The 55351-nt window shown below is 67.4% G+C and carries 55 protein-coding genes (1 of these 55 cut by a window edge); 28 read left to right on the top strand and 27 right to left on the bottom strand.

Features of this window, described 5'->3' with window-relative positions:
• Nucleotides 1-158 precede the first annotated feature (158 nt).
• Together mutS and OJI97_RS01750 are read left to right on the top strand one after the other, a co-directional pair.
• Nucleotides 159-2819 carry a DNA mismatch repair protein MutS gene (gene mutS / locus OJI97_RS01745; protein WP_297660444.1) on the top strand — a complete coding sequence of 887 codons (2661 nt, stop codon included), beginning with the start codon at nucleotides 159-161 and terminating at the stop codon, nucleotides 2817-2819.
• A complete protein-coding gene (locus OJI97_RS01750; RefSeq protein WP_297660446.1) occupies nucleotides 2816-5575 on the top strand; it encodes a [protein-PII] uridylyltransferase in 2760 nt (919 codons plus the stop codon). Before mutS ends, OJI97_RS01750 begins: the two co-directional genes overlap by 4 nt.
• Here OJI97_RS01750 and OJI97_RS01755 read toward each other — a convergent pair.
• The 11 genes from OJI97_RS01755 to OJI97_RS01805 form a co-directional block, all read right to left on the bottom strand.
• The gene (locus tag OJI97_RS01755) at nucleotides 5572-6123 is read right to left on the bottom strand and encodes a methylated-DNA--[protein]-cysteine S-methyltransferase (protein ID WP_297660449.1); all 552 of its coding nucleotides are present in this window, start codon (nucleotides 6121-6123) and stop codon (nucleotides 5572-5574) included. The genes OJI97_RS01750 and OJI97_RS01755 overlap by 4 nt on opposite strands.
• 129 nt (nucleotides 6124-6252) lie before the next feature.
• Entirely contained in the window at nucleotides 6253-6690 is a 438-nt protein-coding gene (locus OJI97_RS01760) for a GFA family protein (protein ID WP_297660450.1), read from the bottom strand.
• Entirely contained in the window at nucleotides 6687-7637 is a 951-nt protein-coding gene (locus tag OJI97_RS01765; protein ID WP_297660453.1) for an alpha/beta hydrolase, read from the bottom strand. The genes OJI97_RS01760 and OJI97_RS01765 overlap by 4 nt, the downstream gene beginning before the upstream one ends.
• 37 nt (nucleotides 7638-7674) lie before the next feature.
• Complete coding sequence (gene pheT / locus OJI97_RS01770; protein WP_297660456.1) at nucleotides 7675-10059, bottom strand: phenylalanine--tRNA ligase subunit beta; 2385 nt, start codon at nucleotides 10057-10059, stop codon at nucleotides 7675-7677.
• The gene (pheS, locus tag OJI97_RS01775) at nucleotides 10056-11150 is read right to left on the bottom strand and encodes a phenylalanine--tRNA ligase subunit alpha (protein WP_297660458.1); all 1095 of its coding nucleotides are present in this window, start codon (nucleotides 11148-11150) and stop codon (nucleotides 10056-10058) included. Before pheS ends, pheT begins: the two co-directional genes overlap by 4 nt.
• A 111-nt stretch (nucleotides 11151-11261) precedes the next feature.
• Nucleotides 11262-12155 (bottom strand): AraC family transcriptional regulator, encoded by an 894-nt coding sequence (locus OJI97_RS01780; protein WP_297660461.1) that lies wholly within the window; start codon nucleotides 12153-12155, stop codon nucleotides 11262-11264.
• Nucleotides 12156-12775: 620 nt separating this feature from the next.
• Nucleotides 12776-13141 carry a 50S ribosomal protein L20 gene (gene rplT / locus OJI97_RS01785; RefSeq protein ID WP_257546047.1) on the bottom strand — a complete coding sequence of 122 codons (366 nt, stop codon included), beginning with the start codon at nucleotides 13139-13141 and terminating at the stop codon, nucleotides 12776-12778.
• 13 nt (nucleotides 13142-13154) lie between these two features.
• Complete coding sequence (gene rpmI, locus OJI97_RS01790) at nucleotides 13155-13358, bottom strand: 50S ribosomal protein L35 (RefSeq protein ID WP_257546045.1); 204 nt, start codon at nucleotides 13356-13358, stop codon at nucleotides 13155-13157.
• A gap of 130 nt (nucleotides 13359-13488) precedes the next feature.
• Complete coding sequence (locus OJI97_RS01795; RefSeq protein WP_297660467.1) at nucleotides 13489-13839, bottom strand: GFA family protein; 351 nt, start codon at nucleotides 13837-13839, stop codon at nucleotides 13489-13491.
• A 23-nt stretch (nucleotides 13840-13862) separates the two neighbouring features.
• Nucleotides 13863-14645 carry a histidinol-phosphatase gene (gene hisN / locus OJI97_RS01800; protein ID WP_297660470.1) on the bottom strand — a complete coding sequence of 261 codons (783 nt, stop codon included), beginning with the start codon at nucleotides 14643-14645 and terminating at the stop codon, nucleotides 13863-13865.
• Nucleotides 14646-14779: 134 nt separating this feature from the next.
• A complete protein-coding gene (locus OJI97_RS01805; RefSeq protein WP_297660474.1) occupies nucleotides 14780-15715 on the bottom strand; it encodes a ribose-phosphate pyrophosphokinase in 936 nt (311 codons plus the stop codon).
• A 168-nt stretch (nucleotides 15716-15883) separates the two neighbouring features.
• Between OJI97_RS01805 and OJI97_RS01810 the strand changes: the two genes are divergently transcribed.
• The 7 genes from OJI97_RS01810 to OJI97_RS01840 all read left to right on the top strand — a co-directional run bounded on the left by OJI97_RS01810 (nucleotide 15884) and on the right by OJI97_RS01840 (nucleotide 24536).
• Nucleotides 15884-17545, top strand: a complete 1662-nt coding sequence (locus OJI97_RS01810) for an NAD+ synthase (protein ID WP_297660476.1) — start codon at nucleotides 15884-15886, stop codon at nucleotides 17543-17545.
• Between the two features lie 252 nt (nucleotides 17546-17797).
• Nucleotides 17798-19105 (top strand): glutamate--tRNA ligase, encoded by a 1308-nt coding sequence (locus OJI97_RS01815; RefSeq protein WP_297660479.1) that lies wholly within the window; start codon nucleotides 17798-17800, stop codon nucleotides 19103-19105.
• 345 nt (nucleotides 19106-19450) lie between these two features.
• Entirely contained in the window at nucleotides 19451-20179 is a 729-nt protein-coding gene (locus tag OJI97_RS01820; RefSeq protein WP_297660482.1) for an energy transducer TonB, read from the top strand.
• A gap of 221 nt (nucleotides 20180-20400) precedes the next feature.
• Entirely contained in the window at nucleotides 20401-20568 is a 168-nt protein-coding gene (gene rpmG, locus OJI97_RS01825) for a 50S ribosomal protein L33 (RefSeq protein ID WP_003042331.1), read from the top strand.
• A 273-nt stretch (nucleotides 20569-20841) separates the two neighbouring features.
• Entirely contained in the window at nucleotides 20842-21813 is a 972-nt protein-coding gene (locus tag OJI97_RS01830; RefSeq protein ID WP_297660488.1) for a magnesium and cobalt transport protein CorA, read from the top strand.
• A 162-nt stretch (nucleotides 21814-21975) separates the two neighbouring features.
• Nucleotides 21976-22641 (top strand): helix-turn-helix domain-containing protein, encoded by a 666-nt coding sequence (locus OJI97_RS01835; RefSeq protein ID WP_297660491.1) that lies wholly within the window; start codon nucleotides 21976-21978, stop codon nucleotides 22639-22641.
• A 314-nt stretch (nucleotides 22642-22955) separates the two neighbouring features.
• Nucleotides 22956-24536, top strand: coding sequence for an ABC-F family ATP-binding cassette domain-containing protein (locus OJI97_RS01840; protein ID WP_297660494.1), 1581 nt, complete (start codon nucleotides 22956-22958; stop codon nucleotides 24534-24536).
• A gap of 167 nt (nucleotides 24537-24703) precedes the next feature.
• On the opposite strand, the gene OJI97_RS01845 is transcribed toward OJI97_RS01840, so the two are convergent.
• Nucleotides 24704-25189, bottom strand: coding sequence for an Lrp/AsnC family transcriptional regulator (locus OJI97_RS01845; RefSeq protein ID WP_297660497.1), 486 nt, complete (start codon nucleotides 25187-25189; stop codon nucleotides 24704-24706).
• 147 nt (nucleotides 25190-25336) lie between these two features.
• On the opposite strand from OJI97_RS01845, the gene OJI97_RS01850 reads away from it, so the two are divergent.
• Complete coding sequence (locus tag OJI97_RS01850; protein WP_297660500.1) at nucleotides 25337-25459, top strand: hypothetical protein; 123 nt, start codon at nucleotides 25337-25339, stop codon at nucleotides 25457-25459.
• Between the two features lie 174 nt (nucleotides 25460-25633).
• Here OJI97_RS01850 and OJI97_RS01855 read toward each other — a convergent pair whose 3' ends face one another.
• Complete coding sequence (locus OJI97_RS01855) at nucleotides 25634-25996, bottom strand: response regulator (RefSeq protein ID WP_297660503.1); 363 nt, start codon at nucleotides 25994-25996, stop codon at nucleotides 25634-25636.
• 87 nt (nucleotides 25997-26083) lie between these two features.
• Here OJI97_RS01855 and OJI97_RS01860 point away from each other — a divergent pair, with 87 nt between their 5' ends.
• From OJI97_RS01860 to OJI97_RS01875, 4 genes are all read left to right on the top strand, one after another.
• Nucleotides 26084-26356 carry a DUF3572 domain-containing protein gene (locus OJI97_RS01860; RefSeq protein ID WP_297660506.1) on the top strand — a complete coding sequence of 91 codons (273 nt, stop codon included), beginning with the start codon at nucleotides 26084-26086 and terminating at the stop codon, nucleotides 26354-26356.
• Nucleotides 26353-26994 carry an HAD family hydrolase gene (locus OJI97_RS01865; RefSeq protein WP_297660509.1) on the top strand — a complete coding sequence of 214 codons (642 nt, stop codon included), beginning with the start codon at nucleotides 26353-26355 and terminating at the stop codon, nucleotides 26992-26994. Before OJI97_RS01860 ends, OJI97_RS01865 begins: the two co-directional genes overlap by 4 nt.
• A gap of 10 nt (nucleotides 26995-27004) precedes the next feature.
• Nucleotides 27005-27472 carry a RidA family protein gene (locus OJI97_RS01870; protein ID WP_297660511.1) on the top strand — a complete coding sequence of 156 codons (468 nt, stop codon included), beginning with the start codon at nucleotides 27005-27007 and terminating at the stop codon, nucleotides 27470-27472.
• Nucleotides 27473-27622: 150 nt separating this feature from the next.
• Nucleotides 27623-28771, top strand: a complete 1149-nt coding sequence (locus OJI97_RS01875) for a GNAT family N-acetyltransferase (RefSeq protein WP_297660514.1) — start codon at nucleotides 27623-27625, stop codon at nucleotides 28769-28771.
• A 21-nt stretch (nucleotides 28772-28792) separates the two neighbouring features.
• On the opposite strand, the gene OJI97_RS01880 is transcribed toward OJI97_RS01875, so the two are convergent.
• Complete coding sequence (locus tag OJI97_RS01880) at nucleotides 28793-29107, bottom strand: hypothetical protein (protein WP_297660517.1); 315 nt, start codon at nucleotides 29105-29107, stop codon at nucleotides 28793-28795.
• 178 nt (nucleotides 29108-29285) lie between these two features.
• The gene (panC, locus tag OJI97_RS01885; RefSeq protein WP_297660519.1) at nucleotides 29286-30125 is read right to left on the bottom strand and encodes a pantoate--beta-alanine ligase; all 840 of its coding nucleotides are present in this window, start codon (nucleotides 30123-30125) and stop codon (nucleotides 29286-29288) included.
• A gap of 83 nt (nucleotides 30126-30208) precedes the next feature.
• On the opposite strand from panC, the gene OJI97_RS01890 reads away from it, so the two are divergent.
• From OJI97_RS01890 to OJI97_RS01920, 7 genes are all read left to right on the top strand, one after another.
• On the top strand, nucleotides 30209-31018 hold the full coding sequence (locus OJI97_RS01890; protein ID WP_297660523.1) for a division plane positioning ATPase MipZ: 810 nt from the start codon (nucleotides 30209-30211) through the stop codon (nucleotides 31016-31018).
• A 23-nt stretch (nucleotides 31019-31041) separates the two neighbouring features.
• Nucleotides 31042-32424, top strand: coding sequence for a phosphoglucomutase/phosphomannomutase PgmG (pgmG, locus tag OJI97_RS01895; protein ID WP_297660526.1), 1383 nt, complete (start codon nucleotides 31042-31044; stop codon nucleotides 32422-32424).
• A gap of 226 nt (nucleotides 32425-32650) precedes the next feature.
• The gene (gene lptB, locus OJI97_RS01900; RefSeq protein ID WP_297660529.1) at nucleotides 32651-33460 is read left to right on the top strand and encodes an LPS export ABC transporter ATP-binding protein; all 810 of its coding nucleotides are present in this window, start codon (nucleotides 32651-32653) and stop codon (nucleotides 33458-33460) included.
• A 139-nt stretch (nucleotides 33461-33599) separates the two neighbouring features.
• The gene (gene rpoN / locus OJI97_RS01905) at nucleotides 33600-35060 is read left to right on the top strand and encodes an RNA polymerase factor sigma-54 (protein WP_297660532.1); all 1461 of its coding nucleotides are present in this window, start codon (nucleotides 33600-33602) and stop codon (nucleotides 35058-35060) included.
• Nucleotides 35061-35327: 267 nt separating this feature from the next.
• Nucleotides 35328-35453: a type B 50S ribosomal protein L36 gene (gene ykgO, locus OJI97_RS01910; RefSeq protein ID WP_003046794.1), complete on the top strand. Its 126-nt coding sequence runs from the start codon at nucleotides 35328-35330 to the stop codon at nucleotides 35451-35453.
• 97 nt (nucleotides 35454-35550) lie between these two features.
• The gene (locus OJI97_RS01915; protein WP_297660534.1) at nucleotides 35551-36168 is read left to right on the top strand and encodes an HAD family phosphatase; all 618 of its coding nucleotides are present in this window, start codon (nucleotides 35551-35553) and stop codon (nucleotides 36166-36168) included.
• A 35-nt stretch (nucleotides 36169-36203) separates the two neighbouring features.
• Nucleotides 36204-36692, top strand: a complete 489-nt coding sequence (locus OJI97_RS01920; protein ID WP_297660629.1) for a GNAT family N-acetyltransferase — start codon at nucleotides 36204-36206, stop codon at nucleotides 36690-36692.
• Nucleotides 36693-36914: 222 nt separating this feature from the next.
• Here the strand turns inward: OJI97_RS01920 and OJI97_RS01925 are convergent, their stop codons facing one another.
• Nucleotides 36915-39080, bottom strand: coding sequence for a S9 family peptidase (locus tag OJI97_RS01925; RefSeq protein ID WP_297660632.1), 2166 nt, complete (start codon nucleotides 39078-39080; stop codon nucleotides 36915-36917).
• Nucleotides 39081-39163: 83 nt separating this feature from the next.
• Between OJI97_RS01925 and OJI97_RS01930 the strand changes: the two genes are divergently transcribed.
• From OJI97_RS01930 to OJI97_RS01950, 5 genes are all read left to right on the top strand, one after another.
• The gene (locus OJI97_RS01930; RefSeq protein WP_297660536.1) at nucleotides 39164-41002 is read left to right on the top strand and encodes an aminopeptidase P family protein; all 1839 of its coding nucleotides are present in this window, start codon (nucleotides 39164-39166) and stop codon (nucleotides 41000-41002) included.
• Between the two features lie 7 nt (nucleotides 41003-41009).
• A complete protein-coding gene (locus OJI97_RS01935; protein ID WP_297660538.1) occupies nucleotides 41010-41459 on the top strand; it encodes a thioesterase family protein in 450 nt (149 codons plus the stop codon).
• A gap of 480 nt (nucleotides 41460-41939) precedes the next feature.
• Nucleotides 41940-42413 (top strand): hypothetical protein, encoded by a 474-nt coding sequence (locus OJI97_RS01940; protein WP_297660540.1) that lies wholly within the window; start codon nucleotides 41940-41942, stop codon nucleotides 42411-42413.
• A 32-nt stretch (nucleotides 42414-42445) separates the two neighbouring features.
• Nucleotides 42446-43390: a bifunctional diaminohydroxyphosphoribosylaminopyrimidine deaminase/5-amino-6-(5-phosphoribosylamino)uracil reductase RibD gene (ribD, locus tag OJI97_RS01945; RefSeq protein WP_297660634.1), complete on the top strand. Its 945-nt coding sequence runs from the start codon at nucleotides 42446-42448 to the stop codon at nucleotides 43388-43390.
• 7 nt (nucleotides 43391-43397) lie between these two features.
• Nucleotides 43398-44024 carry a riboflavin synthase gene (locus OJI97_RS01950; RefSeq protein ID WP_297660543.1) on the top strand — a complete coding sequence of 209 codons (627 nt, stop codon included), beginning with the start codon at nucleotides 43398-43400 and terminating at the stop codon, nucleotides 44022-44024.
• A 293-nt stretch (nucleotides 44025-44317) separates the two neighbouring features.
• Here OJI97_RS01950 and OJI97_RS01955 read toward each other — a convergent pair whose 3' ends face one another.
• From OJI97_RS01955 to OJI97_RS01980, 6 genes are all read right to left on the bottom strand, one after another.
• Nucleotides 44318-44788: an MmcB family DNA repair protein gene (locus OJI97_RS01955; RefSeq protein WP_297660546.1), complete on the bottom strand. Its 471-nt coding sequence runs from the start codon at nucleotides 44786-44788 to the stop codon at nucleotides 44318-44320.
• A 152-nt stretch (nucleotides 44789-44940) separates the two neighbouring features.
• A complete protein-coding gene (gene ssb / locus OJI97_RS01960) occupies nucleotides 44941-45492 on the bottom strand; it encodes a single-stranded DNA-binding protein (protein WP_297660548.1) in 552 nt (183 codons plus the stop codon).
• A 32-nt stretch (nucleotides 45493-45524) separates the two neighbouring features.
• Nucleotides 45525-47390 (bottom strand): ferrous iron transporter B, encoded by a 1866-nt coding sequence (locus OJI97_RS01965; RefSeq protein WP_297660550.1) that lies wholly within the window; start codon nucleotides 47388-47390, stop codon nucleotides 45525-45527.
• Between the two features lie 10 nt (nucleotides 47391-47400).
• A complete protein-coding gene (locus tag OJI97_RS01970) occupies nucleotides 47401-47649 on the bottom strand; it encodes a FeoA family protein (protein ID WP_297660553.1) in 249 nt (82 codons plus the stop codon).
• 57 nt (nucleotides 47650-47706) lie between these two features.
• Complete coding sequence (locus OJI97_RS01975) at nucleotides 47707-48378, bottom strand: COQ9 family protein (RefSeq protein WP_297660555.1); 672 nt, start codon at nucleotides 48376-48378, stop codon at nucleotides 47707-47709.
• Nucleotides 48378-49286, bottom strand: a complete 909-nt coding sequence (locus OJI97_RS01980; protein WP_297660558.1) for a DMT family transporter — start codon at nucleotides 49284-49286, stop codon at nucleotides 48378-48380. Before OJI97_RS01980 ends, OJI97_RS01975 begins: the two co-directional genes overlap by 1 nt.
• A 113-nt stretch (nucleotides 49287-49399) precedes the next feature.
• Here OJI97_RS01980 and OJI97_RS01985 point away from each other — a divergent pair, with 113 nt between their 5' ends.
• On the top strand, nucleotides 49400-50485 hold the full coding sequence (locus OJI97_RS01985) for an alkene reductase (RefSeq protein WP_297660561.1): 1086 nt from the start codon (nucleotides 49400-49402) through the stop codon (nucleotides 50483-50485).
• Nucleotides 50486-50725: 240 nt separating this feature from the next.
• On the opposite strand, the gene OJI97_RS01990 is transcribed toward OJI97_RS01985, so the two are convergent.
• The 5 genes from OJI97_RS01990 to OJI97_RS02010 form a co-directional block, all read right to left on the bottom strand.
• Nucleotides 50726-51370, bottom strand: a complete 645-nt coding sequence (locus OJI97_RS01990; protein WP_297660564.1) for a hypothetical protein — start codon at nucleotides 51368-51370, stop codon at nucleotides 50726-50728.
• Nucleotides 51363-51788: a 6,7-dimethyl-8-ribityllumazine synthase gene (ribH, locus tag OJI97_RS01995; RefSeq protein WP_297660567.1), complete on the bottom strand. Its 426-nt coding sequence runs from the start codon at nucleotides 51786-51788 to the stop codon at nucleotides 51363-51365. Before ribH ends, OJI97_RS01990 begins: the two co-directional genes overlap by 8 nt.
• A 10-nt stretch (nucleotides 51789-51798) precedes the next feature.
• Nucleotides 51799-52650, bottom strand: a complete 852-nt coding sequence (locus OJI97_RS02000; protein ID WP_297660570.1) for a DMT family transporter — start codon at nucleotides 52648-52650, stop codon at nucleotides 51799-51801.
• 7 nt (nucleotides 52651-52657) lie between these two features.
• Nucleotides 52658-53932, bottom strand: coding sequence for a 3,4-dihydroxy-2-butanone-4-phosphate synthase (gene ribB, locus OJI97_RS02005; RefSeq protein WP_297660573.1), 1275 nt, complete (start codon nucleotides 53930-53932; stop codon nucleotides 52658-52660).
• A 216-nt stretch (nucleotides 53933-54148) separates the two neighbouring features.
• Entirely contained in the window at nucleotides 54149-54772 is a 624-nt protein-coding gene (locus OJI97_RS02010) for an ankyrin repeat domain-containing protein (RefSeq protein ID WP_297660576.1), read from the bottom strand.
• Nucleotides 54773-54877: 105 nt separating this feature from the next.
• On the opposite strand from OJI97_RS02010, the gene OJI97_RS02015 reads away from it, so the two are divergent.
• Nucleotides 54878-55351, top strand: the 5' portion of a protein-coding gene (locus tag OJI97_RS02015; RefSeq protein WP_297660579.1) for an SCO family protein. The gene runs 171 nt beyond the window's last position; the window shows 474 of its 645 coding nt (coding positions 1-474); its start codon is at nucleotides 54878-54880; the stop codon falls past the right edge of the window.

A 55351-nucleotide genomic window follows, 5' to 3' on the forward strand; every position in this document is an offset into this window, starting at 1 on the left:
CGTCACCCCGGACTTGATCCGGGGTCCCGCTCGGCGACGCCTGAAAAGCGGGACCCCGGATCAAGTCCGGGGTGACGAGGGTATATGCGAGTCCGTTCCTTCCTCCCGGCGGGGACGCACGGCTTGCCATGCCGCCCCCAATCACTAAGCAGAGTGCGATGTCCGTCCCCGCCCGCACCGCCGCCAACAGCAACAGCGCCCCCGCCGCCACCCCGATGATGGCGCAATATTGGTCGCTGAAGGAGAAAGCGGGCGACTGCCTGCTTTTCTATCGCATGGGCGACTTCTTCGAGCTGTTCTTCGACGATGCCAAGGCCGCGGCCTCGACGCTCGACATCGCATTGACGTCGCGCGGCGAGCATGGCGGCGCGCCGGTGCCGATGTGCGGTGTCCCCGTGCACAGCGCCGAATCCTATCTCGCGCGGCTCATCAAGGCGGGGCACCGCGTCGCGATCGCCGAGCAGATCGAGACCCCGGCCGAGGCGAAGGCGCGCGGCGGCTCGAAAGCGCTCGTCGCGCGCGAGATCATCCGTTTCGTCACCGCGGGCACGCTGACGGAGGAGGCGCTGCTCGAAGGGCGCAGCGCGAACCGGCTCGCGGCGCTGGCGCGGGTCGGGAGCGAGGGCGAGGTCGCGATCGCCGCCGCCGACATCTCGACCGGGCGGTTCGAGGTCGTCGCGGTGCGCCCCGAACAGGTCGACGCCGAGCTTGCGCGGCTCGCGCCCTCCGAACTGCTGGTCAGCGAACAGGCCGAGGAGGTGCCCGAGTGGGTCGCGCGCCAGGTCGTGCGGCGCCCGCCATCCGACTTTTCGAGTACGGCGGCCGAGAAGCGCCTCGAAGGCTTTTTCGGGGTCCGCACGCTCGACGGCTTCGGCCAGTTCTCGCGCGGCGAACTCGCGGCGATGGGCGCGCTCACCGCCTATCTCGACCATGTTGCGACCGGGCAGCCGATCTTCCTCCAGCCGCCGCTTCGCGTATCGGCGTCGGGGCGGATGGCGATCGACGCCGCGACGCGCGAAAGCCTCGAACTCGTCCGCACGATGGCGGGTGCGCGCGACGGCAGCCTGCTCGGCACGATCGACCGCACCGTCACCGCGGCAGGCGCGCGGCTGCTCGCCGACGATCTCGCGAGCCCGCTCACCGACAAGGCCGCGATTCTCGACCGGCTCGACCTCGTCGATGCGCTCGCGCGCGATGCGCTGTGGCGCGGCGATCTGCGCGCGGCGCTGCGCGCGCTGCCCGATGCCGGGCGCGCGCTCGGCCGGCTCGTCGCGGGGCGTGGGGGACCGCGCGATCTTGCCCAGCTTCGCGACGCGCTCGGCGGCGCGCGGCACTTGCGCGAACGGCTTGCGCTACGCCCCGACCTGCCGCCTCTGCTGGCGCGGCTGCTGCCCGGCCTCGACGGCCATGGCGCCCTCGTCGACGAGCTCACCCGCGCGCTGATTGAAACCCCGCCCGTTGATGCCGCGCAGGGCGGCTATGTCGCCGAGGGCTATGACCATGCGCTCGACGCGCTGCGCGAAACCGCGCGCGACGGGCGCAAGGCGATCGCCGCGCTCGAAGCGCAGTATCGCGACCGCACCAGCATCGCTTCCTTGAAGATCCGCCACAATGGCGTGCTCGGCTATCATGTCGAGGTACCCGCGAAGCACGCAGACGCGTTGATGGCGCCCGATTCGGGCTTTACCCACCGCCAGACGCTCGCGGGTGTCGTCCGCTTCAACTCGTCCGACCTCCACGAAGCCGCGAGCCGCGTCACGCAGGCAGGCGTTCACGCCATCGCCGCCGAGGCCGCGCATCTCGAAGCGCTGACCGATGCCGCGGTGGCCCGGCGCGAGGCGATCGCGGCGAGCTGCGATGTGCTCGCGCGCATCGACGTCGCCGCGGCGCTCGCCGATCATGCGATGAGCCACAACTGGTGCCGCCCCGATCTCGCCGACGCGCCGTGCCTCGACGTGACCGGCGGGCGGCATCCGGTGGTCGAGGCGGCGCTCGCGAAATCGGGCGAGCGCTTCGTTCCCAACGACGTCTCGCTCTCGGAGAGCGACCGGCTGTGGCTCGTCACCGGCCCGAACATGGGCGGTAAATCGACCTTCCTGCGCCAGAATGCGTTGATCGTCGTGCTCGCGCAGGCGGGCGGCTTCGTGCCCGCGGCGGCCGCGAAGCTCGGGCTCGTCGACCGGCTGTTCAGCCGCGTCGGGGCGAGCGACAATCTCGCGCGCGGGCGGTCGACCTTCATGGTCGAGATGGTCGAAACCGCGGCGATCCTCGCGCAGGCGACGCCCGACAGCTTCGTCATATTGGACGAGGTGGGGCGCGGCACCTCGACCTATGACGGGCTGGCGCTCGCCTGGTCGGTGGTCGAGGCGGTGCACGAGGTCAACAAGTGCCGCTGCCTGTTCGCGACCCACTATCACGAACTCACCCGCCTCGCCGAAACGCTGGGCGCGCTCTCGCTCCACCATGTCCGCGCGCGCGAGTGGCAGGGTGACCTGGTGCTGCTCCACGAGCTTGCCGAAGGGCCCGCCGACCGCAGCTACGGCCTCGCGGTCGCACGCCTTGCCGGGGTGCCCGCAGCTGTCGTCAAGCGCGCCGAGGCGGTGCTCGCGAAATTGGAGGCGGGGCGTGAGAAGACCGGCGGGCTCGCCGCGGGGCTCGACGACCTGCCGCTGTTCGCCGCGACTCTCGCCGAGGCGCCCGCTGCCGCCAAGGACGCGCTGCGCGAGGCGCTCGCCGGTATCGATCCCGACGCCCTCGCCCCGCGCGAAGCGCTCGATGCGCTCTATCGGCTCAAGCAGATATTGGCGGGCGAGACATGAGCGACCTCTTCGACGCGCTGGAGGACCGCCGCGCGATCATCGATCGTCGCGCGCTGTCCGATCGGCTCGACACGATCTCCGAGGAGACGAGCGATTCGGGGGCGCGCCGCCGCGCGATGGTCGCCTTGCTCAAGGAGGCGCTCGAAACCGGGCGTGCCGAGATCGACCGCCGGTTGCTCGACCATCCCTCGTCGGGGCGCGTCGCGGCGAAGGCTACCGCCTTTCTGATCGACCAGATCGTCCGTCTCAGCCACGACTTCACGACCCACCATCTCTATCCCGCCAGCAACCGTTCGGCGGGCGAGCGGATCACGCTGATCGCGGTCGGCGGCTACGGCCGCGGCGAGATGGCGCCGTTCAGCGACATCGACATCGGCTTTCTCACCCCGTTCAAGCAGACGAGCTGGACCGAGCAGGTGATCGAGGCGCAGCTCTATACGCTGTGGGACCTCGGGCTGAAGGTCGGCCACAGCTCGCGCTCGGTCGACGAGATGATCCGCGCCGCGAAGGAGGATTTGACGATCCGCACCGCGCTGCTCGAGGCGCGCTTCATCTGGGGCGACCGCGACCTTTACGACCAGGCCGCGGCGCGCTTCGATGCCGAGGTCGTCGCCGGGAACGCCCGCGCCTTCGTGGCCGAAAAGCTCGCCGAGCGCGACGAGCGGCACAAGCGCATGGGTGATTCGCGCTATGTCGTCGAACCCAATGTGAAGGAAGGGAAGGGGGGCCTGCGCGACCTTCACACCCTGTTCTGGATCGGCAAGTTCATCCACCGTGTCCGCACTGTTCCCGAACTCGTCGGCGCCGGGCTGCTCACCGAGCGCGAGCTGCGCCAGTTCGAGCGCGCCGAGAATTTCCTGCTCGCGGTGCGCTGCCACCTCCACACGCTCGCGGCGCGCGCCGAGGACCGGCTGACCTTCGATTTCCAGCGCGAGATTGCGCAGCGCATGCATTTCGCCGAGCGGCCGGGGAAAAGCGCGGTCGAGCGCTTCATGCAGCTTTATTTCCTTCACGCGAAGAGCGTCGGCGACCTGACCGGCACCTTCCTCGCGCATCTCGACGAACAGCTCGCGGCGCGCGGGCGGCGCTTCCTGCCGACGCTGCGGCGGCGGCCGGGCAAGCTCCACGGCTTCGTTCTCGATCGCGGCCGGCTCGCGCTGCCCTCGGACGATTTTTTCGCGGCTGACCCGGTGCGGCTGATCGAGATTTTCGCGCTCGCCGACAAGCACGGCCTCGAAATCCATCCGCAGGCGATGCGCCAGGCGCGCCACGACGCCAAGCTGATCGAGACGCAGGGCGTACGCCGCAAGGCCCGCGCGAACGAATTGTTCCTCGACGTGCTGACCAGCCCGCGCGACCCCGAAACGGTGCTGCGCTGGATGAACGAGGCGGGGGTGTTCGGCCGCTTCGTTCCCGATTTCGGCCGTGTCGTCGCGCAGATGCAGTTCGACATGTATCATCATTATACCGTCGACGAGCATACGATCCGCGCGATCGGCCTCCTGTCGGACATCGAGCAGGACCGGCTCAAGGACGACCACCCGCTCTCGACGATGATCATGCACCAGCTCCATTCGCGGCGCGTCATCTATGTCGCGGTGCTGCTGCACGACATCGCCAAGGGGCGCGGTGGCGACCATAGCGTGCTCGGCGCCGAACTCGCGCTGCGCGTCTGCCCGCGGCTGGGGCTCAGCGAAGCCGAGACCGAGACGGTGTCGTGGCTCGTCCGCCATCATCTGCTGATGTCGGCGACCGCCTTCAAGCGCGATCTCGCCGACTTCAAGACGATCCTCGACTTCGCGCAGATCGTCCAGAGCCCCGAGCGGCTGCGCCTGCTCCTCGTCCTCACCGTCGTCGATATCCGCGCGGTCGGGCCGGGGGTGTGGAACAGCTGGAAACGGCAATTGCTCACCGAATTGTTCGACGCTGCCGAGGAGGTGCTGCGCCTCGGCCACAAGCAGCGCGGGCGCGAGGCACGAATCGCGAGCAAGAAGGAGGTGGTGGCGGATCTGCTCGGCATGGAGGAAAAAGCCTTCGCGCGGCTGATCAAGCGGCTCCCTGAAAGCTATTGGATCGCCGAGCCGGTCGAGGTGATCGCCGCCAACCTTCGCCATATCGAGGCGGCGGGCGACGCGCCGCTCCACATCGCCGCGGTGCCCGACGAGGATCGCGGCGCGACATTGGTGATGGTGCTCGCCGCCGACCATCCGGGGCTTTTCTATCGCATGGCGGGGGGCATCCACCTTGCCGGCGGCAACATCATCGACGCGCGCATCCACACGACGCGCGACGGCATGGCGCTCGACAATTTCCTCGTTCAGGACCCGCTCGGCCGGCCCTTCGCCGAAGCCGGGCAGATCGAGCGCCTGACCCGCGCGATCGAGGACGCGCTCGCCAACCGCCAGAAACTGCTGCCCAAGCTCGAAGCGCGCGCGCTGCCGCGCACCCGCGCCGAGGCGTTCCGCATCGCGCCGAACGTGTTCATCGACAATAAGGCGTCGAACCGCTTCACGGTGATCGAGGTCAATGCGCAGGACCGCCCGGCGCTGCTCAATCAGCTCGCTTATGCGCTGTTCCAGTCGAAGGTGACGGTGCACAGCGCGCATGTCGCCACCTATGGCGAGCGCGCGGTCGACACTTTCTATGTGACCGACCTGATCGGCGACAAGATCGATGCCGCGGCGCGGGTGAAGAGCCTGGAAAAACGGCTGCTGGAGGCGGCGGCGAGTCGTAGCGAGGAGGCGGTCGCGGCCTAGAAATCGAATCCTTGTTGCACCGGCGCGACCGGCACGCCCTCGAGTTCGAGCATCCGTGCCTTGGACAGCGCACCGCCCGGTGCGGAGAACCCTCCGATCCCTCCGCCCGCAGCCATGACCCGGTGGCAGGGGATGATCAGCGGCACGGGATTCGTTGCCATCGCCTGCCCGACCGCGCGGGCATGTTCGGGGCCCGCATCGAGTGCGCGCGCAACCGCGCCATAAGTCGTCGTCTGGCCCCATCCGAGACCCCGTACATGGGTATAGACCCGCGCGAAAAAGGGCGGGGGCTCGCCGAGTTCGACCGGCGCTTCGAAAAACTCGACCCGCTCGCCTTCGAAATAGCGGATCGCGGCATTGATGACCGCCGCTATCCCGGCCGGCGGCTCCGCTCGCCTCGCGCCGGGAAGATGGCGCAAGATCGCGCGTTCGGTCTCGGGTTCGGTCGGCGCGGGCAGACGAAAGCTCGCTATGCCGGCGCCCTTCCAGCCGATCGCCGCGACCCCGGTCGCAGTTCCGAAGAGCTGATAATGGCCCTGGCTTATCATGCCTGATTCTCCGTTCTTGTCGGAGATATAGGACGGCATTTTTTCAAAGCCATATCGCCGGCACAGAGGCGCGAACGGCTGCGGCCCGACCGCTTTGGGGCGGAAAGCCGCCGTTGCCCAAAGAGGGGATCAGCTTGTGCCCGCCTTCACCGGATTTCGCTCATGCTCGGCGATATTCTCCGGCAGCGTCAGCCATGCGTGCCGGTCCTGCGCCCAGACCGCCTGCTCGGGCATCGGAAAGCCGGGATCGGCAAAGGCCCCGACGGCGACGCCGATGCGGTCGGGTAGCCGGTCCGGCTCCCACCACAAGGACGATCCGCATTCGGGGCAAAAGTGGAAGGTGACGTCGAAACCGCTCGCCGACCCCCGCCGGAACGTCTTCGCGGCTCCTGCAGCCAGCGCGACCGCGGCGCGCGGAAAGAAGACCGCGACGCTGAACAGCGACCCGGTTCGCCGCTGGCAGTCGAGGCAATGGCAGAGCGAGACTTTCGCGGGCTCGCCGGTGCAGCGAAGCTGGAGCCGCCCGCAATGGCAGGTCGCGAGCCGCTCGATCGGCGCGCCGCTCATGCGCCGGTCATCGCGGCGGCGGCGGCGAGCAGCCCCGCGGTGAAGCGCTGCGACAGCGGGGCATCGGGGATCGCGTTGAAGGCATGGATCGCCCCGGCATAACTGTGCAGATCGACCGGCACGCCTGCCGCGACGAGGCGCCGCGCATAGTCGAGATTCTCGTCGAAGAAGAGGTCGAGGCTGCCGGTCGCGATATAGGCGGGCGGCAGGTTCGACAGATCGTCGGCGAGGCTCGGCGAAAACCAGCCGCGCCGGGCGTCGTCGATCCGGTAATCGCCCTGCAGCGCGCGCCAGCCGAAGCGGTTGCTCGCGCGCGTCCAGATGAACTCGCCGGTGGTGGGATTGCGCCAGGGGCAGGCGTCGCCGCCGGTGCGATGGTCGAGCATCGGGTAAGTGAGGAGCTGCCCCGCGATCGTCGGCCCGCCGAGGTCGCGGGCCATGATCGCAAGCGCCGCTGCCAGCCCGCCGCCCGCGCTTTCGCCCGCGACGACGATCCGTCGCGCGTCGAAGCCGAACGCCCCGGCCTGCCCCGCGAGCCACGCCAGCGCCGAATGGCAATCCTCCTGCGGCGCCGGAAAGGGATGCTCCGGAGCCAGCCGATATTCGACCGAGGCGACCGGCACACCGGCGGCGGCGGCCAGCGCCGCCGGCCCCGCCTGCATCAGCGTTACCGACCCCATCACCATCCCGCCGCCATGGATATGCAGGATCGCGCCGCTGCCCGGCCGGGTCTCCGCCGGGCGATAGAGAAAGACCGCGATGTCGGGCCCGCCGTGGATCGACGGGATCGTCACCTCTTCGGGCGCGATCACCGGCGGCGGCAGGATCGCATAGGTTTCGGCCGCCCGGGCGCGAATATCGGCGATCGGCGCCGCGTCGAGATCGGCGCGCGGGAAAAGATCGATCAGCGGCGCGATGTCGCGGTCGACGAGATGGCGGGTGTCCATGCTTTCCTCTCCCATTCGCCCCCGCGCCTGCGGAGACTCAGCCCCTGAGCATTGCTCCCAGCTTCGCCGCCGCGGCAACCACCTTGTCGGCGACCGCTTTCAGTTCGGCGTCGGTGAAGCTCTTTTCCTGCGGTTGCAGCTCGATCTCGACCGCCAGGCTCACCTGTCCCTCGGGGACGCCCTGGCCGGCGAAGCGGTCGAACAGCCGGGCGTCGACGATCGCCGCCTTGTCGGCGCCGCGGATCGCGCGGACCAGATCGGCGGCCGCCAGCCCCTCGGGCGCGAGGAAAGCGAAGTCGCGGCGCACCGATTGCAGCGCGGGCGGCGCATAGGCGGCGCGCGCCGGGCCGCTCGCGCGCTTCGCCGGGATCGCATCGAGGAAGATCTGCACCGCCATCACCGGGCCGTCGACGTCGAAATGCTTCGTCAGCGCCGGATGCAGCGCGCCATACTCGGCGAGCACCGCCTTGGGGCCGAGCCGCAGCGTCGCCGACTGGCCGGGGTGCCAGATACCGGGTTCGGCGATGGCTTCCATCACCTGCAGCCGGTCGGCGGGCGCCCCCGCGGCGTCGAGCAGCGCCAGCGCCGCCGCCTTCGCGTCGAAGGCGTCGAAGGGCGCGGCCTTCCCGGCCTGCCAGCCGCGCGCGACCTTGTCGCCCGCCATCAGGACGCCGAGCGTCGGATGCTCGGCCTCGCCCGTATAGCGGCGGCCGATCTCGAACAGGCGGATGCTTGTCGCGCCGCGATCCTGATTGCGCTGGGCCGCCGCGAGCAGGCCAGGGAGCAGCGACGGGCGCATGACCTTGAGGTCTTCGCTGATCGGGTTGGCGAGGCTCCACGCGCCGCCGCCGAAGGGTGCGGCCTCGCGCTCGCTGATGAAGGACCAGGTCACCGCTTCGTGGAAGCCCGCGGCGGCGACGGCGCGACGCACTCGGCGTTCGAGCATCTGCTCGGCGGTCGCGGTCGGCCGGGCGACGCCGTCTGCGCGTGGCAGCGGCACCGATTCGATCGCGTCGAAGCCGGTGATCCGCGTGACCTCCTCGACCAGATCGGGGGCGCCGTCGATGTCGCGGCGCCAGCTCGGCACCGCGACCTGCCAGTGCCCGGCCTGCTCGATGACGCCGAAGCCGAGCGCGGTCAGGATGGCCTTCTGCCGCTCGGCTGGGATCGCGATGCCGCCGAGCGTCGCCGACAGCGCCGGATCGTAATCGACTGTCTTCACCTCGGCGGGCGGTGTGCCCGCGCGGGTCACCGCCGAGGGCGTGCCGCCGCAGATGGCGAGGATATGGCCGGTGACGATCGCGGTCGCATCGTCGAGGAACGCCGGATCGACCCCCCGCTCGAAGCGGCTGCGCGCGTCGCTGGTCAGGCCGAGCGCCTGTCCGGTCAGCGCGATGCGTTCGGGGGTGAAATAAGCGATCTCGATCAGCACGTCGGTCGTCGCTTCGCTGCACCCGCTATGCTCGCCGCCCATGATGCCGGCGATGTCGTGGACCTCGCGCGCGTCGGCGATCACGGTCATCGTGTCGGTGAGCCTGTAATCCTTGCCGTTGAGCGCGGTCACCGTCTCGTCGGCCTCCGCGCGCCGCGCGACGAGCGCGCCGCTCAGCTTGGCGCGATCATAGATGTGGCTCGGGCGGCCGAGATCGAACATCACATAATTGCTGATGTCGACGAGGGCGGAGATCGATCGCTGCCCGACCGCTTCGAGGCGGCGGCGCATCCATTCGGGGGCCGTGCCGTTGGTCACGCCGGCGATCGTGCGGCCGAAGAAGGCGGGACAGGCTTCGGGGTCGAGGGTCGCGATGTCGGTCGCGGGAGCGCCTTCGCCCGGAATCGACGGGACGTCGAGCGGCTTCAGCGTGCCGAGCCCGGCGGCGGCGAGATCGCGCGCGATCCCGCGCACGCCCATGCAGTCCTGCCGGTTCGGCGTGATCGAAATGTCGATCACCGGGTCGCCCGCGCCCGCATAATCGGCGAAGGGCGTGCCGACCGGAGCGTCCTCGGGCAATTCGATGATGCCGTCATGATCGTCGCCGAGTTCGAGCTCGCGCGTCGAGCACATCATGCCGTTCGATTCGACGCCGCGGACGGCGGCGACTCTCAGTTCCATGCCGTTCGCCGGCACGACCGCGCCGGGCAGCCCGAGCACGCCGACCAGCCCCGCGCGGGCGTTGGGCGCGCCGCAGACGACGGTCAGCGGTTCGCCGTCACCGCTGTCGACGGTCAGCACCTGCAGCTTGTCGGCCTGCGGGTGCTTCGCTGCGGTCAGCACCTTCGCAACGCGGAAGCCCGCGAGCTTCTCGGCCGGATTCTCGACGCCTTCGACCTCGTGGCCGATGCGATTGAGGGTGGCGACGACGTCGGCGACCGAATAGTCGCCATCGAGATGTTCGCGGAGCCAGTCGAGGGTGATCTTCATGCCGAAATCCCCCCGCTCAATGTAGGCACCGACAACGCGCCGAACCCGTAATGCGCCAGCCAGCGCAGGTCGCCGTCGAAGAAGGCGCGGAGGTCATCCATGCCATATTTGAGCATCGCGAGCCGGTCGATACCGATGCCGAAGGCAAAGCCCTGCCATTCGTCGGGGTCGAGCCCGCAGTTCGCGATGACGCGGCGATTGACCATGCCGCTGCCGAGCAGCTCCATCCACGCATGGCCGTCATCGTCGCCGTTGCCGCCGACGATTCGTCGCCCCTTCTCATGGGCATAGCCGACATCGACCTCCGCCGAAGGCTCGGTGAAGGGGAAGTAGGAGGGGCGCAGACGGAGCACGATGTCGTCGCGTTCGAAGAACGCCTTGAGGAAGGTTTCGAGCGTCCACTTGAGATGCCCCATATGGATGCCGCGGTCGATGACGAGGCCCTCGACCTGATGGAACATCGGCGTGTGCGTCGCGTCGCTGTCGCTGCGATAGACGCGCCCCGGCGCGATGATGCGGATCGGCGGCTGCTGGGTCATCATCGTGCGGATCTGCACCGGCGAGGTGTGGGTGCGCAGCAGCATCGCGCGACCCTCGGCATCGGTGTCGGGGAAATAGAAAGTGTCGTGCATCGCGCGCGCGGGATGCGTCTCGGGGATGTTGAGCGCGGTGAAATTGCGCCAGTCGTCCTCGATCTCGGGCCCGGTCGCGACCGCGAAGCCCATGTCGGCGAAGATTTCGGCAAGCTCGTCCATCACCTGGCTCACCGGATGGACGCTGCCCCGGGGCGCGGCGGCGGCGGGGAGCGTCATGTCGAGGCGTTCGCCGGCGAGCTTCGCGTCGAGCGCGGCGCCTTCGAGCGCGGCCTTGCGCGCGCCGATCGCGGCGGTGACGGCTTCGCGCAGGCTGTGGATTTTCGGCCCCTCAGCCTGCCGCTCCTCGGGGGTCATGCCGCCGAGCGTCTTGAGCAGCCCGGTGACGCTCCCCGCCTTGCCGAGCGCCGCGACGCGCAGCGCCTCGAGCGCGTCGAGGTCGCTTGCGGTTTCAATCTCGCCCAGCAGCTTCGCTTTCAAGGCTTCTGTCTCGCTCATCGTCGTTCGTTTCTGTATCGTTCGGGGGGACGGCGGTCCCCCGCGCGTCGGTTGTCAGCCGCTTGCACCGAAGGCGGCGCGCGGGTCAAGTCCGGCGGCGCGAAGCGCGCGCTATCCGCCGGGCTTGTGGAGTCCCTGCACCGCTTCGCCCGCCGCCGCGGCGCGCCCCAGCGCGGCGGCGCCGAGGATCGGTTTCGCGCGCGCGGCATAGGCGCGCGGGCCCATCCCCATGAAGCGCTGGAAGTCGCGGGTGAACTGCGCCTGGTCGTAATAATGATAGTCGAGCGTTTCGATCCAGCTCATCGACGGGTCGAGCATGAAGCGGGCGAGGCTGCGCAGGAAGCGCTGGCGGCGCAGCAGCAGCTTGGGCGGAAAGCCGAAGGCGCGGCGCGACAGCCGCTCGACCGACCGCTCGGAGAGGCCGAGCTTGGCGGCGAGTTCGGCGACGCTGGTCAGGTCGTCGTCGATGAGCGCGCTATGCGCGGCGAAGATCGCGGGATCGTCGCGCGGCGCGCCGGCGAGCAGCGCGGCAAAATGATCGTCGATCATCTTCGCCGCGCTTTCGGCATCGCGCACCGATCGCAAGCGCTGCGCCAGCGGGGCGACCGCCGCGAAGGCCGGATGCTGTTCGCCGTCGTGGAAACGGTCGGCGAAATCCTCGGCGGGCGCGGCAAAATATTTGGCCCAGCCCATCGGCAGGATGCCGATACCCCAGGCGCGCATCGTGCCCGCGGCGAAATAGCAGGCCTGACTCGTCGGTCCGGCAGCGATGAAGCGCGGGGCCGGCGCGGGCGTCGCGCCGCCGATCGCCGCGGACGGTATCTCCCCGTCGATGAAGCGCATGTTCGCCCATTCGGGGTGGAGATAATCCTCGACGCGAACTCCCGGCGGCGCGTCGATTTCGGTCAGATAGATGATGCTGCAATAGGGGCGGAGCGCGGCGGACACGGGGAAGAAGCGCGTGACGATGCGCGCTTGCTTGCTTGCGGATTCTTCCCCGGTCATGATCTTTCCATGCGGAGCCATGCCCAAAAAAACAACAGCCTGCGCGGCCCCCGTGTCGGATTCCTACAATTATTGTCATGATCATGACGGCATGTGTCACGCCTGTCTGGCGCAGCCTGTGTCAGATATCGGGAACACTTCCGCCGGCCGTTAGCTTTCTGCGACCCACGGCGATCCGGTTCGGAGGGAGGGGGGCGATGGTTTTCCAATGAACCATTGTCGGAACGGCGCGAGGGGGAACTTTCGCGCCGTTCCTGTTTGGGGACCGCAGGGCGTCGGCTAACGACCGGAAGGGGACCTATCTTGCATCGTCATCCCGGACTTGATCCGGGATCCATTCAACCGGCGCTGAGAGAATGGATCCCGGATCAAGTCCGGGATGACGAGAATCTGAAAATCGCGCTCAGCATCTCCGATCTTCGTCATTCCCGCGAAAGCGGGAACCCAGGGCGTGCGTCGGCTAACCCCACGCTGGGTTCCCGCTTTCGCGGGAATGACGAAGGTGGGCGGGGGCAGCTCCCCACCCAAAAGCCAACATCCGGCGCAGGCGATCGCAGCCCAACGAAAAAGGGCGGCCCCGAAGGACCGCCCTTTTTGTTTCAGCGATTTCGCCGAAAGCCTTACGCCGCCTTGGGCAGCGCCGCCTTCGCCTGCGCGATGATCGCGGTGAAGACGCCGCCTTCGTTCATCGCTAGATCGGCCATGACCTTGCGGTCGAGTTCGATCCCGGCCAGCTTCACGCCGTGCATGAACTGCGAATAGGTCAGGCCTTCGGCGCGGACCGCAGCGTTGATGCGCTGAATCCACAGAGCGCGGAAGGTCCGCTTCTTCACCTTGCGGTCGCGATAGGCGTATTGGCCGGCCTTTTCGACCGCCTGCTTGGCGATGCGAATGGTGTTCTTGCGACGGCCGTAATAGCCCTTCGCCTGATCCAGAATCCGCTTGTGCTTGGCGTGCGTGGTCGTGCCGCGTTTGATGCGTGACATGGTCTAGCGCTCCTTACTTCAGGCCGTAGGGCGCCCAGAGGCGCACATGGGCCGTGTCCGAATCGCTGAGCACGCTGGTGCCGCGGTTGGTGCGGATATATTTCGAATTGTGCGAAATCAGGCGGTGGCGCTTGCCGGCAACGCCGTGCTTCACCTTGCCCGAGGCGGTGAATTTGAAGCGCTTCTTCACACCGCTCTTGGTCTTCAGCTTGGGCATTTTCGTCTCCTTGTTGAGCGACGATATCGACCGGCCCTGGCAGCCCTTGTCGCCAGGCAGGTCCGCTAATCTATCGTGCGAAGGCGCGCGCCTAGACGGATTCGCGCCGAATTGCAAGCACGGAAGCGGCCTAGAAGCTGGCCCCATCGACCTTCTGGATCGTCAGCGAATCGAGGTCAGCCTCGGACACGCAGCGGAGGTTGACCGCCGCCATCTTCTTGCCGTCGGGGCCGGTGCCGACCGAAAAGCCCTGGCAGCCGCATGTCGTGCAGAATTGATGGTCGATATTGTGCTTGTTGAACGTGTAGGAGGCGAGCCTGTCGCTGCCGCCGGTCAGCCGGAACTGATCGATCGGCACGAAAGCGAGCAGGAAGCCCTTGCGCCGACAGTGCGAGCAGTTGCAGCTCATCGCCGTCGTGGGAATGTCCCCCTCGACCGTATAGGTCACCGCGCCGCAATGGCAGCTTCCGTCGAACGCCATGTCTCTCTCCTTGGGGCCTGGCCTTAATGGTGGCAGGCAAGCCCTTCGATAACATCTTCCAGCCGCGCCGGATCGCCCAATGCGATGACATGGCCGCTACTGTCGGCGTTCAGCGGTTCGCCGTTCCAGTCGCACATCGTCCCGCCCGCGCCCTCGACGATCGGGACGAGTGCCGCATAATCGTGGAGCTTCAACCCAGCCTCGACGACCAGATCGATATGCCCGCTCGCCAGCAGGCCGTAATTATAGCAGTCGCCGCCGAAGACCATGCGCTTGTGCGATGTCTTTGCGGCGAGCGCCATGAAATGCTCGCCGTCGTGATCGCTGAAATATTGCGGCCCGGTGGTCGCGAGCACCGCCTCGGCGAGGCTGCGGCAGGTGCGGGTCGCGGCGGGCTTGCCGCCGAACAGCGTCGGTTGCCCCATCGCGCCGACCCAGCGCTCGCCCGAAATCGGCTGGTCGATGATGCCGATCAGCGGCCAGCCGTCTTGCAGCAGCGCGATCAGCGTCCCGAAAATCGGGCGACCCGCCATGAAGCTGACGGTGCCGTCGATCGGGTCGAGCACCCATTGGCGCGCCGCGTCGGGGCGCTCGGCGCCATATTCCTCACCGATGATGCCGTCGCGCGGGGCCTCGGCATCGAGCAGGCGGCGCATGGCGGCTTCGGCAGCGCGGTCGGCCTCGGTCACGGGGGAAGCGTCGGCCTTGGCCTCATGCTGAAAAGCCGCGCGGAAGAAAGGCCGGATCGCGGCGCCCGCAGCGTCGGCGAGGCGATGGGCGAGGGCGATGTCGGATTCGAGGGTCATGCGGGGAGCCTATACTAGTAAAAGCCGTGTGTCCCCGCGAAGGCGGGGACCCATCTCCCATCGGTGCAAGATGGAATCGACCGGAGATGGCCCCCCGCCTTCGCGGGGGAACGGCGTTTTCCTTCGATGCCGGCCTAGTCGAACAGCGACGACACGCTCGTTTCGTCGGCGATGCGCTTGATCGCTTCGCCGAGCAAAGGCGCAACGGTCAGCGCGCGGACCTTGCCGCTGTCGTTGACCGCGTCGGTCGGCTGAATCGAATCGGTGATGACGAGTTCGGTGAGCTCGCTCGCATCGACGCGCGCGACCGCGCCGCCCGACAGCACGCCGTGCGTGCAATAAGCGACGACGCCCTCGGCGCCCGCGGCCTTCAGCGCGGCGGCGGCGTTGCAGAGCGTGCCCGCAGAATCGACGATGTCGTCGATCAGGATGCAGAAGCGGCCCGCGACGTCGCCGATGATGTTCATCACCTCCGATTCGCCGGCGCGCTCGCGGCGCTTGTCGACGATCGCGAGGGGGGCGTTGTCGAGCCGCTTCGCCAGCGCGCGGGCGCGCACCACGCCGCCGACGTCGGGCGACACGACCATCAGATTCTTGCCGCCGAAGCGGGCCTGGATGTCGGCGCTCATCACCGGTGCGGCATAGAGATTGTCGGTCGGGATATCGAAGAAGCCCTGGATCTGCCCGGCGTGGAGATCGATCGCGAGGACGCGGTCGGCGCCCGAGGTGGTGATCAAATTGGCGACGAGCTTGGCCGAGATCGGCGTGCGCGGACCGGGTTTGCGGTCCTGGCGGGCATAGCCGAAATAGGGGACGACCGCGGTGATCCGCTTGGCCGAAGCGCGGCGCAGCGCGTCGGTGAGGATCAGCAGCTCCATCAGATTGTCGTTGGCCGGGAAATTGGTCGGCTGGACGACAAACACATCCTGGCCGCGCACATTTTCGTGGATTTCGACGAAGACTTCCTCGTCGGCGAAGCGGCGGACGCTGGTGTCGGTCAGCGGCAGCTCGAGATAGTCGGCGATCGCGCGGGCCAGCGGCAGATTGCTGTTGCCGGAGATGAGTTTCATGGGGGCCCTTTCGCGGCGAGTGGGATTGCGCCGCCCTTAGCCAGCGGGCGCCGATAGGGGAAGGGGGTAATGGCGGACCGGCTCCTGGCGCGGGAAGAATGAAAGCCAGTGATAGCCGTGCGTCTCTTCGGTTGAACGGGCGGGGCGGTTGCGCCTAAACCCCCCGGCATGACAACCGAACTCTCCATCGTCCTGTCGCAGATGACCCAGTCGGTCGGCGACCTTGCCGCCAATGCCGACGCGATGCGCGGCGTTCGTGCGCGGCACCGGGACGCCGACCTGATCCTCTATCCCGAGTTGCAGCTGATCGGCTATCCACCCGAGGATCTGGTGCTCAAGCCCGCGCTCGCGACACGTGCGGCGGCGATCCTGGCCGAGCTGGCGGCCGAGACCGGCGACGGCGGCCCGGCGATGCTCGTCGGGTCGGTCGAACGCGATGCGGAGGGGCGGCTCTACAATATCGTCGCGCTGCTCGACGAGGGCCGCGTGATCGCAAGGCGGCGCAAGCACGAGCTGCCCAATTACGGCACCTTCGACGAGAAGCGGGTCTTCGCGCCGGGGCCGCTGCCGCAAGTGGTCGAATGGCGCGGGGTCAAGCTCGGGCTGCCGATCTGCGAGGACGGCTGGTTTCCGGCGGTCTGCGGGCATCTCGCCGGTCAGGGCGCGGAACTGCTGATCTCGGTCAACGGCAGTCCCTATGAGATCGACAAGGACGATCGCCGCCTGACGCAGGTGTTCGCGGCGCGCGTCGCCGAGACAAAGTTGCCGCTGATCTTCCTGAACCGCATCGGCGGGCAGGACGAGCTGGTGTTCGACGGCTGCTCCTTCGTGCTGAACGCCGACGGTCAGGCCGCGCACCGGCTGACCGATTGGGAAGGCGAGGAGCGCCTGACGCGCTGGACCAGGGGGGACGCTGGCTGGACCTGCGAGCCGGGCGCGATCGCCGAGTGGGAAGCGCATCCCGCCGACATTTACAGCGCGATGATCCTGTCCTTGCGCGACTATGTGACACGCAACCGCTTCCCCGGCGTCGTGCTCGGCCTGTCGGGGGGCATCGATTCGGCGATCTGCGCCGCCATCGCCGCCGACGCGTTGGGGCCGGACAAGGTCTGGTGCGCGATGCTGCCGAGCCGCTTCACCAGCCAGGAAAGCCTCGATGACGCGAGCGGCTGCGCGGCGATGATCGGATGCCGGCTCGACACCATCCCGATCGCGCCCGCGGTCGAGGCGTTCGACGCGATGCTCGCGGACAGCTTCGCCGACAAGGCCGTCGATACGACCGAGGAGAATGTCCAGTCGCGCATTCGCGGCGTCACGCTGATGGCGCTTTCCAACAAATTCGGCCCGATGCTGCTGACGACAGGCAACAAGAGCGAGATGAGCGTCGGCTATGCGACCATCTATGGCGACATGGCGGGGGGCTATAATCCGCTGAAGGACGCATACAAGACGACGGTGTTCGCGCTCGCCGAATGGCGCAACGCGCATGTGCCGCGGCTGTCGCGCAATCCGGTGACGCCCGTGATGCCCGCCAATATCGTCACCAAGCCGCCGAGCGCCGAACTTCGCCCCGACCAGAAGGACGAGGACAGCCTGCCGCCTTACGCCGACCTCGACCGGATGCTTCACATGCTCGTCGAGGAGGAAGCGAGCGTTGACGATGTCGTGGCGCGCTACGGCTTCGACCGTGCGGCGGTGGCGCGGATCGAGCGGCTGCTGATGCTCGCCGAGTATAAGCGCCGCCAGGCGCCGCCGGGGGTCAAATTGTCGACGCGCAATTTCGGCCGCGACCGGCGCTATCCGATCACCCACGGGTTCCGGACGGGATAATAGGGACTGTCCCCATTTATTCGCGCAGAGCGCGCGGAGGACGCAGAGAGAGAATAGGAAAATCTTGGTGTGTCCCCGCGAAGGCGGGGACCCATCTGCTGTCGGTTCCAGATAGCGCCGACCGGAGATGGACTCCCGCCTTCGCGGGAGCACACGGGTTTCTTCTCTGCGTCCTCCGCGCGAATCCCGCCTCTTTGCGGCTTCGCGCGAACCAATTTCACAGTGTCGGCAAAACAGCTATAGGCGCGGCCCATGACCGTCACGACCCGCTTCGCTCCCTCGCCGACCGGTATGCTCCACGTCGGCAACGTCCGCACCGCGCTGCACAACTGGCTGTGGGCGCGGAGGCACGGCGGGCGTTTGCTGCTGCGCATCGACGACACCGATATCGAGCGGTCGAAGGAGGAATATGTCGAGGGGATTCGCGCCGACCTCGCGTGGCTCGGGCTCGACATCGATGGCGAGGAGCGGCAGTCGATGCGCTTCGCGCTCTATGAGGCCGAGTTCGAGCGGCTGAAGGCGGCGGGCCGCGTCTATGCCTGTTACGAGACGCCCGAGGAGCTGGAGATCCGCCGCAAGATCCTGCTCTCGCGCGGACTGCCGCCGGTCTATGAGCGCAAGCCTGCCGATGCGCCGGTGCCCGCGGGCACCGCGCCGCACTGGCGCTTCCGTCTCGACCATGCGGCGCCGATCGCGTGGACCGACCTGATCCGCGGCGACCAGCATTTCGACCCGAAGACGCTGTCCGATCCGGTCGTGCGCCGCGCCGACGGCAGCTGGCTCTATCTGCTGCCGAGCGTGATCGACGATATCGCGATGGGGATCACCCATGTGGTGCGTGGCGAGGATCATGTGTCGAACACCGCGGCGCAGGTCCAGATGTTCGCGGCGCTCGGCGCCGAACCGCCGGCCTTTGCGCACGAGGCGCTGCTCGTCGGAACCGAGGGTAAATTGTCGAAGCGGCTCGGCTCGCTCGGCATGGAAGGGCTGCGCGAGCAGGGGGTCGAGCCGATCGCGCTCGTCGCGCTGCTCGCGCGGCTGGGGACGAGCGATCCGGTCGAGCCGGTGACGTCGCCCGCGCCGCTGATCGAAAGCATCGACTTCGCGCGCTTCGGCCGCGCCCCGGCGCGCTTCGACGAGGCCGAACTGGCGCTGCTTAATCAGAAGATATTGCACCACACCGATTATGCCGCAGTCGCGCCGCGCCTGCCGGTCGCGATCGGCGAAGCGCGCTGGAACGCGATCCGCCCGAACCTGACGACGGTCGCCGAAGCGGCCGATTGGGTCGCGGTGTTCGACGGCCCCTTCGCGCCGCCCGCGCCCGAAGCAGGCGACCGGCCGGTGCTCGCGGCGGCGGCGGCGGCAGCGCCCGCGCTCGACTGGAGCGCCGATCCGTGGCGCGCGCTGACCGATGCAGTCAAGGCGGCGACCGGCGCGAAAGGCCGCGCGCTCTTCCTGCCGCTGCGCCGCGCGCTGACCGGGCGTGATCATGGCCCCGATATGGCGGAGTTGCTGCCGCTGATCGGCCGGGACCAGGCGATCGCGCGGCTTTCGGCCTGATATCCGGCCTTTCGGCGCCGGCTCTTTTGAATGTTTCGCGCAAAGACGCAAAGACACAAAGAGGCCGCTCGGGGCCGAACGGCCCCATTTTCCCTTAACGGTGCGGCTGGCCGCAGCGTAAAAGGAAAAAGCCGCTTCGCGGCAAACACGACCTCTTTGTGTCTTTGCGTCTTTGCGCGAAACCAATAGCGCCCTCTCGGCTCATTCAGGCAAATGGCCTCGCACACCGGCGCTCCATCGTCCCGGCTTGACAAATTTAGAGATGTTATATTATCTCTTAACTTGACCCGGCTCATAGGGACGGTCAACGCATGGGGCCGGGTCGATAAGGCAAGGAGAGGTGCCATGACCCTGATTCCCATGATGTCCGCGATCATCGCAAGGCCCGCGAAACACAGCGCGCCCGCCGGGGCCGCGCCGTTCGCGCGCGAGAGCTACGACCCCGGCGCCACGCATCGTCCGGTCGCCGCGGCGTTCGCCTTCGGGTTGCCGGCGGCGCTCGTCGTCGCGGTCGCGCTGTCGCCGATGATCGTCAAGCAGACGCCGCGAAGCGAGCCCCAGACGTGGACCGACTTCACCGTCGACAAGCCGAAGCCCGAGCCGCGCCCCGATCCCAAGCCGCAGGCCGACCCGATCCAGACCGAGTTCACCGCGCCGCCGACGCCGTTGCCGCCGGTGTCCCGGGGCTCGACCGATGTCGCGCCGCTGCCGCCCTATACGCCGCCCGCAGGCAGCGGCACCGGTTCGACCGTCGTCGATCCGCCGCTGCCGCCGAAACCCGCGCCGTTCGTCGTCGCCCAGGTCGACCCGCGCTACGCCGGCAGCTTCCAGCCCGACTATCCGGCGAGCGAACAGCGGCGCGAGATCGAGGGGATCGTGCGGGTGCGCGTGCTGGTCGGCACCGACGGGCGGGTCAAGGCGGTCGAGCTGGTCAGCACCGACAGCCAGGGCTTCTTCGAGGCGACGAAGCGGCGCGCGCTCGCCAAATGGCGCTTCAAGCCCGCGACGCGCGGCGGCGTCGCGGAGGAAAGCTGGAAGGAAATGACCGTGCGTTTCCAGATTCGCAACGGCTGAAACCCCTCCCGGGAGCGGGGGCTTCGTTGGCGCCCGCTCCCGCTTTTCCTCGACGCATGGCTTGACATCGGCGCCGAATCCCGCCAATGGCGCGCGGATAAATGGGGGCGGCGCCCGACGCGCGGCCCTCTTTGTTTTTCACAGCAACCGCCGGGGCCCCCAGTCCCGCCACATGCGCCGGATGTCCCTGCGGATGTGCCAATAGTTCGAGGAACAGGGCCATGGCCAAGCCGACGACCGTCAAGATCAAGCTGGTGAGCACCGCCGACACGGGCTTTTTCTACGTCACCAAGAAGAACCCGCGCACGATGACCGAGAAGATGTCGGTACGCAAATACGACCCGCGTGCGCGCAAGCACGTCGAGTTCAAGGAAGCCAAGATCAAGTGATGCCTGTCCCCATGCGCCGGAAGCGCGTGGGCGGATAAGGCGTCATCCCCGCGAAAGCGGGAGCCAGAAGGGCGGCCGCGTGCCGCCCTTTTTCGTGGGCGGATGGCGGGCTTCCACCGTCGCGCCCGCGAAGGCGGGGGCCGCTGGAGGTTTACGCGGCGGCGATGGCTGGTGTCGGTCGCTTTCGGCTTGGCGTCCGCCCGGCTTGACGCCACAACGGCCCGCATGAACCGTATCGCCATCCTCGCCATGGCCGTATAGGGACTCGAAGAAATGCCGATCATCGCCGCGCGCCATTATCATCAGGGCAAGCTCGTCCGCGACCTTGGCCCCGACGACGTCATCCCGGAGGATTGCACCGACGAGGATTTCTTCTGGCTCGGCCTGTTCGAGCCGACCCCCGACGAACTCGGCGGGATCGCCAAGCGCTTCGGCCTCCATCCGCTCGCGGTCGAAGATGCGCTGAAGGCGAAGCAGCTTCCCAAGGTCGAGGTCTATGGCGATCAGCTTTTCGTCATCGCCGCAACCGGCACGCTGGATGGCGACACGATCCAGTCGGGCGAGACCGCGATCTTCCTCGGCCGCCATTTCGCGGTCACCGTCCGCCACGGTTCGGCGCGCGCGCATACCGAGGTGCGTCAGCGGCTCGAAACGCTGCCCGCGAAGCTCGCCCACGGACCCGACTATGTCCTCTATGCGATTCTCGATTTCATCATCGACGGCTATTTCCCCGTCGTCGATGCGATCGAGGACCGGCTGCTGCTGGTCGAGGAAAGCGTGATGGACACGCCGCTCGACGCCGAGGAGATTCGCCACCTCTATGCCCAGCGGCACGAGATCATCCGGTTCCAGCGCATCGTCGGACTGATGAAGGATGTTGCGGCCCGCCTTGTCGGCGCCGCCGACCTGCCGTGGATCGACGAGGCCGTGCGCCCCTATTTCCGCGATGTGTGGGACCATGTCCAGCGCGCCGAATTCCGCCTGTCGGGGCTGCGCGAAGTCGCAGGGTCGGTCGTCGACACCAATTCGCTGCTCGAACAGCAGCGGCAGGGCGCGATCACGCGCCAGCTTGCGGCCTGGGCGGCGATCCTCGCGGTGCCGACCGCGATCGCGGGAATCTATGGGATGAATTTCGAGCATATGCCCGAACTCGGCTGGACCTTCGGCTATCCGTTCGCCATTGCCTTGATGGCGAGCATCTGCGGCCTTCTCTATTGGCGGTTTCGGACGATCCGCTGGCTCTGATTGCGTTCGCTCCGTCGCATCGCGGCCGGCGGCGGGCAACCCGCGACGCCTCCCACGCATTTCGGGCCACGCATTTCGGGCCACGCATTTCGGGTGGGTGCCTCCGGTTCGGAGCGCCTCCCGCTAACCTTCTTTTAATCGGTTGCTCCGACACCCGTCTTCATGGCCATAACCGGATATTTCCTCCCCGCAGCGCCGGGCGCCGATGTGCGCGGCAGCACCCGCCGCAAGCTCAGCCTTCCCGCAGAGGGGAGGCAGAGCGGCGGCGCCGGACTTGCGGTGCTCGTCCACAATATTTCGGAAACGGGACTGCTCCTCGAAAGCGACGCCGCCGTTGCGGTTGGCGACCGGATCGAGATCGACCTGCCGCACGCGGGCGACAGCCCGGCGACAGTGATGTGGATCAGCGGCCGGCTCGCCGGTTGCCGCTTCGACGCTCCGGTATCGCCCGCGACACTGAGCGCCGCGCAGCTTCGCAGCAGCGTCACGCACGATCCGCATTTCGACGACGAGGCCGCTTCGCCCGCCGATCAGGCTTTCGGAGGCCGGCTTCAGCGTCTGCGCGCGCAGGCGGGCCTCAACCAGGCCCAGCTTGCCGACCGCATGGGCGTCAGCGCGCCCGCGGTCTCGGGCTGGGAAAAGGGGCGTGCGCGGCCCAAGCACAGCCGCATGGCGGCGCTTGCGGCGATTCTCGGCGTGTCGACCTCCGAACTGCTCGGAGACCATGCCGTCGGGGAATTGCATGACCTGATCGAGCGCAGCCGCGTTCAGATCGCAAGCGCGGTCGGGACGAGCGCCGACAAGGTCCGAATCATCATCGAACTGTAAGGCGACATGACGGGCGCCTTGGCGAGTTTCGACCGGCAAGCGGTATTCGGCGTTATATAATTTCGTCATTCCCGCGAAAGCGGGAACCCAGTGTGGGGTCAGCCGACGCACGCTCCGGGTTCCCACTTTCGCGGGAATGACGATGATGGGGAGTCCATTGCCGACCGCGAAACCGCCACACTTCGGCCATTCTGCTTGCCCTCGCACCGATCCGCCCTATATTCCTTCCCACGCGACACCGAAGGAGTGAACAGGATCATGGATCTGAACTGACTGCATCGCCCGTAAGCCGTGCCTTCAGGAAAGCTCTGTCCATGTCCTCTATCACTCTCGCCAACCTCGGTTGGTCCACGCCCGATAACCGCACCATCCTCTCGGGGCTCGATCTCCATTTCGCGCGCGAGCGCACCGGCATCGTCGGACGCAACGGGGTTGGCAAATCGACGCTGCTGCGCCTGCTCACCGGCGAGTTGACGCCCGCGACGGGGCATGTCGCCGTCGATGGCCGCGTGGCGCTGCTGCGCCAGTCGGTGCAGGTCGGCGCGGGCGAGACGATCGCCGATCTGTTCGATGCGCGCGCGGGGCTTGCGTTGCTCCGCAAGGCGGAGGCGGGCGCGGCGAGCATCGACGAGATCGCCGAGGCCGACTGGGCGCTCGAGGCGCGGATCGACGAAGCGCTCGCCGCGGTCGGCCTGTCGCTTGCCGCCGATACGCCGCTCGATGCGCTGTCGGGCGGGCAGCGCACGCGCGCCGCGCTGGCGGGCGCGATGTTCGGCGCGCCCGATTTCCTGCTGCTCGACGAGCCGACGAACAATCTCGACCGCGAAGGCCGCGCCGCGGTGCGCGAACTGCTGCGCGGCTGGCGCGGCGGCGCGATCGTCGTCAGCCACGACCGCGAACTGCTCGAGGAAATGGACGCGATCGTCGAGCTGACCGCGCTCGGCGCCGCGCGCTACGGCGGCGGGTGGAGCGCTTATCGTGCACGTAAGGAGATCGAGCTCGCCGCCGCCGAAGCCGAGCTTGCGGGCGCCGAAAAGCGGCTCGACCAGAGCCGGCGCCAGGCGCAGGCGGCGACCGAGAAGCAGGATCGGCGCGATTCCGGCGGGCGGCGCAAGGCGGCGCGCGGCGACATGCCGAAGATCGTCATTGGCGGCCTCAAGCGCCGCGCCGAGGAAACGCGTGCTTCGGCCAGCCGCCTCGCCGAACGCCAGCGCGGCGCGGCCGAGGGAGCGGCCGCCGCGGCGCGCGGCCGGATCGAGGTCGTCGACCCGCTCTCGGCGGGCCTGCCCTCGACCGGCCTTCCCGCGTCGCGTACCGTGCTCGAATTGAGTCGCGTCACCGCGGGCTATGCGCCAGGGCGGCCGGTGATCAGCGACCTGTCGCTGACGATCACCGGGCCAGAGCGCGTCGCGATCACCGGCCCCAACGGCTCGGGCAAATCGACGCTGCTCGCGCTCGTCGCGGGGACGCTTGCGCCCTGGTCGGGACAGGTGCACGTGCCGGTGCCCTTCGCCCTGTTCGACCAGCGCGTGTCGCTGCTCGACCCCGCGCTGTCGATCGCCGACAATTTCCTCCGCCGCAATCCCTGCACGACCAACAACCAGTGCCGCGCGGCGCTGGCGCGGTTCCGCTTCCGCGCCGACGCCGCCGACCGCATCGCCGGCACGCTCAGCGGCGGGCAGATGCTCCGCGCCGGCCTCGCCTGCGTCCTCGGCGCACCGATGCCGCCGCAATTGCTGATCCTCGACGAGCCCGGCAATCACCTCGACCTCGATTCGCTGACCGCGATCGAGGCGGGGCTTGCCGCCTATGACGGCGCGCTGCTCGTCGTCAGCCACGACCCGGCGTTTCTGGACGCGATCGGGATCGAGCGCGAGATCGCGCTGGGACGGTAGGAGGGAGCGCTTTCTTTCCCCTCCTCTTTAGAGGAGGGGCAGCGAGACTTACGAGCTTGCTCGTTAGTCGCAGCGGGGTGGTCCATGCGGGCTGGGCGCAAGGCCGCTTTCACCACCCCAAACCCCTCCTCTGAAGAGGAGGGGCTTAAAGAGCTCGCTCCTTCCCCTCACCCATCGCGCAGCGGTCGCCGCGCGGCTTCGTTCTCGACGATATGGCGGATCGTGATCAGCGTCTTGAACGAATGGACGCCCTTGTCTTCCCCCAGCGCGCGGCGGGTGAAGACGTCATATTCCTCCATCGACCCGACCTGGACCTTGAGCAGGAAATCATCGTCGCCGGTGACGTCCCACGCCGCGGTGATTTCGGGATGGCGGGCGATCTCGCGCGCGAAATTGTCCATCGTCTGCGGCCCCGCCTGCTGCATCTGGACGAGCACGTGCATGGTGAGCGCCGAGCCGGTGAGCGCGGGGTCGACCAGCGCGATGTCGGCGACGATCACTTTCTCCTCGCGCAGCCGGCGGAGGCGGCGCAGCACCGCCGAAATCGACAGTCCGACCGTGTCGGCGAGTATGCGCGCGGGCTGGAGATTGTCGCGGCGGACGAGGTCGAGCAGGTGGCGGTCGAAGCGGTCGAGATCGATCATTTTTCGCATATTCTGGCTTATAGCGCAAAAATTGGTCGCCGATACGCCGAATTTCGGCGCCTATAGTCGGTGCGAATCGCCTAGATGGTTCGTATCCGAACCGTTCGAGCCGACGGCTCTCTCCCCTCCCTGCGGTTCGGATGCAGGAGATCGAATATGGCCCACATCGCACCCGAAACCAACTGGCTCCAGCGCCTCTGGACCTCGGTGGTCGAAACCTCCGCCGCCGCCGTCGCGGCGCATTATCACGCCCCGTGGGAGCGTAAGGCGAAGCATTGAGCGGCTGTCCGTCGTCCCCGCCTTTCCGAATGAAGGCGATCGACCCGAATGGCTGAGCGCGGATCTCATATTTCGTCATCCCGGACTTGATCCGGGATCCATTCCTTCTCCGCCAGTTTGAATGGACCCCGGATCAAGTCCGGGGTGACGAGGCAAGCAGCGGACACGCGCCGCTCAGGCAAACGCCCCGACGCTCTCGATGAACTTGATCACCGAAATCGGTTTCGAGACATAGGCTTCGGCCCCGGCGGCGCGGATCTGTTCCTCGTCGCCTTTTCCGGCATAGGCGGTAACCGCCATGATCGGCACCGCGCGCAGCGTCAGGTCGGCCTTCATCTGGCCGATCAGTTCGAGCCCGCTGACGTGCGGGAGCTGGATGTCCATGATGATCAGGTCGGGCGCGATCTCGCGCGCCTTTGCCAGCGCGTCGCGTCCGTCGCGCACCGGATGCGCCTGATAGCCGTGGGCGTTGAGCAGGTCGCAGAACAGGCGGAGGTTCAGCTCATTATCCTCGACGACCAGGATGGTCTTGCCCATGTAAAATCTCTTCCCCACCTTGCGTGCGCGGTCCGTTTAGGCGAATCGGCGGCACGACACAATTCATCGCGGCGAAGGGATTCCCGATTGGATGAGGATGATACGGCGCTGGCGCTCCACGCGCTCGGCTGGATTTTGAGCGACGACCCGCGCGCTGAAAGGTTGCTCGGCATGACCGGACTCGACCCCGATTCGCTGCGCGCCTCGCTCGGCGAGCAGGCGACGCTCGCCGCGATCCTGTCATTTCTCACTACCCATGAGGCCGATCTGATCGCTTGCGCAGAAGCGCTCGACGTGACGCCCGAAACCCTTGCCGCCGCTGCGCGGCGCCTCGAAGGCAACCAAAGGATGGACGCATGACCCGCCCGCTCGTCATCACCGATTGCGACGAGGTGCTGATGCACATGGTCGTCCCCTTCGCCCAGTGGGTCGACGAGGAGCATGGCGTGCTCTTCCGCATGGAGGATGCGAGCTTCGCCGGGGCGCTCAAGCGCAAGGAATGCGGCACGCCGCTGGAGGCGGCCGAGGTGTGGCCCCTGCTCGACGGCTTCTTTCGCACCGAAATGGGGCGGCAGACCGAGATTCCGGGCGCGATCGCGGCGATGGCGGCGATCGGCGATATCGCCGACATCGTCGTGCTCACCAACGTCGGCCCCGACCATCAGGCGGCGCGCGGCGCGCAGCTTGCCGCGCTCGGCTTTCACGCGCCGGTTATCGGCAGCCGCGGCGGCAAGGGCGAGCCGGTGCGCGCGCTGATCGCGGAGCGCCGGCCGTCGGTCGCGGTGTTCATCGATGACCTGCCGAACCACCATCATTCGGTGGCGATCGAGGCGCCCGAGGTCTGGCGGCTCCATTTCGTCGGCGAGCCCGCGATCGCCGACAAGGTGGCTCCTGCGAAAAATGCCCATGCGCGAATCGACGATTGGAGCGCGGCGCGCGACTGGATATTGGCGCGGCTCACCGAAAATATTCCGGCCCCAGCCCTGCAACCCGTATAAAGGAACGATCATGTCCGACATCCCCGCCAAGCTCGCCGCCCTCGGCCTCGACCTGCCCAAGCCCGCCGCGCCGGTCGCGGCCTATGTGCCGGTGGTCGAGCAAGGCGGGCTGCTCCATATCTCGGGCCAGCTTCCCTTTCGCGACGGCCAGGTCGTCACCGGCAGGCTCGGCGCCGACATGGACGAGGCGACGGGCTATGACGCCGCGCGTCGCTGCGCGCTGATGCTCGTTGCGCAAGTCGGCCAGGCGGTCGGCGGCGACTGGTCGCGGGTCGAGCGGATCGTCAAGCTCGGCGTCTTCGTGAACAGCGACCCCGGCTTCACCGCGCAGCCGAAGGTCGCGAACGGCGCGTCGGAGCTGATGGAATCGCTGTTCGGCGAAGCGGGCCGCCATGCGCGCAGCGCGGTCGGCGTGTCGGTGCTGCCGCTCGGCGCCGCGGTCGAGGTCGATGCGATCGTCGCGGTGAAGCCGGCGTAGGAAATCGCCTTGCGCGAGGTCCAAAATCTTTCTGTGTCCCCGCGAAGGCGGGGACCCATCTCCGGGCGGTTCCATCTTGCACCGACCGGAGATGGACCCCCGCCTTCGCGGGGGAACATGATTTTTCCTTTCTTCGTCGGTGATATGTGAATGGCCGAAGCCGACCCGCCCGCGCGGACCGTCACGCTCGGCAGCGGCGTCGCCGCGGTCGATGCGGCGGCGTGGGACGCGCTCGCGGGCGGGGGCAATCCGTTCGTCAGCCATGATTTCCTGACATTACTCGAGCTATCGGGCAGCGTCGGACCTGGCACCGGCTGGCAAGCGGCGCCGATCCTGATCGAGGATGCCGATGGCGCGCTGGTCGCCGCCGCGCCCGCCTATCTCAAATCGCACAGCCAGGGCGAATATGTCTTCGATCATGCGTGGGCCGATGCCTGGGCGCGTGCCGGGGGCGACTATTATCCGAAGCTGCAGATCGCGGCGCCCTTCACCCCGGTGCCGGGGCCGCGCCTGCTTGCACAGGACGAGGCGGCGGCGCTGCTGCTGATCCGCGGCGCCGAAGCTGTGGTGCGGCAGAACGGGCTGTCGTCGGCGCACGCGACCTTCGTCGCGCCCGAGCAGATGCCGCTTTTCGAGCGCGCGGGCTGGCTGGTGCGGCGCGACATCCAGTTCCATTTCGCCAATGCGGGCTATGCCGGCTTCGACGATTTCCTCGCCACTTTGACCTCGGCCAAGCGCAAGCAGCTCCGCAAGGAACGCGCGCGGGCGGTCGAGGGCCTGCGGATCGAGGAGGTCACGGGTGAGGCGATCGGTCCCGATCACTGGGATGCGATGTGGGCCTTTTATCAGGACACCGGCGCGCGCAAATGGGGCCATCCCTATCTGACCCGCGCGGCGTTCGACCTGATGGGGCGGCGCATGGCCGACCGGATCATCCTCGTCATCGCCTATGACGGCGCGGCGCCGGTCGCGGGGGCGATGCATTTCCTCGGGTCCGACACGCTCTACGGCCGCTATTGGGGCTGCGTCCGCGACATCCCCTATCTGCATTTCGAGCTCTGCTATTATCGCGCGATCGACATCGCGATCGAACGCGGCCTCCGCCGCGTCGAGGCGGGTGCGCAGGGCGGGCACAAGCTCGCGCGCGGCTATGGCCCCGTCGCGACCTGGTCGGCGCATTATATCGCCGACCCGGGCTTCCGCCGCGCGGTCGCCGACTATCTGGAGCGAGAGCGGGCGGCCGAGGTGCAGGAAATGGAATGGCTGGAAGGGCATATGCCGTTCCGGCGGGCCGAATAAATCTCACGCAGCGGCAAAACCTCAGGCCGCGAAGCGCCGGGCCGCCGGGCGGCGGGCGGTTTCGTCGAGCCAGGCGCGCGCCTGGCGCTGGGCTTCGGCGATTTCGTCGCGGCTCATTTCGTCGGACAGCTCGGCGCGGCATTGCTGCCCTTCGAGGCTGCCGCCGAGTGCGGCGAGATTGAACCATTTATGCGCCTGGATCAGATCGACATCGACACCGCCGGTCCCGGTGGAAAAGGCGATGCCGAGATCGAAATAGGCATTGGCATCGCCGCGCGCCGCGTCGAGCAGACGGCTTTCGATCAGATATTGGGCAGACTTCAGACTGTTCGCCATGATAACCCCCTTTGCCTCCACCCCACATGGAGACCTCGGCCCCCAAATTTGCTGTTTATGGTCAACAAAGCGTTAACAGCGGTGCGGATTTTTGGGGATAATGCGGGAAAGGGACGGAAAAGAGCGGATTTTTCAAGACATAAACCGTCGCCCCCGCCTGCGCGGGGGCGACGGGGTTTTATTCGACCGCCAGATTGTCGATCAGCCGCGTCTTCCCCATCCGCGCCGCGGCGAGCAGGCGCGCGGGTTTGCGGAATATGGTCAGCCTTTCGAGGCTGTCGGCATCGGCGAGCGCGACATAGTCGACGCTGTCGAAACCGCCCGCGACGATGTCGGCTTCGGCTTTCGCAAGCGCTTCGGCAACGTTGGCGCCGTCCGCGATCGCCTTTGCCGCCGCCTTCAGCGCGCCGGGAAAGGCGATAGCTGCCCCGCGCTGCTCCTTCGACAGATAGGCGTTGCGCGACGACAGCGCGAGGCCGTCGGCGTCGCGCGCGATCGGCGCGCCCAATATGTCGAGCGCGAAGTCGAGGTCGCGTGCCATGCGGCGGATGATCGCGAGCTGCTGCCAGTCCTTTTCGCCAAAGATCGCGATGTCGGGGCGCACCTGATTGAACAGTTTCGACACGATCGTCGCCACGCCGTCGAAATGGCCGGGCCGCGCCGCGCCGCAATAATCGGCGCCGAGTTCGGCAACCTCGATATGCGTCGAATGACCGGCGGGATACATGGTGCCGACGTCGGGCGCCCAGAGCAGCGCCACGCCCGCTTCCACCAGCAGCGCAGCGTCGCGATCTTCATCGCGCGGATAGGCGGCAAAATCCTCGTTCGGGCCGAACTGGGTCGGATTGACGAAGATCGACACGACGACATGGTCGGCGACGCGCCGCCCCATGCGCACGAGCGACAGGTGGCCGTCGTGGAGCGCGCCCATCGTCGGCACCAGCGCGACGCTCTTTCCCCCCTGCTTCAGTGCCGAAACGGCACGGCGCAGCATCGCGATGTCACGGATGATTTGCACGCTTGCCCTGCCTCCGATATTGGCGGCGCAACGACCACCCCAAGCGGCTGCCATGCGCCGCCAACAGGAAAATCGCAACGCTCATGACGACGCCCGCCCCGCACCGCATCATCTTTGCCAATGAAAAGGGCGGGACCGGCAAATCGACCTGCGCGGTGCATTTCGCGGTCGCGCTGACCAGCCTGGGCTGGCGCGTCGCGGGGATCGACCTCGACCCGCGCCAGCGCACCTTTCACCGCTATCTCGAGAATCGCGAGAATACCGCGAAACGCCGCGATATCGATCTTCCCACCCCGCGCTTCGAGGTGTTCGAGGGGTCGACGATCGAAGATCTCGACGCGCAGGTCGCGCGGCTGGCCGAGGGCGTCGATTATCTGATCGCCGACACGCCGGGGCGCGATGACATCTTCGCGCGTCACCTCGCGACCACCGCCGACACGCTCGTCACCCCGATCAACGACAGCTTCATCGACTTCGACCTGATCGGTCAGGTCGATCCCGAGACCTTTCAGGTCGTGCGCCCCAGCTTCTATTCGGAACTCATCTGGGACACGCGCAAGGCGCGTGCGAAGAGCGACGGGCGGACGATCGACTGGATCATCCTGCGCAACCGCCTCCAGCATGTCGACGCGCATAATATGCGCCGCGTCGGCGAGGCGCTGAACCAGCTCTCGCGCCGCGTCGGCTTTCGCGTCATCCCGGGGCTCGGCGAGCGCGTCATCTATCGCGAGCTGTTCCCGGCCGGTCTCACCTTGCTCGACAAGGCGCACCTCGGCGGCATGGGGATCGGCCACGTCGTCGCGCGGCAGGAATTGCGCGAAGCGATGGGCGGACTGAACCTTCCGGCGCGCGAGCGGTTTCATCCGGACGGGGACCTGTTCGCCGCCGCCTGAATATTCTCCCCAAGAGGACAGCCATGACCCACCAATTCCACCCCACGATGCTGCGCGAATATGACATTCGCGGTGTCGTCGGCGACACGCTGTCGGCCGCCGATGCGACCGCGATCGGGCGCAGCTTCGCGACGCTGATCCGGCGCGCAGGGGGCAGGCGGGTCGCTGTCGGCTATGACGGAAGGCTGTCGTCGCCGATGCTCGCGGAAGCCTTGGTCGAGGGGGTCAACGCCGCGGGAGTCGATGCCCTGACCATCGGCCTGGGGCCGACGCCGATGCTCTATTATGCCGCGTCAACCGAGGATGTGGACGGCGGCATACAGATAACCGGCAGCCACAACCCCCCCGACTATAACGGCTTCAAGATGGTGTTTCAGGGGCATCCCTTCTTCGGCGCCGACATCCAGCGGATCGGCGAAATCGCTGCCACGGGCGACTGGGAAAGCGGCGAGGGATCGGCGGAGAGCATCGACATCGTCGACGCCTATGTCGACCGGCTGGTCGAGGGCTTCGCCGGCAGCGCCTTCCGCATCGGCTGGGACGCCGGCAACGGCGCCGCGGGCACCGTCATCGAAAAGCTCACCGCGCGGCTGCCCGGCGAGCATCATCTTCTCTACACCGACATCGACGGCCATTTTCCGAACCACCATCCCGATCCCACGGTCGAGGCGAATCTGGCCGATCTTCGGAAGCTGGTCGCGGAGAAGAGCCTCGATTTCGGCGTCGCTTTCGATGGAGACGGCGACCGCATCGGCGCGATCGATGGCGAGGGCCGGGTGATCTGGGGCGATCAGCTCCTGCAAATCTATGCCGCGGCGGTGCTGAGGGAGCATCCCGGCGCGACGATCATCGCCGACGTCAAGGCGAGCCAGGCGCTGTTCGACCGCGTCGCCGAACTCGGCGGGAAGCCGCTGATGTGGAAAACCGGGCACAGCCTGATCAAGGCGAAGATGAAGGAAACCGGCAGCCCGCTGGCGGGCGAGATGAGCGGGCATATCTTCTTCGCCGACCGCTATTACGGCTATGACGACGCGCCCTATGCTGCGGTGCGATTGATCGAGGCGGCGACCAAGCTTGGGAAAAGCGTCACCGAACTGCGTGGTGAGATGCCCGCGATGGTCAACACCCCCGAGCTCCGCTTCCAGGTCGACGAGGTGCGCAAATTCGCCATTGTGGACGAGGTTCTGGCGCGGCTGGCGGCATCGGGTGCGACGGTCGACCGCACCGACGGCGCACGCGTGCTGACCGGCGACGGCTGGTGGCTGCTCCGTGCCTCGAACACCCAGGATGTCCTCGTCGCGCGCGCCGAGGCGAAGGACGAGGCGGCGCTGGCGCGGCTGATGGCGGCGATCGACGAGCAGTTGGCGCTGTCGGGGGTGGAACGCGGCGAAAGCGTTGGGCATTGAGCCCTGTCACGCCCTCCCCTTCAGGGGAGGGCAGCGAGACTTATGAACTTGTTCGTTAGTCGCAGCGGGTGGGGGCCAGCAGCCTTGCGCCATGTCGCAGGCCCCCACCCCAACCCCTCCCCTGAAGGGGAGGGGCTTTTTGTCCCTGCAAAATTCCTGCCAGATTGACCTTTGCCGCTTCGCTGCGGTAACGCGCGCTGGGGGCTAGAACGGAACCGACCTCTTTATGACCGACGAAACCACGACCGCGACGGCCGAAGGCGACCACGGCGTTTCCGAACACCGCGCGCATGTCCAGGAGGATGCCGTCGCGGGCAATGGCCTCGCGATCATCTCGATCGCCAAAAGCTATGACAAGCGCGTCGTCCTCTCCGACGTGTCGCTGTCGGTCGGCAAGGGCGAGGTCGTCGGCCTGCTCGGCCCCAATGGCGCGGGCAAGACGACCTGTTTCTATTCGATCATGGGGCTGGTGCGGCCCGACGCCGGGCGCATCATGCTCGACGGCGCCGACATCACGTCGCTGCCCATGTATCGGCGGTCGATCCTCGGCCTCGGCTATCTGCCGCAGGAAACCTCGATCTTTCGCGGCATGACCGTGGCCCAGAATATCGAGGCGGTGCTCGAACTCGCCGAACCCGACAAGATCGCGCGCGAGCGGCGGCTGGAGGAATTGCTGGAGGAGTTCGGCCTCGCGCGGCTGCGCGATTCGGCGGCGATGGCGCTGTCGGGCGGCGAGCGCCGCCGCGCCGAAATTGCGCGTGCGCTGGCTGCGAACCCGTCGATCATCCTGCTCGACGAGCCGTTCGCGGGGATCGACCCCCTGTCGATCAGCGACATCCGCGACCTCGTCGCCGATCTCAAGACGCGCGGCATCGGGGTGCTGATCACCGATCACAACGTTCGCGAGACGCTCGACCTCGTCGACCGCGCCTGCATCATCTACGACGGCAAGGTGTTGCTTGCCGGATCGCCCGCCGAGCTGGTGGCGGACCCCGAGGTGCGGCGGCTCTATCTGGGTGAGGGCTTTTCGCTGTGAGCGCACCTTACAATCGAAAATGGTTCGTGTTCCCCCGCGAAGGCGGGGATCCATCTCCGGACGGCGTCATGTCGAACCGGCAGGAGATGGGTCCCCGCCTTCGCGGGGACACACGGATTTTCTGATGCGGTAGCTGCCCATGGCGTTGGGTCCGCGCCTCGATTTACGCCAGTCGCAATCGCTGGTGATGACGCCGCAGTTGCAGCAGGCGATCAAGCTGCTTGCGCTGTCGAACCTCGAACTCGAAGCCTATCTGGCCGAAGCGCTGGAGGGCAATCCGCTGCTCGACGCCGCGCCCGCCGACCGCGACGAGGGCGGCGCGGATGAGGGCGGCGAGGAGGCGCTGCCCGCCGCCGACGTGCAGCCCGATACCGATGCAGCCTTGTCCTCCGACGCCGGCACCGCCGACGACCTCGACGTCGATTTCGCCGAGGAGCGCTTCCACCACGACAGCGCGAGCGATTCGGTCGGCCTGTCGGGCGAGGCGAGCGAAGGCATCGACTTCGACAGCTTTGCCGAACATGAGAGCACGCTCCACGACCATCTGCTCGCGCAGGTCGGCGAGCGCTTCGGCGGGATCGAGGCGGTGGTTGCGGCGCAGCTCGTCGCGCTAATCGACGAGGCGGGATACCTCCGCGCCGACCTTTCCGAGCTTGCGGCGCAGCTCGGCGTGCCGCTGGCGCTTGTCGAGGCGGTGCTCGCGGGCATCCAGACCTTCGACCCGTCGGGCGTCGGCGCGCGCGACCTCGCCGAATGCATCGCGATTCAGGCGCGCGAGGCCGACCGCTACGACCCCGCGATGGCGACGATGATCGCGCACCTCGATCTGGTGGCGAAAGGCGCCTTCCCGCAATTGAAGCGCATCTGCGGCGTCGATGACGAGGATCTCGCCGACATGATCCGCGAGCTGCGCGGCTACGACCCCCGACCGGGGCTGAAATTCGGCGGCGATGCGGTGCAGGCGGTCGTCCCCGACCTCTATGTCCGCCAGACCGCAAAGGGCTGGGCGGTCGAGGTCAACAGCGGCACCCTGCCGCGGCTGCTGGTCAACCGGCGCTATTATGCCGAACTCGCGGCGGGCGCGGCGGCGAAGAGCAAGGCGTGGCTGTCCGAGCAGCTTGCGGGTGCCAACTGGCTCGTCCGCGCGCTCGACCAGCGCCAGCGCACGATCGTCAAGGTCGCGAGCGCGATCGTCAAGCAGCAGGAGGGCTTCTTCCTCCACGGCGTCGCGCACATGCGCCCGCTGACATTGCGCCAGGTCGCCGAGGACATCGGTATGCACGAATCGACCGTCAGCCGCGTCACCAGCAACAAATATCTGTCGTGCGCGCGCGGGCTGTTCGAGCTCAAATATTTCTTCTCGTCGGGGATTTCGGCGACCGAGGGCGACGGCGCGGTCTCGGCCGAGGCGGTGAAGAGCCGGATCAAGGCGATGATCGAGGCCGAGGACGCCAAGGCGATCCTGTCCGACGAGACGATCGCGCAGAAACTGTCGGCCGAAGGCCACGACATCGCGCGGCGCACCGTGGTCAAATATCGCGAGGCGATGGGCTATGGCTCGTCGGTGCAGCGGCGGCGGCAGAAGGCATTGGCGGGATAGGATTCCATTCGCGCAGAGGCCTCAGAGGATTTGGTTCACGCGGAGGCGCGGAGACGCGGAGGAAAAAGGAGATTGGCGGCTTTGCCGCCCATTTTTTCTTCTCTGCGCACTCTGCGATGTCAGCGCGAACAGAATCTTCTCCGCGTCTCCGCGTCTCCGCGCGAACTTTTTGGGCCGCTAATGCTCCATGGGGCAGTTGACTTTTCTCACCTATCCCCATAGGTGCGCCGCTTCGCGTAGCAACGCCAAGATTTACGGAAAAGACCCATGAAGATTCGCAACAGCCTGAAGTCGCTGAAGGACCGCCACCGGGACAACCGCGTGATCCGCCGTCGTGGCCGGACCTATGTGATCAACAAGACCAACCGCCGCTTCAAGGCGCGCCAAGGCTGATGGTCCTGCCGGGGCGCCTGCCGCCCCGTGCGCATCTGCGAGCCAGCGTGACGCCGTCGGATGCTTCCGGCGGCGCTTTCGCGTGTCTGGAGGGTGCATGATTCCCCGCTGCGTGATTTTCGACGTCGGCCGCGTCCTGTTCGACTGGGATTTGCGCCATCTGTTCGCGAAGCTGATCGCCGATGAGCGCGAACTCGACTGGTTCGTGACCAACGTCGTCACCCCCCAATGGCATTTCCAGCACGATGCCGGCCGCCCGCTGGCCGCGATGGTGCCTGAGCGGAAGGCCGAATTTCCGGGCCACGCGGCGTTGATCGACGCCTATGCGACGCGCTTCAACGAAACGATTCCGGGGCCGGTGCCCGGAAGCCTGGAACTGGTCGAGCGATTGGACGCGGCGGACGTGCCGCTGTTCGCGATCACCAATTTCGGGCATGAATTCTGGGAGGCGTTTCGCCCGACCCAGCCGGTCTTCGACCGTTTTCAGGACATCATTGTGTCGGGCACAGAAAAGCTAATGAAACCCGACCCGGCGATCTATGCCCTCGCGATCGAACGATTCGGCATCGACCCCGCGGGCGCGCTGTTCGTCGACGATGTGGCCGCGAATGTCGCGGGCGCCGAATCGGTCGGCATCGCCGGGCATCGCTTCGTCGATGCGGCGGCGCTCGAACGCGACCTCGTCGCGCGCGCCTATCTGACGGGCCGGGCGTGAAAATCCGCGTCGCGACCGCTGACGATCTGCCGGCGATGCGCGAGCTGATGCGCCGCGCGATCGACGAACTGCAACGGGGCTTCCTGTCGGCGGCCGAAGTGCGCGCGAGCCACGCGGTGATGGGGCTCGACACCCAGCTTGTTGCTGACGCTACCTATTTCGTCGCGATGATCGACGGCGAGTTGGCGGGATGCGGCGGCTGGAGCCGGCGCGCGACGCTCTATGGCGGTGATCATAGCAGCGACCTCCGCGAGCCGCGCCTGCTCGACCCCCGGTCCGAGGCGGCGCGCGTGCGCGCGATGTACACCGACCCCGCCTTCACGCGCCGCGGCGTCGGGCGCGCGATCCTGAAAGCGTCGGAAGCCGCCGCGCGCGCCGCGGGTTTCGCGGCCGCCGAATTGATGGCGACGTTGGCAGGCGAACCGCTCTATCGCGCGAGCGGCTATGTCGAGATCGAGCGCACGGCCGCGCCGGTCGACGGCGTCGACGTCCCGCTGATACGGATGCGCAAGCCGCTCGTCTGAGACTGGTCGGAGTCGGGCCATGATGGCGTCGACGGCGTGGATCGGCAGGGTGTGCGATAGGGCTCGCGCAAAGGCGCAAAGACACGAAGAGGTCCCGCTTGCCGCGAAGCGGCTTTTCCCTACGAACATTTGGGCAAGCCGCGCCGTCGAAGGAAAAATAGGGCCATTCGGCCCGAGCCAGCTTCTTCGTGTCTTTGCGTCTTTGCGCGAAATAAATGGAAGCTACTTCTCCACTCCCAATTGCGTCAGCACGAAGGCGAACTCCTCGGCATCCTCGTGGAGCGAGCCCCAGCGGCCCGATTTGCCGGCATGGCCCGCGCCCATGTTGGTGCGCAGCAGCAGCGTCGCGTCATTGGTGCGCGTCGCGCGGAGCTTGGCGACCCATTTGGCGGGCTCCCAATAGGTGACGCGCGGGTCGTTGAGGCCCGCCGAGACGAGCATCGGCGGATAGGATTTGGCGGTCACATTGTCGTAGGGGCTGTAACTCAGCATATAGTCGAACGCCGCCTTGTCGGTGATCGGATTGCCCCATTCGGGCCATTCGCCGGGGGTGAGCGGCAGCGTTTCGTCGACCATCGTGTTGATCACGTCGACGAAAGGCACCCCCGCCAGCACCGCACCCCACAATTCGGGCGCCTCGTTAGTGACCGCCCCCATCACCTGCCCGCCCGCCGAGCGGCCCTCGATCGAAATCTTGCCGGCGCTGGTATAGCCCTTCGCGATTAGCCCCTTGGCGACGTCGATGAAGTCGTTGAACGTATTCTTGCGGTGATCGGTCTTGCCCGCGAGATACCAGGCGCGGCCCAGATCGTCGCCGCCGCGAACGTGCGCGATCGCATAGATCATGCCGCGATCGACGAGGCTGAGCCGCGTCGTCGAGAAGCCCGGCGGGATGCGATAGCCATAGCTGCCATAGGCATAAAGGTGCATCGGCGCGCTGCCGTCGCGCTTCGTGCCCTTTTTGTAGACGAGCGAGGCGGGGATCATCGTCTTGCCGTCGCGGCTTGGAAGATTCACCCATTCGGTTACATATTGTGTCACTTCATAACCCGAAGGGATTTCCTGCACCTTCAGCGTTTCGAGCGTTCCGGTCGCGATATCATAGTCATAGACGGTATCGGGGGTGACCATCGACTCATAATCGAGCCGCAACTTGTCCTGATGATATTCGGGATTGTCGCCGAGTCCCGCCACATAAGTGGCCTCGGGAAAGGCGATCCGGCCGGGGGTCAGCGGCGCGTCATAGCGACGGACGTCGACCTGATCGAGCCCGTCCTCGCGCGATTCCAGAACGAAATAGTCGCGGAACACCGAGAAACCCGTGATGTAGCTATGGTCCGATCCGGGGATCAGCGTTTTCCATGTCCCCGGCGCCTCGATGCTCGCGGTCGCAACGCGGAAATTGGGATGCTCGTCGTTGGTGAGGATGTAGAGCGTGCCGTCGCGCTCATCGACGCTATACTCGCGGCCCTTCTGGCGCGCCGAGACGAGTTGCATCTCTGCCTCGGGATTGTCGGCGGGGAGCAGATAGACCTCGTTGGTCTCATTATCGCCGGTCCCGATGACGATATAATTGTCGGCCGCGGTCTTGCCGATCCCGACGCCGAAACCGATGTCGGGCTCCTTGTAGAGCAATTTGTCCTGGCCGACCGGGGTGCCGAGCTTGTGCAGCCGGACATTGTCGGTGCGCCAATTCTCGTTCGCGAGGCCATAGAGGATCGCATCGTTCCCCGCCGTCCAGACGAGCGACGACAAAGTGCCGGGAATGACGTCGGGGAGCAGTTCGCCGGTTTCCAGGTTGCGGACGCGCGCCTCGAACCGCTCGGAGCCGTTATCGTCGAAGGAATAGGCCATCAGCCGGCCGTCGGGGCTGATCGACAGTTCGGCGAGGCGGAAATAATCCTTGCCCTCGGCCATCGCGACCTCGTCGAGGATGAGCTGGGTCTCGCCGGAGCCTGACGCGGGTTTGCGATACCATTTCTTATACTCGGCGCCCTCGTCATATTCGACCCAATAGAGCCAGTCGCCGTCCTTCTGCGGCACCGAGGAATCGGCCTCCTTGATGCGGCCCTTCATTTCCTGAAACAGGGTTTCGACGAGCTTTGCGTGCGGCTTCATCGCCGCGTCGAAATAGGCATTTTCTTGCCTGACATAATCGAGGACGTCCGCGTCATCGACGACCGGATAGCTCGGGTCGCGCAGCCAGAAATAGGGATCGGACAGAGTTTTGCCGTGCAGCGTCGATTCGTGCGGCCGCTTGTCGGCAACCGGAGCGGCGGGCAGCGCGGGACTGTCGGTCAATGGGATCTCTTTCTCTTGGGCAAGGGCGGTGGGAGCAAAAGCGCCGGATGCGGCCACGAGCGGGGTGGTAATTGCGGCCAGGAACATCCAAATAGCACGCATCACAAGACTCCCGCGGCATCGCCCCCGGTGGGCAGGATTGCCTGCGATGTAGGAACAAGGAACCAGCCATGTCCAGCCCCGTCCCCGGCACAATTTATGCAGAGCGCCTTGCTCGCGTCCGCGCCGAACTCGCGAAGCGCGGCCTCGACGGCTTCGTCGTGCCGATCAGCGATGAGCATATGAGCGAATATGTCGGCGCCTATGCGCAGCGCATGGCATGGCTGACCGGCTTCGGCGGCTCGGCGGGGACCGCGGCGGTGCTGCCCGCGAAGGCCGCGGTGTTCGTCGACGGGCGCTACACGGTGCAGGTCCGCGATCAGGTCGATGGCGCGCTGTTCGACTATGTCGGCGTGCCGCAGTCGAGCGTCGCCGAATGGCTCGGCGCCAACGTCAGCGCGGGGCAGAAGGTCGGCTACGACCCGTGGCTCCACGGCATCGACTGGGCGCGCGGGCTGGAGAAGGCGCTGGCGGCGAAGGGCGCGAGCCTCGTCGCGGTGGACAGCAATCCGATCGATGCCGCGTGGGACGACCAGCCGGCGCCGAGCGACGCGGCGGTCACGGTCTACGACACCAGCCTCGCCGGGCAGGCCGCGACCGACAAGCGCGCGATCATCGCCGACTGGCTGAAGGCGAAGGGGCTCGACACGACGGTGATGACCGCGCTCGATTCGATCGCCTGGACCTTCAACATTCGTGGGCAGGACGTCAGCCACACGCCGGTCGGGCTCGCATTCGCGCTGCTCCACGCCGATGCGACCGCCGACCTGTTCATCGCGCCCGAGAAGGTCACCGACGCGGTGCGCACGCATCTCGGCAACAGCGTCCGCATCCACGACCGCGAAGCGTTCGAGGCGGCGCTCGCGGACCTCACGGGCAGGAAAGTGGCGGTCGACCCCGACCGCGCCGTCGCGGCGATCTTCACCGCGCTCGAAGGCGCAGGGGCGAAGATCGAACGCCATCGCGACCCCGCGGTGCTGCCCAAGGCGATCAAGAACGACACCGAACTCAGCGGCACCCGCGCGGCGCATGTCCGCGACGGGGTCGCGGTCGCGCGCTTCCTCCAATGGATGGAGGAGGTCGCGCCGCAGGGCGGCCTCGACGAACTCGGCGCGGCGGCGAAGCTGCGCGCGTTCCGCGACGACAGCGGCGCGCTTCGCGATCTGTCGTTCGACACCATTTCGGCCGCCGGCCCAAACGGCGCGCTGCCGCATTACAAGGTCGATGAGACGACCAACCGGGCGATCGAGACGGGCACGCTCTATCTCGTCGATTCGGGCGGGCAATATGCCGACGGCACGACCGACATCACGCGCACGATCGCGATCGGCGCGCCGACGCCCGAGATGCGCCGCCGCTTCACCCAGGTGCTGAAGGGCCATATCGCGCTCGCCACCGCGCGCTTTCCCAAGGGGACGCGCGGCAGCCAGCTCGACATTCTCGCGCGGCAATATCTGTGGGCCGACGGGGTCGATTATGCGCACGGCACCGGCCACGGCGTCGGCGCCTATCTCGCGGTCCACGAAGGACCGCAGCGCATCGCGAAGCCCGCGGGCGGACAGGCGGGAACCGAGGAGCCGCTGCACGCGGGCATGATCCTCTCGAACGAGCCCGGCTATTACAAGGCGGGGCATTTCGGCATCCGCATCGAAAATCTCGTCGTTGTGGTGCCGCAGAGCATCGCGGGCGCCGAGGAGGATATGCTGGGGTTCGAGACGATCACCTTCGCGCCGATCGCGCGCGATCTCGTCGAGGTCGCATTGCTGTCGCCCGCCGAGGCCGACTGGCTCGACGCTTATCATGCCGAGGTGCTGGCAAAGCTGGGCGCCGGCATGGCGGGCGAGGAGCGCGAATGGCTCGCCGCCGCCTGCGCGCCGCTCGACCGCGCCCCCGCTGCGCTCGCCGCCTGAGGCGGCGATGGAGCAGATCCCACTCGAGGATTTCCGCGTCCGCGAGACGGTACGCGTCCGTTTCAACGAGATCGACGGTCAGAATATCGTCTTCAACGCCAATTATCTGGTCTATGCCGACATCGGCGTGACCGAATATTTCCGCGCGCTCGGCGAGGGGCAGCCCGGCCCCTATTTTCACCAATATGGTACAGACATCCGCGAAACCCATTGCGAGATCGCCTATCATGCTACCGCGCGACTCGACGAGTTGATCACGATCGCGGCGCGGATCAGCGGCTTCGGGCGGACGAGCTTCACGCTGCATTGCGGGATTTTCCGCGGGGGGGAGCGGCTGACCGACATAGAGATCCGCTATGCCCATATCGACAGCGATAGCGGCCAGCCGACCCCGCTTCCGGGCAGCTTCATCGCCGAGGTGCGGCGATTCGAGACGCGGGTGCCGGTGCAGGATTGAAGGCAGTTCATCGCCCCAAAGGCGCTTTTCACCTGCATCCCCTAGTCATCGGTTATGGCGTGAGAGTTAGGCTTTCTCACCGTCGTCACCCCGGACTTGATCCGGGGTTCATTCAGGTCAGCGTTGAGAGGATGGATTCCGGATCAAGTCCGGAATGACGATGGTACATGGGTCAAATCAACCCGCCCCGGCCAAAAAATTCTGCGGCGATTCGCTGAAACGAACCGAATCGACCCTCTCAACCAAAAAAGTCGAAAAAAAGGGCCGCCCGAAGGCGACCCTTGAAAGTTTTTGGGAGAGGATGCCTAAAAGGCAAGTGTGATATTGCACTGCACAATGAATTTCGCAACTGCGAAATAAGCATCCGCAATTGCATTTTTTGCAATCGTAAGCGCTTTCCCTCTCTATCGTGCGCAATCGGCATCGCGATATGGAGCGCTCGCAATATCGATCGACATCCCCTAAATTGGGGCCATGCGAATGTTCAATAAAGTGGATGTCACCGGCGGCCTCAGCGATTTCTGGGGCTATATCCGCGAACCGCGCCCGCACCGCTGGGCAATCTGGGGCGTCGCGATCGCGCTGACATGGGTCATTTTCCACGGCGTCTCGGAATATCTGATCCCCTATGAGAAGCCCAAGGCGCAGATCATCTATTTCGAAAATTGGAAGGCGACGCGAAGCGAGGGCGAGATTCGCGCCGACTGGGTCGCGCGGGCGAAGGAGACGACGCGCCTCAACGCCGAAAAGCGCGCCGAATATCAGCGACTCGCGAAAAGTCTGGGGGTCGATTATGATTCGACCGAAGCCGACCGGGTAACGCGCGAGACGTTGGGCGACGCCGCAGCGGCGGCCGCGATGAAAAAGCCCGAGCCTGTCAGAACGCGCTCGACGCTAGCCGAACGCGCGGCGCGCGGGCCGCAATCCGCGCCTGCGGGACAAAGCCAGCCCTGATGCGGCTTGCGCCGCCAACCGACGCCGACTGGATGGCCGCCGCGATCGCGCTGTCGCGGCGCGGGCGCCCGTCTGCGGCGCCCAACCCCAATGTCGGCTGCCTGATCGTCAAAGGCTGCAAGGTGGTCGCGCGCGGCTGGACCCAGGCCGGCGGCCGCCCGCACGCCGAAGCGGTCGCGCTGGCGGCGGCGGGGGACGCCGCGCGCGGCGCGACCGCCTATGTCAGTCTCGAACCCTGCGCGCACGCCAGCGACCGCGGCCCGGCGTGCAGCGACCTGCTGGTCGCAGCCGGGGTCGCGCGCATCGTGATCGCGGCGCAGGACCCCGATCCGCGCACCGACGGCGCCGGAATCGCCCGGCTGCGCGCGGCGGGGATCGAGGTCGTCGAGGGCGTGCTGCCCGCCGAGGCGCGCGCCGCGATGGCGCCGTGGTGGACGCGGCGGCGCGCGGGGCGGCCCTTCGTGACGCTGAAGCTCGCCACCTCGCTCGACGGCTGCATCGCGATGGCCGACGGCGCGAGCCGCTGGATCACCGGCGACCGCGCGCGCGCGCACGGGCATCTGGAACGCGCGATGCATCAGGCGATCCTCGTCGGGCGCGGGACGTTCGCGGCCGACGCGCCGCGGCTCGACGTGCGGTTGCCGGGACTCGAAGCGCGCAGCCCACACAAATTGCTGCTGACGTCGGGGACGGCGCCCGAAGGATGGACCGCTGTTGCGTCGCCCGATGCGATCGACGGCGTCGATTCGGTGCTGGTCGAGGGCGGGGCGAGCGCCGCCGCGGCCTTTCTCGCCGCCGACCGCGTCGACCGGCTGCTCCTCTATCGCGCGCCGATCCTGATCGGCGGCGGCAAAGCCGCGCTCGGCGACATCGGCCTGACCGATCTGGCCGCGGCGCACGGCCGCTGGCGCCTCGCCGACAGCCGGATGCTTGGCAGCGACCGGCTCGACGTCTACGAGCGGGTGCGAAGGGATTAAGGCTTCTATGTTCACCGGCATCATCACCGACATCGGCACCATATTGACCCACGAGGATCGCGGCGACACCCGGCTCGTCATCGGCACGCGCTACGATGTGGGCGGCATCGACCTCGGCGCGTCGATCGCCTGTTCGGGGGCGTGCCTGACCGTCGTCGATAAGGGCGTCGATGCGGGCAGCAACGGTCCGGGCGGCTGGTTCGCGATCGACGCGAGCGCCGAAACGCTCGCGCGCACCGCGCCGGGGATGTGGGACGCGGGGCGCCGCCTCAACCTCGAACGCGCGCTGCGCGTCGGCGACGAACTCGGCGGCCATATCGTCACCGGCCATGTCGATGCGGTGGGGCGGATCGTCGCGGTCGAGCCGGTGGGCGACAGCGTCAAGCTGACGGTCGAAACGCCCGCGTCGCTTGCGCCGCATATCGCGCCCAAGGGCTCGATCACCCTCGATGGCGTGTCGCTGACGGTCAACGAGGTGATCGATCAGCCGGACGGCACTGCGCATTTCACGCTCAACATCATCCCGCATACGCAGGAGATGACGACGCTGAATGAAGCCGCGGCGGGGCGGCCGGTCAATCTGGAGATCGATGTCCTCGCTCGCTATCTGGCGCGGATGCAGGCGCGGGGATAATTGGGTTCACGCGAAGACGCGAAGGCGCGAAGAGGTGGGCTTGGGTCGAATGGCTACGCTGCGGCTAAAGCGCGATCATTTTGGATTGAAAAGCCGTGTTCCCCCGCGAAGGCGGGGGTCCATCTTCCGCTGGCGCCATTTTGAACCGACCGGAGATGGGTCCCCGCCTTCGCGGGGACGCACAGATGTTTTCAATCCAAGATGATCGCGCTCTAATCGTGACGGGCAAGGAGAAGGCCGCTTCGCGGCAAGCGTAACCTCTTCGCGCCTTCGCGTCTTCGCGTGAAATTCTTTCAGACGCCCTCGCTCCATGGCCCCGCCAGTTCGGGATCCGCCACGATCATCGAGCGGCGCATTGCGAGGCGGCCGATGCGGAGCAGTTCGGCCTTGCGGCGGGCGGGGGCGAGATTGCAACTCGCCGCTTCGCGGACTACCGCGGCGCCATAGCGGTCGGCGACGATCAGCCCCGAGCTTTCGGGGCGATAGCCCTCGGTTTCGAGGATCGCGGGGTCGAGCCCCGCGGCGAGCGCCCAATAGAAGCGGTCGCACCAGTCGCAATAGTCGGGCCATTTGCCGTCGCCGTGCAGGTCGGCGCGGCTGACCTTGATCTCGACGATCGTGATGTTGCCCCGCGCGTCGATCGCGGTGAGGTCGGTGCGGCGGCCGTTGGGCAGCGTCACCTCGGGGATTGCGACCAGCCCCTGCTGCGCGAACAGCCGGCATACGCCGCGCGCGACATCCGCGGCGGTGAGCGGGCCGCTCATCGTTCGATTTCAACCGCATCCCCGAGCGAAGCCGAGGGGCTTGTTCGAGCGTAGCGAGAACCCACACCGTCGCTGGCCTCGACTTCGCTCGGCAGGGCCCCTCGGCTTCGCTCGGGGAGGCGGCTTATCGTTCGCACGGGGTGTTCCGGACCTCAGAACGGGACGTCGTCGTCCAGATCGTCGTCGAAGGGGGGACGGCTGCCGCCGCCCGAACCGCCGCCGCCCTGGTTCCAGCCGCCGCCCGAGCTGCCGCTCCCGGACGCGCCGCCCTGATCCCAGCCGCCGCTCGATCCTCCCGAGCCGCCGCCCTGGCCCCAGCTATCGCCGCCGCCGCGCGAACCGCCGCCGCCCGGCGCGCCGTCGAGCATGGTGAGGGTGCCGCCCATGCCCGCGATCACGACCTCGGTCGTATAGCGGTCGTTGCCGTCGCGGTCCTGCCATTTGCGGGTACGAAGCGAGCCTTCGATATAAACCTTCGAGCCCTTTTTGAGGTAGCGCTCGACGACGCCGACCAGCCCTTCGCCGTTGATCACGACATTATGCCATTCGGTGCGCTCCTTGCGCTCGCCGGTCATCCGGTCCTTCCAGTTTTCGCTGGTCGCGATGCGGATATTGGCGATCTTGCCGCCGTTCTGGAACGACTTGATTTCGGGATCGGCACCCAGATTGCCGATGAGAATTACCTTGTTGACGCTGCCAGCCATCGCCGCTCCGCTCCGCTAGAAAGTTGGGAGGATCAGCCGAGTCCGAAGGCGACGGCCGTCCAGTAGGTGATACCAGCAGCGGCATAGGCGAGTGCGAACAAATAGCCAACCATGAACAGCGGCCATTTCCACCCGTTGGTCTCGCGCCGGGTGATCGCGATCGTCGAGATGCATTGCGGCGCGAAGACGAACCAGGCGAGGAAGGCGAGCGCGGTGGCGAGGCTCCAGCGGCCCTGCAGCCGCTCGCCGAGCGACATCGCTACCGCCTCCTCGTCATCGCCGGCATCGATCGCATTGGCGGTGGCGAGCGCGGAGACCGCGACCTCGCGCGCCGCCATCGCCGGGATCAGCGCCAGCGCGATGTCGTGGTTGAAGCCGATCGGCCTCACGACGGCCTCCAGCCCGCTCGCGATATGGCCAGCGACGCTGTAGTCGACCTGGCGCACGTCGCTGTCCGCGGGTGCCTTGGGGAAGCTCAGCAGCAGCCATAGCACCACCGTCGTCATCGCGATGATCGTGCCCGCGCGGCGCAGGAAGATCCACGCGCGCTGCCACAGCGCGAGGCCGATGTCGCGCGCGCGCGGCCATTGATAGCGCGGCATCTCCATCATAAAGCCCGCGGCATTGCCCTTGGTCACCGAACGGCGGAGGACCCAGGCGACGAGCAGCGCGCCAACGATGCCGCTGAGGAACAGGCCGAAGAGGACGAGGCCCTGCAGTCCGACAGGCGAGCCGCCGACGGTTCGTGCGGGAATGAAGGCGCCGATGACCAGCGTGTAGACGGGCATCCGCGCCGAACAGGTCATCAGCGGCGCGATCAGGATCGTCGTGAGCCGGTCCTTCTCGTCGGGGATCGACCGCGTCGCCATGATCCCGGGCACCGCGCAGGCGAAGCTGGAGAGCAAGGGAATGAAGCCGCGCCCCGACAGCCCCACTTTGCCCATCAGTCCGTCCATCAGGAAGGCGGCGCGGGTCATATAGCCCGACGCCTCGAGCAGCAGGATGAAGAGGAAGAGGATCAATATCTGCGGCAGGAAGACGATCACCGCGCCGACGCCCGCGAGCAGCCCCTCGACGATCAGCCCGCGCAGGAAACCGTCGGGCAGGACGTCGACGACCCAGCCCTGCAGCACGCCGATGCCGCCTTCGAGGAAGTCGGCGGGGGCTTCGGCGGCGGCATAGACCGCCTGAAACATCACGAACATCAGCGCGAGCAGGATGACGAGCCCGGCGACCGGGTGGAGCACGACCGAATCGACGCGCTGGGTCCAGCGCCGCACCGGCGTTTCGTCGACCGTCGCGGCGCGCGCGATCGCGCGGGCACGCTGGTGGAGTGAAGCATCGTTCGGCGGCGGCGCCACCGCGACGCGCGGCTGGTGTGTAGCGATCGCGCCGTCGATCGCGGCGAGCAGTTCGGCGAGGCCGCGCTTGCGCACCGCGACGGTCGGGACGACGGGAACGCCGAGTTCGCGCGACAACCGTTCGGGATCGAGCGTCAGCCCGTCGCGTGTCGCAAGGTCGAGCATGTTGAGCGCGATCACCGTCGGCAGCCCGAGCGCGAGCAATTCTAGCGCGAAGCAGAGATGATTGTCGAGGTTGGCGGCATCGACGACGACGACCAGCGCGTCGGGCCGCGTCTCGCCCGCCTGCTTGCCGAGCACGACATCGCGCGTCACCGCCTCGTCGAGGCTCGCGGGGGTCAGGCTGTAGGTGCCGGGAAGGTCGATCAGCGACAGCGGGCGGCCGTCGGCGAAGCTCGCATGGCCTGCCTTCCGCTCGACCGTGACGCCGGGATAGTTGGCGATCTTCTGCCGCGCGCCGGTCAGCGCGTTGAACAGGCTCGACTTGCCGGCATTGGGATTGCCGACGAGGGCGATGGAGGGGATGGCGCTGGTCATATCATGCGTTTCATGCGGCCGGTTCGACCTCGATCGCCGCGGCCTGCCGCGCGCGGATGATCACCTGCATCCGCCCGATCGTCAGCGCGAGCGGGTCGCGCGAAAAAATGCTGCCGCGATGGCGCGGCGTGACCTCGCACCCTTCGAGCAGCCCGAATTCGCGCAGCCGCCGCCCTTCGTCCTGCGACATGGCGGCCCAGTCGATGCGGGCGATGCGCACCGAAATGCCGAGCGGCGAGGAATCGAGCTTCGCGATCATTTGCGAGCGATTATCAATAACAGCAGACGAACGCCAGCCCTGTTTGCAAATTGCGGCTCAGCGTCCCGGATAGCGGAGGCGGCCGACGAAGCGGGCGAGGCTGGGGCGTTCGATGCGGCGCGATGCGCGGCGGTGTTTCCAGGCCTCGAAGCGCATTACGCTGTCGATGCGGTGGGCGAGGAAGGCGCGGGTGTCGGCGAAGCCTTCGCTCTCGTCGTTCAGGAACACCGCCATCGTCGAGCCATAGACCGCGCCGAGGATCGCGCGTTTGCTGTAATGGTTGTAGTCGGTTGCGGTGTCGCCCGCGAGCCGCCACATCAGGTCGGCGGCGCGCCAGCCGAGCTTCGCGGCGTGCGGGGCGTTGGCGGGCAGCGCGAGCAGGGCGAGCGCGCGGCGGAGCGATTCGCGGGCTCCGGCGAGCAGGTCGATGCGCGTTTCGACGAGCGTCGTGATCCGCTCGCGAATCTTGAGCGTCGCGAGCTTCTCGGCCGGCCAGCGGCCGGCCATCGCGGCGTCGATGCTGGCGAACCAGGCGTGGACCATGTCGCGTCCGCCGCCGGGAAAGGCGAGGCGGGCGACGTCGGGATCGACTCCGGCGCGCTGCGCGGCGTCGGCGAGCGCCGCGTCGCTGAAGCCGTCGAACGCCGCCGTCTCCGCGATCAGCGGCGCGAGCGCGGCGCGAATCTCGTCGAGTGTCGGATCGGCGGGAAGGGTGTCGGCCATGACCATCAGATAGGCCGCGCGGCGCGGCTCGGCAACCGAATCAGGACGAGCGCCGCCGCGACCATCGCGCCGCCGAAGATTTCCCACAGGCTCAGCGTCTCGCCGAAGACCAGCCAGCCCGCGACCGCGGCGACGACCGGCTGGACGAGCAGGGTTAGCCCGACGACGAGCGGCGAAAAGCGCGGCAGCGCCCAGATCAGCAGGCCCTGGCCGACGAGCTGGCTCATCAGCGCGAGGACGAGCAGCGGCGTCCAGTCGTGCGGCATGATCGCCTCGCCGAGCGCGAGCGCGGTGACGAGCAGCACGGGGATGCCCGCACCCGACGAAATGGCGAGCGCCGACCAGGCGCCAACCTCGCCGCGCACGCGCTGCATCATCAGCACATAGCCGGTGTAGAGCGCGCCCGCGAGTAGGCTGAGCAGGTCGCCGACCAGATAGGCGGCCGACGCTTCATAGCTCTGTCCCATCAGCAGCGCCGACCCGGCGAAGGCGAGGAAGATCGCGAGCGCCTGCCAGCCGCGCGGCCAGCTCCGCGACAGCATGATCCCCCAGATCACGAGCAGCAGGCTGGCGCTGTTGCCGAACAGCGTCGCGTTGGCGACCTTGGTTTGCAGGATGCCGAGGTGCCAGGCGGCGAGATCGAAGGCGAAGAAGAGTCCCGCGCCGGTCGCGATCCAGAGCGCGCGCGGGGAAGGCATCCGCCCGCCGGTCTCGCGCCGCATCAGCAGAAGCAGTACCGGCAGCGCGAGAAGCAGACGCCAGAGCCCGGCCGCGACCGGGCCGGTGTCGGCGAAGCGCACGACCAGCGCGGTCAGCGACAGCGCGAGATTGCCGCCGAGAAGCGCCGCGAAGGCCCAGCGATTGACGGTCGCGGCCACGGGCGTGCTGTCCACACTGTCGCTCTTGTTGCTCATTTAGATTTTCTTTTGCTACCCACCATTGTGCCGGCGCCGCGGCGACCATAGCTTCGCGGGCCATAGCGGCGACCAGCCAAGGCGTCGCGGATAAAAGTGAAAGGTGGAAACGCATGACCGCATCACTGTTCGACCCGATCAAGCTGGGTGCCATCGAGGCGCCGAATCGCATCATCATGGCGCCGCTGACGCGCGGCCGCGCCGGGCCGGGTTTCGTGCCGAACGAACTGGCGCGCGACTATTACCGCCAGCGCGCCTCCGCCGGGCTGATCATTTCCGAAGCCACCGGTATCTCGCAGGAAGGGCTCGGCTGGCCGAGCGCTCCGGGCCTGTGGACCGACGCGCAGGTCGAAGGCTGGAAGCCGGTGACCGACGCGGTCCACGCCGCGGGCGGGCGCATCGTCGCGCAGCTCTGGCACATGGGGCGGCTCGTCCATTCGGTGTTCAACGACGGCAAGCAGCCCGTTTCGGCCTCGGCCACCAAGGGCGAAGGCCGCGCGCATACGCCGGTCGGCCGCCGCGATCTGGAGGAAGCCCGCCCGCTCCGGCTCGACGAGATTCCGCGCGTGATCGGCGATTATGTCAAGGCGGCCGAAAATGCGAAGAAAGCCGGGTTCGACGGGGTGCAGCTTCACGGCGCCAACGGCTATCTGATCGACCAGTTTCTGCGCGACAACAGCAATTTGCGCGACGACGATTATGGCGGGCCGGTCGAAAACCGCATCCGCCTGCTCCGCGAAGTGACCGAGGCGCTGATCGGCGTCTGGGGCAAGGACCGCGTCGCGGTGCGCCTGTCGCCCAACGGCGAAACCCAGGGCGTCGACGACAGCGCCCCCGAAACGCTCTTCCCGGCGGCGGCGGCCGCGCTCGATGCGCTCGGCATCGCTTTCCTCGAACTGCGCGAGCCCGGGCCCGAGGGCACGTTCGGGCGCACCGACGTGCCGAAGCAGTCGCCCGCGATCCGCGCCGCGTTCAAGGGGCCGCTGATCCTCAACAGCGATTACACCGCCGCGCTCGCCGAGGAGGCGCTGGCGAGCGGCTCCGCCGATGCGGTCGCCTTCGGCCGGCCGTTCATCGGCAACCCCGATCTCGTCGAGCGCATCCGCACCGGCGCCGAATGGGCCGCCGACAATCCGCAGACCTGGTATTCGCCGGGGGCGGAGGGTTATACCGACTATCCGGCGTTGGTGGCGGCTTAGGCCGGATAGAACAATAGTTCGGTGTGTCCCCGCCCTTCGACTGCCCGCAGGGCGGGCGCTCAGGATAAACTTCCGCCGAAGGCGGAAGGCGGGGACCCATCTCCGGATGGTTCAAAATGGCACCGACAGGAGATGGATCAGTATCGGGTTGACCATGCCCCGCATGGTCAAGGATCGTCCGGGGGACGATCCGGCCCGATACTCCTTCGCGGGGGAACACAGAGTTGTCGGCGAAGGCCGCTAGCTCCGTTCGGCGAGCGCCTTGTCGACGATCCCGGCGCCGATCGGACCCAGCATCTTGCCGCCGAAGCGGAAGAGCAGGAAGGCACCGACGAAAAGGAGAATCGGGGCGACGAGCAGCGCCACGATCGCGGCGATCAGTGCGACGACGAAGAGCGTCGCGAAGCCGCCGTTCAGCACCTGTTGCCCCTTGGGGCCGAGCTCGATCGTCCGCGGCCCCTTGGCGTCCCACCATTTGCCGGTGACGATCGTCTTGCGCGCGCCCGTGGCGGATCGCGCACCCGATTGGGGCCGCGGCTGCGGACGCTGCGCGATGCGTGCGGGGCCGGTAGCGGCGGCGGGCCGCTGATCCTTCCACGGCTGCTTGCGGTTCATCGCCGCGACGGTCGCCGCCATCCGGTCGTTCACGGGCGGCGCGGGCGGCTCGATCACCCGTTCGATGACCGGAGCCGATGGATCGGCGAAGGCATCGGTGGGAAATCGCTGCGCCGCGGGAAGGGCCGGTTCGTTGCCCATCCGCCGGTCATAGTCGGCCATGCGCTCGGCGGCGCTCGGCGGGGTGCGGCCGGTCTCGCGATCGATCACCACCAGCCGCCCGCCGCGCTCGACGACGGAATAGCGGCCGGGGGGCGGTCGATCAGCCAATGCCGAATTGTTCCTTCAGAGCCAGCATCGCGAGCGCGGCCTTCGCCGCTTCGCCGCCCTTATCCTTGCGCGTCCTGTCGGCGCGCGCAAGCGCCTGTTCCTCATTCTCGACGGTCAGGATGCCGTTGCCGATCGCGAGGCCGTCGAGCGTCAGCGCCATGATGCCGCGCGCGCTCTCGTTCGAGACGACCTCGAAATGATAGGTCTCGCCGCGAATCACCACGCCGAGCGCGACATAGGCGTCGTAGCGGCCGCTGTCGGCGGCGAGCGAGATGGCGGCGGGAACCTCGAGCGCGCCGGGGACGGTTACCGTCTCGTGGCTGTGCCCCGCGGCGTCGAGCGCGCTGCGCACGCCGTCGAGCAGCATGTCGTTGAGGTGCGAATAGAAGCGGGCTTCGACGATCAATATATGGGCCATGACGGACTCCTTAAGCGGGTGGGGCGAGATGGGAAAGCAGCAAAAGCAGGGCGCCCGCCGCGATCAGCACGGCGGCGGTCAGGCTGTGGAGCGTGACGCGCTCCTTCATCCACAGCCAGGCGATCAGGATGCTGACGAGGATGCAGGTTTCGCGCAGCGCGCTGACCGCGGCAACGGGCGCATAGCGCAGCGCGACGAGCGTCGACCCGAAACTGACGATGGCGAGGCCGCCCGCGGCGATCCCCGGCCTGAGGTTACGGGTGAGGCGCGCGGTGGCGGCCGGGCCTGCGACGAGGCGGAACTGGAGCAGCAGCGCGCTTCCGGTCGCGAAGAAGAACCAGCAGAGAAAGGGCAGCACTCCGTCGCTCGCGCGCATCCCGCCGGCGTCGACGACGGTATAGGCGGCGGTCAATACCCCCGCCGTCAGCGCAGCGATCAGCCCGGCGCGCCCGATGCGGCCGCCCGCCGACAGCGACAGGATGCCGGCGCTGATCGCGAGCACGCCGGCGGTTTCCGCGAGCCCGGGGATTTCGCCGAACAGTAGGGCGCTGGCGCCGATCGCGACGAGCGGCGCGGTGCCGCGCGCGATCGGAAAGGCGACCGAGAAATCGTTGAGCGTGTAGGAACGGGTGAGCACCAGCGAATAGACGCTGTGCAGGACCACCGCCCCGGCGAGCCACGGCAGCATCGCCGGGGTCGGCCAACCGAGGAAGAGCAAAGGACCGGCCGCCGCCACCGCCCATGTCGCCCCGCACAGCGCGCGCACCGCTTCCTGGTCCTCGCCCGACTTGAGCATGGCGTGCGACGAAGCGGTGGTCAGCGCGGCGACGACCGCAAAGCCGATGCCCAGCGACTGGCTCACCGGCGGGTCAGGCTTCTCCGGGGATCGACCGTTCGCCGACGACCGACAGGCCATAGCCTTCGAGGCCGACGATATTGCTGTGGGTCGGCGTGAGCAATTCCATCGCATGGACGCCCAGGTCGGCGAGGATCTGCGCGCCGATGCCGTAAGTGCGCAGGTCCATGCCGCCGGCGGGGGTCGGGGTCGCCTCGGCATCGGCCGAGCCGGGGAGCGGACGCATCAGCATCACGATCACCCCCGCGCCCGCCTCGCCGATCGCGTCCATCGAACGCTGGAGGCGCCGCTTTTTCGGGCCGGGGCGACCCATGATATCGTCGAAGATCGACACCGCGTGCATCCGCACCAGGGTCACGCCTTCGGGATCGACCGGCCCCTTCTGGAGTACGAGGTTGACCGAGCCGTCGACTTTGTTGCGATAGGATTTGAGTCGCCAGTCGCCGCCGTAATCGGATTCGAAGGGCTCGTCGGACACGCATTCGACCAGGCGGTCGGTGCGGCTGCGATAGGCGATCAGGTCGGCGATCGTCCCGATCTTCAGCCCATGGCGGCGCGCGAAGGGGATGAGGTCGGCCAGCCGCGCCATCGTCCCGTCGTCGTTCATGATCTCGCAGATCACGCCCGAGGGGTTGAGCCCGGCGAGCCGCGCGATGTCGACCGACGCCTCGGTATGGCCGGCGCGCACCAGCACGCCGCCGTCGCGCGCGATCAGCGGAAAGATGTGGCCGGGGGTAACGATGTCGTCGCGGCCTTTGCCGGCGTCGATCGCGACCGCGACGGTGCGCGCGCGGTCGCCCGCCGAAATGCCGGTGGTGACGCCCTCGCGCGCTTCGATCGAGGTGGTGAAGGCGGTTTCGTGCCGCGTCCCGTTCTGGCGGCTCATCAGTTCGAGCCCGAGCGTTTCGACGCGGTTCCGCGTCAGCGTCAGGCAGACGAGCCCGCGGCCGTGGGTCGCCATGAAATTGATCGCATCGGGGGTCGCCATCTGCGCGGGAATGACGAGGTCGCCTTCATTCTCGCGGTCCTCGTCGTCGACGAGGATGAACATGCGGCCGTTGCGCGCCTCGGCGATGATCTCCTCCGGGCTCGCCATCGGCGACAGGTCGCTGCCGTGCGCGAGCCAGTTCTCGAGCTTGCGCAGCGTTTCGGCGGTGGGGTTCCAGCCGTCCGAATCGAGGTCGCGAAGGCTGTTGGCGTGCAGACCCGCGGCGCGTGCGAGTCCCGAGCGGGACATGGTGCCGTCTTCGACGATGGCGCGGATGCGTTCGATGAGCTGTGTGGACATGCGATGCTTGTTTCACATCATAATGTGATAGTCAATGGAGGAATCACATTTATGATGGGATGACTGAAAGACGACGCATGATCAGGCTATTTTCGTCACCCCGGACTTGATCCGGGGTCCCGTTCGGCGACGGCGACAAGCGGGACCCCGGATCAAGTCCGGGGTGACGGCGAGGCGAATTGGGTCACCAAATACTCGGACTACGCCTTATGCAGATCAGTTCGGCCCGAACACCGCGCCCGGATCGCGCGGCGTGGCATCGGCCTTGGCGTCGAGCAGCGCGAGATATTGGCCGGTGCGGTCGTCGCGTTTGGCATAGTCGCGCGCCGACATGCCGGCGATATGGTCGGTCTTATCGGGATTCGCGCCGTGGCGGACGAGCAGGCGGACCATCGCGGCATTCTTCGCCTGCACCGCGAGGATCAGCGCGGTCTCGCCGCGCCGGTTCGTCTGGTCGACCGGCGCTTTCGCGTCGAGCAGCGCCTCGGCGCCCTCGGTGAAATTGAGCAGCGCGCAATGCATCAGCGCCGTCACGCCCTGCCGGTCGGCGATCGACGGGTCGGCGCTCTTGCCGATCAGGAAGCGCAGCCAGGTCGGATCGCGCCGCTTGGCGACGATGATCAGCGCGGTCTCGCCGGTGTCGGGGTTGCGCGTGTTGACGAAGGAGGGGTCGTCCTTCAGCGCGTCGGTCGCCTTGTTGCCGTCGCGGCTCTCGACCGCCTGCAGGAAACCATAGGCGCCGCGGAACTGCGCCACTGCCGGCGCGGGCGCCAGCGCGCCCGCCGTCGCGGCGGCGAGCAGGGCCAGGGAAGCAAGGCGGATGTCCGCGCGTCGAAACATGGTAGGGACCCCCTCGAAGAAACTGTCGCGAACGCGGCGAAGCGGAATGCGCGCGCCGCACGACAATGGTTGATTTTCGGGCCTTAGCCGATCAAGGCTGGCCGCATGATGAATATCGCAAACATGGGACGAAAGCTCGCCCGTTCAAGCCTGCTTCTGCTGACGGCGGCGATGCTGGCGGGCTGCAACGCCCCGGCGGGCGCGCCCGCCGCCGATCCGCCGCTTGCCGGCGCGAAGATCGGCGGGCCGTTCACGCTGACCGATCAGGACGGCAAGACCGTGCGCGACACCGATTTCGCGGGAAAATATCGCCTCGTCTATTTCGGTTACAGCTATTGCCCCGACATCTGCCCGGTCGATCTGCAAAAGCTGATGCGCGGCCTGTCGGCGTTCGAAAAGAGCGATCCGGCGCGCGGCGCCCGGGTCGCGCCGATGTTCATCACCGTCGACCCCGAACGCGATACGCCTGCGGCGCTGAAAGCCTTTGTCAGCCGCTATCATCCACGCCTGCTCGGCCTGACCGGCACGCCCGAGCAGATTGCGGTGGTCGCCAAGGCCTATGTCGTCACTTACAACAAG

The sequence above is a fragment of the Sphingopyxis sp. genome, assembly GCF_025869345.1.
GTDB lineage: Bacteria > Pseudomonadota > Alphaproteobacteria > Sphingomonadales > Sphingomonadaceae > Sphingopyxis.

Bases quoted from the DNA above. Each gene is read 5' to 3' on its own strand.
- mutS (WP_297660444.1), top strand. From the start codon at position 159: ATGTCCGTCCCCGCCCGCACCGCCGCCAACAGCAACAGCGCCCCCGCC.
- OJI97_RS01750 (WP_297660446.1), top strand. From the start codon at position 2,816: ATGAGCGACCTCTTCGACGCGCTGGAGGACCGCCGCGCGATCATCGAT.
- OJI97_RS01755 (WP_297660449.1), bottom strand. From the start codon at position 6,123: ATGATAAGCCAGGGCCATTATCAGCTCTTCGGAACTGCGACCGGGGTC.
- OJI97_RS01760 (WP_297660450.1), bottom strand. From the start codon at position 6,690: ATGAGCGGCGCGCCGATCGAGCGGCTCGCGACCTGCCATTGCGGGCGG.
- OJI97_RS01765 (WP_297660453.1), bottom strand. From the start codon at position 7,637: ATGGACACCCGCCATCTCGTCGACCGCGACATCGCGCCGCTGATCGAT.
- pheT (WP_297660456.1), bottom strand. From the start codon at position 10,059: ATGAAGATCACCCTCGACTGGCTCCGCGAACATCTCGATGGCGACTAT.
- pheS (WP_297660458.1), bottom strand. From the start codon at position 11,150: ATGAGCGAGACAGAAGCCTTGAAAGCGAAGCTGCTGGGCGAGATTGAA.
- OJI97_RS01780 (WP_297660461.1), bottom strand. From the start codon at position 12,155: ATGACCGGGGAAGAATCCGCAAGCAAGCAAGCGCGCATCGTCACGCGC.
- rplT (WP_257546047.1), bottom strand. From the start codon at position 13,141: ATGTCACGCATCAAACGCGGCACGACCACGCACGCCAAGCACAAGCGG.
- rpmI (WP_257546045.1), bottom strand. From the start codon at position 13,358: ATGCCCAAGCTGAAGACCAAGAGCGGTGTGAAGAAGCGCTTCAAATTC.
- OJI97_RS01795 (WP_297660467.1), bottom strand. From the start codon at position 13,839: ATGGCGTTCGACGGAAGCTGCCATTGCGGCGCGGTGACCTATACGGTC.
- hisN (WP_297660470.1), bottom strand. From the start codon at position 14,645: ATGACCCTCGAATCCGACATCGCCCTCGCCCATCGCCTCGCCGACGCT.
- OJI97_RS01805 (WP_297660474.1), bottom strand. From the start codon at position 15,715: ATGAAACTCATCTCCGGCAACAGCAATCTGCCGCTGGCCCGCGCGATC.
- OJI97_RS01810 (WP_297660476.1), top strand. From the start codon at position 15,884: ATGACAACCGAACTCTCCATCGTCCTGTCGCAGATGACCCAGTCGGTC.
- OJI97_RS01815 (WP_297660479.1), top strand. From the start codon at position 17,798: ATGACCGTCACGACCCGCTTCGCTCCCTCGCCGACCGGTATGCTCCAC.
- OJI97_RS01820 (WP_297660482.1), top strand. From the start codon at position 19,451: ATGACCCTGATTCCCATGATGTCCGCGATCATCGCAAGGCCCGCGAAA.
- rpmG (WP_003042331.1), top strand. From the start codon at position 20,401: ATGGCCAAGCCGACGACCGTCAAGATCAAGCTGGTGAGCACCGCCGAC.
- OJI97_RS01830 (WP_297660488.1), top strand. From the start codon at position 20,842: ATGCCGATCATCGCCGCGCGCCATTATCATCAGGGCAAGCTCGTCCGC.
- OJI97_RS01835 (WP_297660491.1), top strand. From the start codon at position 21,976: ATGGCCATAACCGGATATTTCCTCCCCGCAGCGCCGGGCGCCGATGTG.
- OJI97_RS01840 (WP_297660494.1), top strand. From the start codon at position 22,956: ATGTCCTCTATCACTCTCGCCAACCTCGGTTGGTCCACGCCCGATAAC.
- OJI97_RS01845 (WP_297660497.1), bottom strand. From the start codon at position 25,189: ATGCGAAAAATGATCGATCTCGACCGCTTCGACCGCCACCTGCTCGAC.
- OJI97_RS01850 (WP_297660500.1), top strand. From the start codon at position 25,337: ATGGCCCACATCGCACCCGAAACCAACTGGCTCCAGCGCCTCTGGACC.
- OJI97_RS01855 (WP_297660503.1), bottom strand. From the start codon at position 25,996: ATGGGCAAGACCATCCTGGTCGTCGAGGATAATGAGCTGAACCTCCGC.
- OJI97_RS01865 (WP_297660509.1), top strand. From the start codon at position 26,353: ATGACCCGCCCGCTCGTCATCACCGATTGCGACGAGGTGCTGATGCAC.
- OJI97_RS01870 (WP_297660511.1), top strand. From the start codon at position 27,005: ATGTCCGACATCCCCGCCAAGCTCGCCGCCCTCGGCCTCGACCTGCCC.
- OJI97_RS01875 (WP_297660514.1), top strand. From the start codon at position 27,623: ATGGCCGAAGCCGACCCGCCCGCGCGGACCGTCACGCTCGGCAGCGGC.
- OJI97_RS01880 (WP_297660517.1), bottom strand. From the start codon at position 29,107: ATGGCGAACAGTCTGAAGTCTGCCCAATATCTGATCGAAAGCCGTCTG.
- OJI97_RS01890 (WP_297660523.1), top strand. From the start codon at position 30,209: ATGACGACGCCCGCCCCGCACCGCATCATCTTTGCCAATGAAAAGGGC.
- pgmG (WP_297660526.1), top strand. From the start codon at position 31,042: ATGACCCACCAATTCCACCCCACGATGCTGCGCGAATATGACATTCGC.
- lptB (WP_297660529.1), top strand. From the start codon at position 32,651: ATGACCGACGAAACCACGACCGCGACGGCCGAAGGCGACCACGGCGTT.
- rpoN (WP_297660532.1), top strand. From the start codon at position 33,600: ATGGCGTTGGGTCCGCGCCTCGATTTACGCCAGTCGCAATCGCTGGTG.
- ykgO (WP_003046794.1), top strand. From the start codon at position 35,328: ATGAAGATTCGCAACAGCCTGAAGTCGCTGAAGGACCGCCACCGGGAC.
- OJI97_RS01915 (WP_297660534.1), top strand. From the start codon at position 35,551: ATGATTCCCCGCTGCGTGATTTTCGACGTCGGCCGCGTCCTGTTCGAC.
- OJI97_RS01920 (WP_297660629.1), top strand. From the start codon at position 36,204: ATGCGCGAGCTGATGCGCCGCGCGATCGACGAACTGCAACGGGGCTTC.
- OJI97_RS01925 (WP_297660632.1), bottom strand. From the start codon at position 39,080: ATGTTCCTGGCCGCAATTACCACCCCGCTCGTGGCCGCATCCGGCGCT.
- OJI97_RS01930 (WP_297660536.1), top strand. From the start codon at position 39,164: ATGTCCAGCCCCGTCCCCGGCACAATTTATGCAGAGCGCCTTGCTCGC.
- OJI97_RS01935 (WP_297660538.1), top strand. From the start codon at position 41,010: ATGGAGCAGATCCCACTCGAGGATTTCCGCGTCCGCGAGACGGTACGC.
- OJI97_RS01940 (WP_297660540.1), top strand. From the start codon at position 41,940: ATGTTCAATAAAGTGGATGTCACCGGCGGCCTCAGCGATTTCTGGGGC.
- ribD (WP_297660634.1), top strand. From the start codon at position 42,446: ATGGCCGCCGCGATCGCGCTGTCGCGGCGCGGGCGCCCGTCTGCGGCG.
- OJI97_RS01950 (WP_297660543.1), top strand. From the start codon at position 43,398: ATGTTCACCGGCATCATCACCGACATCGGCACCATATTGACCCACGAG.
- OJI97_RS01955 (WP_297660546.1), bottom strand. From the start codon at position 44,788: ATGAGCGGCCCGCTCACCGCCGCGGATGTCGCGCGCGGCGTATGCCGG.
- ssb (WP_297660548.1), bottom strand. From the start codon at position 45,492: ATGGCTGGCAGCGTCAACAAGGTAATTCTCATCGGCAATCTGGGTGCC.
- OJI97_RS01965 (WP_297660550.1), bottom strand. From the start codon at position 47,390: ATGACCAGCGCCATCCCCTCCATCGCCCTCGTCGGCAATCCCAATGCC.
- OJI97_RS01970 (WP_297660553.1), bottom strand. From the start codon at position 47,649: ATGATCGCGAAGCTCGATTCCTCGCCGCTCGGCATTTCGGTGCGCATC.
- OJI97_RS01975 (WP_297660555.1), bottom strand. From the start codon at position 48,378: ATGGTCATGGCCGACACCCTTCCCGCCGATCCGACACTCGACGAGATT.
- OJI97_RS01980 (WP_297660558.1), bottom strand. From the start codon at position 49,286: ATGAGCAACAAGAGCGACAGTGTGGACAGCACGCCCGTGGCCGCGACC.
- OJI97_RS01985 (WP_297660561.1), top strand. From the start codon at position 49,400: ATGACCGCATCACTGTTCGACCCGATCAAGCTGGGTGCCATCGAGGCG.
- ribH (WP_297660567.1), bottom strand. From the start codon at position 51,788: ATGGCCCATATATTGATCGTCGAAGCCCGCTTCTATTCGCACCTCAAC.
- ribB (WP_297660573.1), bottom strand. From the start codon at position 53,932: ATGTCCACACAGCTCATCGAACGCATCCGCGCCATCGTCGAAGACGGC.
- OJI97_RS02010 (WP_297660576.1), bottom strand. From the start codon at position 54,772: ATGTTTCGACGCGCGGACATCCGCCTTGCTTCCCTGGCCCTGCTCGCC.